This window comes from Nocardia sp. NPDC058114, from assembly GCF_042884695.1.
GTDB lineage: Bacteria > Actinomycetota > Actinomycetes > Mycobacteriales > Mycobacteriaceae > Nocardia.
The window spans coordinates 225,220-281,962 of record NZ_JBHVTK010000005.1 but is presented as its reverse complement, the minus strand read 5'-3'; the positions used below and the strand labels follow the sequence as shown (position 1 = coordinate 281,962).

At 67.2% G+C, this 56,743-nt stretch carries 52 protein-coding genes and 5 tRNA genes (2 of these 57 running past the window's edge); 33 read left to right on the top strand and 24 right to left on the bottom strand.

What is annotated here, in order from left to right; genetic code table 11:
* Positions 1–2,123, top strand: partial view of a glycerol-3-phosphate 1-O-acyltransferase gene (locus tag ACFVVI_RS20850; protein WP_387446373.1) — the 3' portion only. Its footprint begins 295 nt before the window's first position; only the last 2,123 of its 2,418 coding nucleotides appear in the window; the start codon falls outside the window, past its left edge; it ends in the stop codon at positions 2,121–2,123.
* Positions 2,123–3,535, top strand: coding sequence for an HAD-IB family hydrolase (locus ACFVVI_RS20845; protein WP_387446372.1), 1,413 nt, complete (start codon positions 2,123–2,125; stop codon positions 3,533–3,535). The genes ACFVVI_RS20850 and ACFVVI_RS20845 overlap by 1 nt, the downstream gene beginning before the upstream one ends.
* A 39-nt stretch (positions 3,536–3,574) precedes the next feature.
* Here ACFVVI_RS20845 and ACFVVI_RS20840 read toward each other — a convergent pair whose 3' ends face one another.
* From ACFVVI_RS20840 to ACFVVI_RS20830, 3 genes are all read right to left on the bottom strand, one after another.
* Positions 3,575–4,780, bottom strand: coding sequence for a Dyp-type peroxidase (locus ACFVVI_RS20840; RefSeq protein WP_387446371.1), 1,206 nt, complete (start codon positions 4,778–4,780; stop codon positions 3,575–3,577).
* On the bottom strand, positions 4,773–5,333 hold the full coding sequence (locus ACFVVI_RS20835) for a copper chaperone PCu(A)C (RefSeq protein ID WP_387446369.1): 561 nt from the start codon (positions 5,331–5,333) through the stop codon (positions 4,773–4,775). Before ACFVVI_RS20835 ends, ACFVVI_RS20840 begins: the two co-directional genes overlap by 8 nt.
* Positions 5,334–5,427: 94 nt before the next feature.
* Positions 5,428–5,976 carry a hypothetical protein gene (locus ACFVVI_RS20830; RefSeq protein WP_387446368.1) on the bottom strand — a complete coding sequence of 183 codons (549 nt, stop codon included), beginning with the start codon at positions 5,974–5,976 and terminating at the stop codon, positions 5,428–5,430.
* 152 nt (positions 5,977–6,128) lie between these two features.
* Here ACFVVI_RS20830 and ACFVVI_RS20825 point away from each other — a divergent pair, with 152 nt between their 5' ends.
* Positions 6,129–6,563 (top strand): DUF6069 family protein, encoded by a 435-nt coding sequence (locus ACFVVI_RS20825; protein WP_387446367.1) that lies wholly within the window; start codon positions 6,129–6,131, stop codon positions 6,561–6,563.
* 58 nt (positions 6,564–6,621) lie between these two features.
* Here the strand turns inward: ACFVVI_RS20825 and ACFVVI_RS20820 are convergent, their stop codons facing one another.
* A complete protein-coding gene (locus ACFVVI_RS20820; RefSeq protein WP_228536832.1) occupies positions 6,622–7,341 on the bottom strand; it encodes a polyprenol monophosphomannose synthase in 720 nt (239 codons plus the stop codon).
* A 123-nt stretch (positions 7,342–7,464) separates the two neighbouring features.
* On the bottom strand, positions 7,465–8,151 hold the full coding sequence (locus ACFVVI_RS20815) for a GAP family protein (protein WP_378990543.1): 687 nt from the start codon (positions 8,149–8,151) through the stop codon (positions 7,465–7,467).
* 212 nt (positions 8,152–8,363) lie between these two features.
* Here ACFVVI_RS20815 and ACFVVI_RS20810 point away from each other — a divergent pair, with 212 nt between their 5' ends.
* The 5 genes from ACFVVI_RS20810 to ACFVVI_RS20790 all read left to right on the top strand — a co-directional run bounded on the left by ACFVVI_RS20810 (position 8,364) and on the right by ACFVVI_RS20790 (position 13,280).
* Positions 8,364–8,681, top strand: coding sequence for a hypothetical protein (locus ACFVVI_RS20810; protein WP_378990544.1), 318 nt, complete (start codon positions 8,364–8,366; stop codon positions 8,679–8,681).
* Positions 8,681–9,967 (top strand): hypothetical protein, encoded by a 1,287-nt coding sequence (locus ACFVVI_RS20805; RefSeq protein WP_387446366.1) that lies wholly within the window; start codon positions 8,681–8,683, stop codon positions 9,965–9,967. Before ACFVVI_RS20810 ends, ACFVVI_RS20805 begins: the two co-directional genes overlap by 1 nt.
* 9 nt (positions 9,968–9,976) lie before the next feature.
* Positions 9,977–11,005 carry a hypothetical protein gene (locus tag ACFVVI_RS20800; protein WP_387446365.1) on the top strand — a complete coding sequence of 343 codons (1,029 nt, stop codon included), beginning with the start codon at positions 9,977–9,979 and terminating at the stop codon, positions 11,003–11,005.
* Positions 11,006–12,066: 1,061 nt separating this feature from the next.
* Entirely contained in the window at positions 12,067–12,369 is a 303-nt protein-coding gene (locus ACFVVI_RS20795; protein WP_387446363.1) for a type VII secretion target, read from the top strand.
* An 11-nt stretch (positions 12,370–12,380) separates the two neighbouring features.
* On the top strand, positions 12,381–13,280 hold the full coding sequence (locus tag ACFVVI_RS20790; RefSeq protein WP_387446362.1) for a hypothetical protein: 900 nt from the start codon (positions 12,381–12,383) through the stop codon (positions 13,278–13,280).
* 958 nt (positions 13,281–14,238) lie between these two features.
* Here the strand turns inward: ACFVVI_RS20790 and ACFVVI_RS20785 are convergent.
* Positions 14,239–14,312: transfer RNA gene (locus ACFVVI_RS20785), tRNA-Asp, on the bottom strand.
* A gap of 114 nt (positions 14,313–14,426) precedes the next feature.
* Here ACFVVI_RS20785 and ACFVVI_RS20780 point away from each other — a divergent pair.
* The 8 genes from ACFVVI_RS20780 (at position 14,427) to ACFVVI_RS20745 (ending at position 24,130) form a co-directional block, all read left to right on the top strand.
* Complete coding sequence (locus ACFVVI_RS20780) at positions 14,427–15,086, top strand: TetR/AcrR family transcriptional regulator (RefSeq protein ID WP_387446360.1); 660 nt, start codon at positions 14,427–14,429, stop codon at positions 15,084–15,086.
* Positions 15,083–18,316, top strand: coding sequence for a carboxyl transferase domain-containing protein (locus ACFVVI_RS20775; protein WP_387446359.1), 3,234 nt, complete (start codon positions 15,083–15,085; stop codon positions 18,314–18,316). Before ACFVVI_RS20780 ends, ACFVVI_RS20775 begins: the two co-directional genes overlap by 4 nt.
* Positions 18,317–18,510: 194 nt before the next feature.
* Positions 18,511–19,332 (top strand): SDR family oxidoreductase, encoded by an 822-nt coding sequence (locus ACFVVI_RS20770; protein WP_378990551.1) that lies wholly within the window; start codon positions 18,511–18,513, stop codon positions 19,330–19,332.
* A gap of 15 nt (positions 19,333–19,347) precedes the next feature.
* Positions 19,348–20,562 (top strand): acyl-CoA dehydrogenase family protein, encoded by a 1,215-nt coding sequence (locus ACFVVI_RS20765; protein ID WP_387446357.1) that lies wholly within the window; start codon positions 19,348–19,350, stop codon positions 20,560–20,562.
* A 1-nt stretch (position 20,563) separates the two neighbouring features.
* Positions 20,564–21,346: an SDR family oxidoreductase gene (locus ACFVVI_RS20760; protein WP_387446356.1), complete on the top strand. Its 783-nt coding sequence runs from the start codon at positions 20,564–20,566 to the stop codon at positions 21,344–21,346.
* Positions 21,339–22,376, top strand: coding sequence for a phosphotransferase family protein (locus ACFVVI_RS20755; RefSeq protein WP_387446354.1), 1,038 nt, complete (start codon positions 21,339–21,341; stop codon positions 22,374–22,376). Before ACFVVI_RS20760 ends, ACFVVI_RS20755 begins: the two co-directional genes overlap by 8 nt.
* A gap of 70 nt (positions 22,377–22,446) precedes the next feature.
* Positions 22,447–23,433: an NADPH:quinone oxidoreductase family protein gene (locus ACFVVI_RS20750; RefSeq protein ID WP_387446353.1), complete on the top strand. Its 987-nt coding sequence runs from the start codon at positions 22,447–22,449 to the stop codon at positions 23,431–23,433.
* A gap of 7 nt (positions 23,434–23,440) precedes the next feature.
* On the top strand, positions 23,441–24,130 hold the full coding sequence (locus ACFVVI_RS20745) for a TetR/AcrR family transcriptional regulator (protein WP_378990556.1): 690 nt from the start codon (positions 23,441–23,443) through the stop codon (positions 24,128–24,130).
* 58 nt (positions 24,131–24,188) lie between these two features.
* On the opposite strand, the gene ACFVVI_RS20740 is transcribed toward ACFVVI_RS20745, so the two are convergent.
* The 4 genes from ACFVVI_RS20740 to ACFVVI_RS20725 form a co-directional block, all read right to left on the bottom strand.
* Positions 24,189–24,262: transfer RNA gene (locus tag ACFVVI_RS20740), tRNA-Phe, on the bottom strand.
* 30 nt (positions 24,263–24,292) lie between these two features.
* Positions 24,293–24,366: transfer RNA gene (locus tag ACFVVI_RS20735), tRNA-Asp, on the bottom strand.
* Positions 24,367–24,404: 38 nt separating this feature from the next.
* Positions 24,405–24,477, bottom strand: a tRNA-Glu gene (locus tag ACFVVI_RS20730).
* 91 nt (positions 24,478–24,568) lie between these two features.
* Positions 24,569–25,240 (bottom strand): TetR family transcriptional regulator, encoded by a 672-nt coding sequence (locus ACFVVI_RS20725; protein WP_378990557.1) that lies wholly within the window; start codon positions 25,238–25,240, stop codon positions 24,569–24,571.
* Between the two features lie 732 nt (positions 25,241–25,972).
* Between ACFVVI_RS20725 and ACFVVI_RS20720 the strand changes: the two genes are divergently transcribed.
* The 3 genes from ACFVVI_RS20720 to ACFVVI_RS20710 all read left to right on the top strand — a co-directional run bounded on the left by ACFVVI_RS20720 (position 25,973) and on the right by ACFVVI_RS20710 (position 27,969).
* Positions 25,973–26,048, top strand: a tRNA-Lys gene (locus ACFVVI_RS20720).
* Between the two features lie 137 nt (positions 26,049–26,185).
* Positions 26,186–26,782: a DUF937 domain-containing protein gene (locus ACFVVI_RS20715; RefSeq protein WP_387446351.1), complete on the top strand. Its 597-nt coding sequence runs from the start codon at positions 26,186–26,188 to the stop codon at positions 26,780–26,782.
* A 230-nt stretch (positions 26,783–27,012) separates the two neighbouring features.
* A complete protein-coding gene (locus ACFVVI_RS20710) occupies positions 27,013–27,969 on the top strand; it encodes an acyl-ACP desaturase (protein WP_378990561.1) in 957 nt (318 codons plus the stop codon).
* 60 nt (positions 27,970–28,029) lie between these two features.
* Here ACFVVI_RS20710 and ACFVVI_RS20705 read toward each other — a convergent pair whose 3' ends face one another.
* A complete protein-coding gene (locus ACFVVI_RS20705) occupies positions 28,030–28,599 on the bottom strand; it encodes a hypothetical protein (RefSeq protein ID WP_379315293.1) in 570 nt (189 codons plus the stop codon).
* Between the two features lie 204 nt (positions 28,600–28,803).
* Between ACFVVI_RS20705 and dusB the strand changes: the two genes are divergently transcribed.
* The 4 genes from dusB to ACFVVI_RS20685 all read left to right on the top strand — a co-directional run bounded on the left by dusB (position 28,804) and on the right by ACFVVI_RS20685 (position 33,432).
* Positions 28,804–29,958, top strand: a complete 1,155-nt coding sequence (dusB, locus tag ACFVVI_RS20700) for a tRNA dihydrouridine synthase DusB (RefSeq protein WP_379315294.1) — start codon at positions 28,804–28,806, stop codon at positions 29,956–29,958.
* 246 nt (positions 29,959–30,204) lie between these two features.
* Positions 30,205–32,292: an LCP family protein gene (locus ACFVVI_RS20695; RefSeq protein WP_379315295.1), complete on the top strand. Its 2,088-nt coding sequence runs from the start codon at positions 30,205–30,207 to the stop codon at positions 32,290–32,292.
* A 91-nt stretch (positions 32,293–32,383) separates the two neighbouring features.
* Positions 32,384–33,049 carry a phosphate signaling complex protein PhoU gene (phoU, locus tag ACFVVI_RS20690; RefSeq protein WP_378658005.1) on the top strand — a complete coding sequence of 222 codons (666 nt, stop codon included), beginning with the start codon at positions 32,384–32,386 and terminating at the stop codon, positions 33,047–33,049.
* Positions 33,050–33,234: 185 nt separating this feature from the next.
* Positions 33,235–33,432 carry a hypothetical protein gene (locus ACFVVI_RS20685; RefSeq protein WP_378990564.1) on the top strand — a complete coding sequence of 66 codons (198 nt, stop codon included), beginning with the start codon at positions 33,235–33,237 and terminating at the stop codon, positions 33,430–33,432.
* Positions 33,433–33,530: 98 nt separating this feature from the next.
* Here the strand turns inward: ACFVVI_RS20685 and pstB are convergent, their stop codons facing one another.
* From pstB to ACFVVI_RS20655, 6 genes are all read right to left on the bottom strand, one after another.
* On the bottom strand, positions 33,531–34,307 hold the full coding sequence (gene pstB, locus ACFVVI_RS20680) for a phosphate ABC transporter ATP-binding protein PstB (RefSeq protein WP_056818713.1): 777 nt from the start codon (positions 34,305–34,307) through the stop codon (positions 33,531–33,533).
* Positions 34,308–34,326: 19 nt separating this feature from the next.
* Entirely contained in the window at positions 34,327–35,232 is a 906-nt protein-coding gene (pstA, locus tag ACFVVI_RS20675; RefSeq protein ID WP_378990565.1) for a phosphate ABC transporter permease PstA, read from the bottom strand.
* Positions 35,232–36,203 (bottom strand): phosphate ABC transporter permease subunit PstC, encoded by a 972-nt coding sequence (gene pstC, locus ACFVVI_RS20670; RefSeq protein WP_378990566.1) that lies wholly within the window; start codon positions 36,201–36,203, stop codon positions 35,232–35,234. The genes pstA and pstC overlap by 1 nt, the downstream gene beginning before the upstream one ends.
* A gap of 91 nt (positions 36,204–36,294) precedes the next feature.
* Positions 36,295–37,410, bottom strand: coding sequence for a phosphate ABC transporter substrate-binding protein PstS (pstS, locus tag ACFVVI_RS20665; protein WP_378990567.1), 1,116 nt, complete (start codon positions 37,408–37,410; stop codon positions 36,295–36,297).
* A gap of 296 nt (positions 37,411–37,706) precedes the next feature.
* Positions 37,707–38,615: a mycothiol synthase gene (mshD, locus tag ACFVVI_RS20660; RefSeq protein ID WP_387446348.1), complete on the bottom strand. Its 909-nt coding sequence runs from the start codon at positions 38,613–38,615 to the stop codon at positions 37,707–37,709.
* 28 nt (positions 38,616–38,643) lie between these two features.
* Entirely contained in the window at positions 38,644–39,408 is a 765-nt protein-coding gene (locus ACFVVI_RS20655) for a response regulator transcription factor (RefSeq protein ID WP_101464573.1), read from the bottom strand.
* Between the two features lie 200 nt (positions 39,409–39,608).
* Here ACFVVI_RS20655 and ACFVVI_RS20650 point away from each other — a divergent pair, with 200 nt between their 5' ends.
* From ACFVVI_RS20650 to ACFVVI_RS20625, 6 genes are all read left to right on the top strand, one after another.
* Positions 39,609–40,457, top strand: coding sequence for an LmeA family phospholipid-binding protein (locus tag ACFVVI_RS20650; protein ID WP_378631811.1), 849 nt, complete (start codon positions 39,609–39,611; stop codon positions 40,455–40,457).
* A complete protein-coding gene (locus tag ACFVVI_RS20645; RefSeq protein ID WP_378990570.1) occupies positions 40,454–40,888 on the top strand; it encodes a thioredoxin family protein in 435 nt (144 codons plus the stop codon). The genes ACFVVI_RS20650 and ACFVVI_RS20645 overlap by 4 nt, the downstream gene beginning before the upstream one ends.
* Positions 40,889–41,161: 273 nt before the next feature.
* Complete coding sequence (locus ACFVVI_RS20640; RefSeq protein WP_379315869.1) at positions 41,162–41,632, top strand: DUF4395 domain-containing protein; 471 nt, start codon at positions 41,162–41,164, stop codon at positions 41,630–41,632.
* 29 nt (positions 41,633–41,661) lie between these two features.
* Positions 41,662–42,495: a sulfurtransferase gene (locus ACFVVI_RS20635; protein WP_379315867.1), complete on the top strand. Its 834-nt coding sequence runs from the start codon at positions 41,662–41,664 to the stop codon at positions 42,493–42,495.
* 5 nt (positions 42,496–42,500) lie between these two features.
* Positions 42,501–42,806, top strand: coding sequence for a DUF1416 domain-containing protein (locus ACFVVI_RS20630; RefSeq protein ID WP_056818727.1), 306 nt, complete (start codon positions 42,501–42,503; stop codon positions 42,804–42,806).
* Between the two features lie 179 nt (positions 42,807–42,985).
* Entirely contained in the window at positions 42,986–43,678 is a 693-nt protein-coding gene (locus ACFVVI_RS20625; RefSeq protein ID WP_387446345.1) for an FABP family protein, read from the top strand.
* A 330-nt stretch (positions 43,679–44,008) separates the two neighbouring features.
* Here the strand turns inward: ACFVVI_RS20625 and cydC are convergent, their stop codons facing one another.
* The 5 genes from cydC to ACFVVI_RS20600 form a co-directional block, all read right to left on the bottom strand.
* On the bottom strand, positions 44,009–45,787 hold the full coding sequence (gene cydC, locus ACFVVI_RS20620; protein WP_387446343.1) for a thiol reductant ABC exporter subunit CydC: 1,779 nt from the start codon (positions 45,785–45,787) through the stop codon (positions 44,009–44,011).
* Positions 45,784–47,838, bottom strand: coding sequence for a thiol reductant ABC exporter subunit CydD (gene cydD, locus ACFVVI_RS20615; RefSeq protein WP_387446342.1), 2,055 nt, complete (start codon positions 47,836–47,838; stop codon positions 45,784–45,786). The genes cydC and cydD overlap by 4 nt, the downstream gene beginning before the upstream one ends.
* Positions 47,839–47,841: 3 nt before the next feature.
* Positions 47,842–48,870, bottom strand: a complete 1,029-nt coding sequence (gene cydB, locus ACFVVI_RS20610) for a cytochrome d ubiquinol oxidase subunit II (protein WP_387446340.1) — start codon at positions 48,868–48,870, stop codon at positions 47,842–47,844.
* Positions 48,871–48,879: 9 nt separating this feature from the next.
* Positions 48,880–50,334, bottom strand: a complete 1,455-nt coding sequence (locus ACFVVI_RS20605; protein ID WP_378990578.1) for a cytochrome ubiquinol oxidase subunit I — start codon at positions 50,332–50,334, stop codon at positions 48,880–48,882.
* Between the two features lie 135 nt (positions 50,335–50,469).
* A complete protein-coding gene (locus ACFVVI_RS20600) occupies positions 50,470–51,375 on the bottom strand; it encodes an aminodeoxychorismate lyase (protein ID WP_378631794.1) in 906 nt (301 codons plus the stop codon).
* 122 nt (positions 51,376–51,497) lie between these two features.
* On the opposite strand from ACFVVI_RS20600, the gene ACFVVI_RS20595 reads away from it, so the two are divergent.
* From ACFVVI_RS20595 to ACFVVI_RS20580, 4 genes are all read left to right on the top strand, one after another.
* Positions 51,498–52,601, top strand: coding sequence for a YgfZ/GcvT domain-containing protein (locus tag ACFVVI_RS20595; protein ID WP_387446338.1), 1,104 nt, complete (start codon positions 51,498–51,500; stop codon positions 52,599–52,601).
* Between the two features lie 11 nt (positions 52,602–52,612).
* Positions 52,613–53,278: an MOSC domain-containing protein gene (locus ACFVVI_RS20590; protein WP_387446337.1), complete on the top strand. Its 666-nt coding sequence runs from the start codon at positions 52,613–52,615 to the stop codon at positions 53,276–53,278.
* Between the two features lie 55 nt (positions 53,279–53,333).
* Positions 53,334–54,284: an asparaginase gene (locus ACFVVI_RS20585; protein WP_378990581.1), complete on the top strand. Its 951-nt coding sequence runs from the start codon at positions 53,334–53,336 to the stop codon at positions 54,282–54,284.
* 175 nt (positions 54,285–54,459) lie between these two features.
* Complete coding sequence (locus ACFVVI_RS20580; protein WP_067448610.1) at positions 54,460–54,687, top strand: DUF3073 domain-containing protein; 228 nt, start codon at positions 54,460–54,462, stop codon at positions 54,685–54,687.
* A 290-nt stretch (positions 54,688–54,977) separates the two neighbouring features.
* Here ACFVVI_RS20580 and purM read toward each other — a convergent pair whose 3' ends face one another.
* Positions 54,978–56,057, bottom strand: a complete 1,080-nt coding sequence (gene purM / locus ACFVVI_RS20575) for a phosphoribosylformylglycinamidine cyclo-ligase (RefSeq protein WP_101464588.1) — start codon at positions 56,055–56,057, stop codon at positions 54,978–54,980.
* 88 nt (positions 56,058–56,145) lie between these two features.
* Positions 56,146–56,743 carry the final stretch of an ABC transporter ATP-binding protein gene (locus tag ACFVVI_RS20570; protein ID WP_378990583.1) on the bottom strand. It continues 1,067 nt past the right edge of the window, so only the last 598 of its 1,665 coding nucleotides appear in the window; its start codon lies beyond the right edge, outside the window; the stop codon is at positions 56,146–56,148.

The following is a 56,743-nucleotide window of genomic DNA, read 5'->3' as shown; positions in this document are numbered from 1 at the left end:
CCAATCCGCGCAAACCCAACCGGCTCGTCCAGCGCAGGCTGCTGCGCACCGAACCCGACCGCCACCGCGTGCTGGTCGGCGCACCCGCCCGGCTCAGCGCGCTGCGCACCAACAATCCCGAGGCCGCGGCGCTGTTGCGCGCGGGCTCGGCGGATCCGTTCGCGCGCGCGGTCGTACGCGCCGCCGTGGTCGCGCTCGAACGCGCCGAACGCACCGTCATCGGCGATCGCTACAAGGTGCCCCAGCTGGTGGCCGAGGAGATCCTCGACTCCCCCGAATTCCAGCGCAAGCTCGACTACATCGCCGACGAGATCGGCTCCGAACCCGACCAGGTGTACCGCAACGCGGAGAAGGCGCTACGCGAGCTCGTCGCCGCCCAGAGCCGGCTGGTCTCGGACCTGTTCACCCAGGCGATGCGACCGGTACACGCCTCGACCTGGAAGGTCGACACCGATCTGCGCGGCCTCGACGCGTTGCGCAAGCTCAACCGCAAGCACCCGCTGGTGTTCCTGCCCTCGCACCGCTCCTATGTCGACGCGTTCGTCCTGGGTGACGTGCTGGCGCGCAACGACTTTCCGCCCAACCATGTGATCGGCGGCGCGAACCTCAACTTCTGGCCGATGGGACCGATCGCGCGCCGCACGGGCACGGTGTTCATCCGGCGCAGCTTCGGCGACGACGAGGTCTACAAGGCGGTCGTCGAGGAATACTTCGCCTACCTGCTGGCCAAGCGATTCAATATGGAGTGGTACTTCGAGGGCGGGCGCACCAGGACGGGCAAGCTTCGCCCGCCGCGGTACGGACTACTCAACTACCTTGCCGCCGCGGTCCGTTCGCGGCGCGTCGACGACGTGATGCTGGTGCCGGTCTCGATCACCTACGAGCGGCTCAACGAGCTCGGGGCGATCGCGAGCGAACAGGCCGGCGGCACGAAGAAGGCCGAGGGCATCGGCTGGCTCGCGAAATATGTCCGGCTGCAGCAGCACTCGGCGGGACGGGTGTATGTGCGCTTCGGCGAGGCGCTTTCGGCACGCGAGCGTCTCGGCGTGCACGGCGACCCACTCGATCAGCGCCCGGTGACCATTCCGCTGCGCGATACCGAGACCGGTTCCGCCACCGTTCCCGATGAGAAAGCCGTGGCCGACGCCGAGCACAAAGCGGTGCAGCGCTTGGCTTTCGACATCGCGGTCGGCATCAATGAGGTCACCCCGATCACCGTCAACGCGCTGGTCACCCTGGCCTTGCTGGGCGTGCACGAACGGGCGCTCACCCTCGGGCAGGTGCGCACGGTGCTCGATCCGGTACTCGGCTACATCACCGTGCGCGGGCTACCGAGCGGCGAATTGTCCACGCTGCGCGACGAACAGGGTCTGCGAGTGGTGCTCGAGCAGCTCGCGCTCGCGGGTGTTGTCACCGTGTACCGCGGCGGGTTGGAGCCGGTGTACGCGATCGAACCCGGGGTTCACCTCGAGGCGGCGTTCTATCGCAACAGCGCGGTGCACTGGTTCGTCAACCGGGCCATCCTCGAGCTGGCCGCCCTGACCGCGGTGGAACAGCCGGGTGACGATCCGCTGCGGGCGGCGTGGAAGGCGGCCTTCGCGCTGCGCGATCTGCTCAAGTTCGAGTTCTTCTTCCCGGAACGGCAGGAGTTCGCCGAGCAGATCATCGAGGAAGTGCGCCTCATCGTGCCCGAATGGGACGAGCACACCCCCGACGACCGGCTGGATCGCCAATTCCTCGGCGCTGTCACCGAATCCGGGTTCGTGATGGCCCATCGGGTATTGCGATCGTTCTTCGACGCGCAGCTGGTGGTGGCCGAGCGTCTGGTGGCCCGCGCTGCCGACGCGACAATCGATCGCAAGGAATTCATCGACGAATGCGTGGCGGTCGGCAAGCAGATGCTGTTGCAGCAGCGGCTGCACAGCCCCGAATCGGTGTCGTCGGAACTGTTCACCAGTGCCTGGAAACTGGCCGACAACCACGGCCTCATCGCACCCGCCGCCGCGGGGGCCGAAGCCGAATTGATCGGCAAGCGCCAGGAATTCGCCGACCAGCTGCGTGATCTCGGAGAGCGCATCGCGCGGGCGGCCTCGCTCGATCCATCGAACAGGAACACGAACTGATGAGCACACTCGCCGAAGCAGTGTCCGCGATCCGGTCGGGTCCGCAGGGCGCACGGATCGCCGCGGTGTTCGATTTCGGGGGCACCGTCGTCGACGGCCTGCCGCGACGGGGACTGGCACGCAAGGTGTTCCGTCGTGGCGACGGCCGCCGGGCCACCCTGCTCGGCGGTATCCAGCGCGGTGGCAGCGATGGTGACTACGGACGCTTCCTGCAAGCCGTGGAACAGACCTGGGCGGGTGCCTCGGAGTCCGAGCTCGAGCAGCTGGGCCGCAAGGCTTTCGCCGAGCAGATCTACGGGCGACTGTTTCCCGAGGCGTGGCAGCTCGTCCGCGCGCACCAATTGGCCGGGCACACCGTGATCGTGGTCAGCGAGCTCACCCGATTCCAGGTCCGGCCCGTGGCCGAGCGGCTCGGCATCGACAACGTACTGTGCACGGAACTCGCCGTCCGCGACGGCGTTCTCACGGGCCACACGGCGGGCGCACCGCTGTGGCGCACCGGAAAAGCCACGGCGGTAGCCGAATTCGCCGCGGACCTGGAGGTCGGCTATGTCTATGCCGACAGCGTGACCGACCTGTCCCTGCTCGAACTCGCCACCCGGCCGACCGTGATCGACCCGGACCCCGCGCTGGCCGCGATCGCCATCGGCAACGACTGGCCCACCCTCACATTCCGGCTGCGCCGAGCTCCGCGCCCCGTCGACTACCTGCGCACCATCGCCGGCTTCGCCGGGCTCATCGGCGGTGCGCTGATCGGCGTACTTCGCAAGTCCCACACCGGCAAACGCCAGACGATGGCCGACGCGCTCATGCACGACGCCACCACCGCCACCCTGCGCGCGATCGACGTACAGCTGCGCGTGGTCGGAGCCGAGAACGCCCGCGCACCCAGGCCCGCGGTGTTCCTGTTCAACCACCAGAGCCAGTTCGACGTGATCATCGTCCCCAAGGTGCTCGACGGCGCGGTGACCGGCATCGGCAAGAAGGAACTCGCCAACCACCCCCTGTTCGGCCCGCTGATGCGGTTCGTCGGGGTCACCTTCATCGACCGCACCGACACCGAGCGCGCGAAAGCCGCACTCGCCCCGGTCGTTTCGACCCTGCGCGACGGGCTCTCGATCGCGGTCGCCCCGGAGGGAACGCGCTCGTTCACCCCCGGTGTCGGCCCGTTCAAGAAGGGCGCCTTCCATATCGCCATCCAGGCCGGCGTGCCGGTGATCCCGGTGGTGGTCCGCAATGCCGGCGAGATCGCCTGGCGGGATTCACCGATCGCCCGCCCCGGCATCGTCGACGTGGCGGTGCTGGCGCCGATCGACGTCTCCGGCTGGGACCCGGCCGACATGGACGCCGAGGTGGAAGGCGTTCGGCAGCTGTTCGAAACCACCCTGCTGAACTGGCCGGAAACCGACTGAGATCCGGCCGGGCGCGGTGGTGCGCCCGGCCGGACTCCCTCAGCTCTCGAACAATTGCTGCCCGAGGTAGTTCCCGGCCGCGGGGACGCCGGGCGGGATCGCGAACACGGCCGAGCCCACGGGGGTCGTCCATTCGTTCAGCGCGTCGAACTCCGCCAGCCGCTGCTGCACAGGCAGGAACTGGGCATCGACGTCGCGCTGGTAGGCGACGAACAGCAGTCCCGAATTCGACAGCTGCCCCGGGGCGGGCGCCTCGTCGTAGTTGAAACCGCGCCGCAGGAACCGTTCACCGTCGTGCGTGTGCCTGGCGCGGGCGACATGCGACGACGGCGGGATCACCGGGATGCCGTTGCGGTCCACCGCCGTCAGATCGGGTTCGTCGTGCTCGGCGGTGCCGGTGAGCGGCGCACCGGTGCTGACCTTTCTGCCGACGGTCAGTTCCCGGCCGTCGGCGTCGAGTTCGTCCCAGCGGTCCAGATCCATGGCGATCCGGCGCAGCACCAGCGAGGTGCCACCCGTCAGCCACGGCGTCGACGCGCCGTCGTCCCACACCAGACGATCGAAGTCGACCGTGCGCGGGGCGATGTTGACGGTGCCGTCGACCTGGCCCATGAGGTTGCGCATGGTCTGGCCGCGTGGCGCGTCCCGGAAGCCGCGCTGCACCCACCGCACCGTCACCAGCGACTTCACATGCTTGGACAGCACCCGCACCGCGTGCGCTACCGTCGTCGCTTCCTGAGCGCAGACCTGGAGCACCAGGTCCGCGCCGGTGTAGGCGGGCTCCAGCCGGTCGACGGGAAACGGCGGCAGCTGCCGCAGCCACCTCGGTCGTCGTGCCGTGAGACCGGTGACGGTGAACAGCTCGGGACCGAAACCGACCGTGACGGTGAGCCGGGCAGGCCGGGCCGCGAGTTCCGGTTCGGTGTCGGCCAGCGCGGGAACGCCCTGGGTGAGCCGCGACGCGTCGTCGGTCCAGATCCGGAGCAGGCCGACGACGTCCTCGCGTCCGACGCCGGGCGCGAGATCGAAACCGGCGAAGGCCACGTGGCCGGGTGGCGTGGTCTCGATGCCGGCCTGGTGCGCGCCGTAGAACGGAACAACGTCGAGCCCCTCGCCGGGTTCTCGTTCCCGATCCCGGAGACCGGCTGCGCCCCAGCTGATTCCGGCCGCACCGACGACACCCGCTGCCGCCGCTCCCCCGCCGAGCAACCGGCGGCGGGAGAGCCCGGCATGCGGATCAGCCACCGTGCGTCGGGTTCTCGGAGCCCGGCGTGTAATTCTCCTTGCCGCCCGCGAAATCGCGCACCTGGGCGCTGACGACAGTGCTCGAGCCGTCGGAGAAGGTCAGGGTGAGCGAGGTTTCCGCGCCGGTGCGCAGTGGCTGCAACAGATCCATGAACATCAGATGCTCGGCGCCGGGCTTCAGTGTCACTTCACCGTGCGCCGGGATGGTGATGCCGCCCTTCTTCGGACGCATGGTCTTGGCCCCGGTGCTGTCGGGCACGACCTCGTGGATCTCGACCCGGTCCGAGGCCGGGCTGGTCGCGGCGACCAGGGTGACCGGCACGTCCCCGGTGTTGCGCAGATTGCCGAAGGCGGCGGACATGCCGGAGTCGGCGGCCTTGATCCACTGGTCGCTCATCGTGATCCGGTCGCCCGCCGACGCGGGGGCAGCGGGCGCGGGTTCCGAACCCGAGCAGGCGGTGGAGAAGAGGGCGAGGACAGACAGTGCGGTCGCGGCACCGAGACGGCGGGCGACGCGGGGTGAACGCAGGTGGGTACGCGTGTACGCGGACATGGGGAACTCCGATCATCGGGATGGAATGGACCCCGGACCGGCCTGTCGGCACAGCGAATCATCCACCGGGACGGCGGATTTCGACGGCGTGGAGCTACGCCGGAACGGGGGTGAGTGTGGTCGCGCCCGTTCCGGGCGGACCACGCAGCCCGATGTCCGGTCGTAGGAGCAGTTGCCGGAGCACCGCGCGCTCGTCGGCGGCGGGTCGCCGGACCGCACGCGCGAGGGGACGCACGACCCCGGCCAGCACGAGGACCAGCTGGCGCACGCTGGTGATCGCCCGGCGTACTCCGACTTCGGCGGCGCGAATCGCGATCGCCCCGACCGGAATCGCGACCAGGTGCGCGAGCACCATCGCGGCCGAAAGGGGATGGTGCTGGACATGTCCCAGCGACATCGCGGTGTGCCCGACGCCCTGGCCGACAGCCAGCACCGCCATGGTCGAGACCGGACTGTGCCCGCGTGGCAGCGCGGAGACCACGACACCGATCAGGGCGCAGGCGGCGAACAGCAGGGCCATCGACGAGCCGGCGGGAAGGGCGGTAGCGCCACCGAGGCCGTGCGCGAGCACGGCGACCGCACCGGACGCGGCACCCACCGCCGCGCCGCGTAAGCGCGCGGTGTGATCCGTCGGTGAACGCACACAGCCATGCTACGACTACGTGTCGTAGACAACGGGATCAGGGCGTATGACCGGCGTCTCATCGGTGCCGCAGCCGAATTCCGAAGAAAGACTTGACCTTAACCATTGTTTGGGTTTGATGATGGTCTCACCACCGAATGAGGGAGAACATCATGACCACCACCACCGCCCCCGCCACCTACACCGTTCCCGCACTGAACCGGCCCGTGGCCGTGCTGGGCGCCGCTGCCACCGCCGTGGTGCTGAACCTGATCGTCTGGGCCGTCGGCGCCGCCGCGGGCGGGTCGTTCATCATGACCGACCAGGGCAAGGAGGCCAGTGTCGCGCCCGGCGGGGTGATCATGATGTCGGCCGTGCCGCTGCTGATCGGACTGACCGTCGCCGTGCTGGTGTCCTACGTGTGGACCGGCGTGCTGCGGACCGCCGCCGTGGTCGGATCGGTGCTGTCGATCGGGACCATCGCACTGACCGTGGCCACCGACTTCGACACCGCCTCCACCATCGCCCTGTCGGTGATGCACGTGGTGCTGGTGCCGGTCATGGTGATCGCGCTGGAAGGTGTGCGTCGCGGCATCACCGCGAAGTGACCCGAACACACAGCGAAGGCCCCGCCGAGAAACGGCGGGGCCTTTCGCGTGCCGAGTTCTAGACCGAGCGGCCGAACAGCAGCTTCCACGGCATGAGCGCCGATTCGAGCTGCACCTTCAGGCTCATCTTCGACGCGCCGACGGTGCGCTCCTCGAAGCGGATCGGCACCTCGGCGATCGTGTAGCCCTTCTTGATCGCGCGGTAGTTCATCTCGACCTGGAACGAATAGCCGTTGCTGCGGATCGACGCCACGTCGATCGCCCGCAGGGTGTCGGCCTTCCATGCCTTGAAACCGGCGGTCGCGTCCTTCACGCCCAGGCGCAGGATCAGGTTCACGTAGAAGTTGGCCCAGGCCGACAGGGCCTTGCGGTACCACTTCCACTCCGCGGCGGTGGAACCACCGGGCACGTAGCGCGACCCCAGCGCCACGCCGACGTCGTCGGAGCTCAGCTTCTCGAGCATCGACGGGATCACCTCGGCGGGATGCGACAGATCGGCGTCCATCTGGATCACCACGTCGGCACCCTCGTCGAGCGCCGCGGTGATGCCCGCGATGTAGGCGCGGCCGAGACCGTCCTTCTCGGTGCGGTGCAGCACGCTCACCACATTCGGCAGCTCAGCGGCCAGTTTGTCGGCGACATCACCCGTGCCGTCGGGTGAATTGTCATCTACCACCAGCACGTGCAGATCGGACACCGGCAGAGCCGTCAGCCGCTCCACCGCCACCGGCAGATTTTCCCGCTCGTTGTAGGTCGGCACAACAACGGTAACCCTCAAGGGTCGCCCTCCCTGCTCACCTGGATAGCCCCGCGGCCCAGGATGCGGGCACGGGGCATGTCATCGATTCGTTATGACGGTACTCGATGGTCCTGACGCTTTCCTGAGTGGCCGTGCGGGCGCTCACCACAGCCGACCCGCGTGGACCAGCGCGTCGATGATCAATCCGAGGCCGAACACGACGAAAAGCACCCTGATGACCGGCGGCCCGAAGCGGGTGATGCCCCGCACGAGCAGGCGGTATACCCGCCGCGCGCGCGGTGTCCGCCGCATGGCGACAGCGAGCACGACCAGCGGCAGGATCAGGGCGATCGCGCAGTAACCGGCCACGATCACCGGCCACACCACCGGCAGCGGGCGCTGTGCGGACAGCAGGGCCAGGGCCGCGAGGTACGGCACCGAGGTCGGCACCTTCGCCAAACCCAGCGTGAAGCCGAGCACGCCCATCAGCCACGGATGCTTACGCACCGGCTCGACCCAGCGACCACCGGTGGGCGCGGTGGTGTCCACCGGCAGCACGGCGACCGCGATCAGCACCAGGCCGATCACCAGCTCGCCCCAGTACCGCAGAGCCGGGGTCAACTCGAAGTCGAGGAGCCGGACCAGGAAGTCGATGCCGAGTACGGTGCACACGCCGAAGACCACGGAGATCGCGAAAACGCCGCCGAGGAAGCTGAGCACACCCGTCATCGGCGAGCGCCGGGTCAGCCTGGCGTCGGCGACCACGGCCGTGGTGATCGCCACCAGCAGCACATCGAGCGCGTCGAGCAGAGCGAACCCGAGCAGGGCCAACAGTCGATACCCATCCATGACATGGCTGACCCTACTCGCCGGTCATATTTCGATCGCCGACCCGTTCGTCACACCAGCACCACCCGAATCCCGCGGCGAAAGTCCTTGACCTGCGCGGTCTCGAAATCGATCCTGCCATCTGGACTGGACTCCCCCGCAAACGGCGCTCGGTGGTTACGCTTTTGAGCACCGGCCGTGCCGGGATCCGCGATCGTGAAGGGGCAGACATCGTGGCAGAAATGTCTTTCGACCCGTCAGCGCTCGACGCTTATCAGCGTGCGGCAGCTCGGGTTTCCGAACTTCTTGGCACAGCGGCCACAGAGACGACGACCGCGGCCGGGGTCGACCTGTCCGGGCTCGGCGTGCTCGGGCGTGAATTCGCCGCCGCCTGGACACAGGCCGCGGGCGACCACGCGTCGACGCTGAGCACGGCGGGCAACCTGGTCACCGCCTATCAGGACATCTTGAATCGCTTCGGCGCCAGCGTGACCGGGATCGATTCCGGGCTGGCGGGCGATCTGCGAGCAGCCGAGGGAGAGGTGGCGTGATGCGTTCCAAGTCGCTGGTCACCGAGACCACGGTCAGCACGATCACCCCCGCCGAGGCCGAGGCGAAGATCGAGCCGGTGATCGCGCTGCTCGAAGTTCCGTTGCTCGAGTTGCGGAGATCGCTGGGCAGCAACACTTCCGCCGATCCCGACGCGTCCGTGGTCGCCGCGCTCACGTCGGCATCCGCCGCGACCACGGCTACCGAAGACCCGCATCGGCTCGGGCTGTACGCGCTCGAGTCGACCGAGACCGCGGCACCGGCCACCCCCGCGCTGCGGCAGACCGCCACCGAGGTCTCGGCCGCGGCCGATCGCGGGACCAGTTTGAGCTCGCTGCTCGGGCAGGCGTATTCGACACAGTCGACCGCGGCCGCCAAGGTCGACGCGATCATCGCCGACTTCCGGGCCAAGGCGAAGAAGGCCGCGCCCGCGGTGAACGAGAACAACCTCGACGCCATCGTCGAGCTGGCCGAAGAGGCCATTTCGGAAGCGGTCGGGGTGGTGGGCAACGCCAGCACCGAGATGGATCAGTACACCCGCGACACCAAGGGGCTCACCAGCGATCTCGGCGGGACCAACGGGGTCACCGTGCCCACCGGCGCGACGGAGGTGGCGCCCGGGGTCTATGTGCTCGGCACCGGCGGGTCCGATACGTCGTCGTGGGACGACTCCTCGTGGGATGACGAGGACGACAACATCGATCCGGCGACAGCGGCGCAGATCGCGTTGCAGGAGGCCTTGATCGACGGTGGGGTGTCCTTGGGAACCGCGGCGATCGACGCCGGCGTCACCTTCGGCACGCATCTGATCGACAAGATCGCCGAAGTCGCGATGCACGGGATCGACGCGGGCTCCGAGCTGGCGACGACCGGAATCGACACTCTCGCCGCGAATGCCACCGGCACCGAGGGCGCCACCTCCACCACCCCCGCGGGCACCGCACCCACCTCGCCGTCGACCAATGGTGGTGGCACCGGCACGAACACCCTGTTCGGCGGATTGGGTGGCGGCACCAGCACCGGCGGGGGCACCGGCACCGGGGCGAACAGCGACAGTGGCGCGTCGGCGAAGCCGGATACCCCCGCGCCGTCCGCGCCGTTCCAGTCCAACCAGGCGCCGAAAACCGAACAGCCCCAACAGGCTCCGAGCACACCGGCGCCTGCCCAGCAGCCGATGCAAGGCGGGGTGGTTCCGCCCGGGAGTCGTCCGCAACAGGATCAGGAGACCGAAAAACCCTCCGCCGCACCTAAACACGGTCAACCGGGAGTCGTCCCGGCGCCGGCGTAGGCCCCCCGGATGGAGAATCCGTTCGGTGCCTACTTCACGTCGCCGGATGCCACGACGCCCGGTCGCCGTCGCCCGCAGGGCAAACGGCGACGCAGGCGGCGACGCGAGGCCGAGCCGCAGACGATCGGCACGAACCCCGAGACCTGGCCGCCGCCCGACCCGGAACCGTTCGACAACAACGACCCGTTCGAGCCCGCACCCGTCCAGCCGGTATATCGAAACCCCGCCGACGACGACGGGTTCACCGGCGACTGGAACGACTGGAACGACGGCGACGCGCCGGTCGAGACGCAGCGCGGCGACGATGTCGACTGGAACGACTGGGCCACCGCCACCGCCACCGAACAGAGCGGCGACCACGTGGAGATGCCGGTGTTGCCGCGCCTCAAGGACTTCGGCGGCGGCGGCCAGATCGCGCGGCGCCCCCGCAAGAACTTCGACGACGAACGCTACGACGACAGCGGCGGCCGGGCGAAAGCCGCCGCCGCGATCAAGGGCGTGGTCGGTGCGCTCGCCTTCGTCGTCGTGCTCGGCGTGGCCGCCACCATCTTTCTCGGCCCCGCCGACAAGACGAGCACCACCACCCAGGCCGCCGTCCCCGGCTCGCGGGCGACCACCTCCACCGCGGTTCCCCCACTGCCCGCCCACGCCCTGTCCGGCTGCGAGTCCTTCCGCACTCCCTCGATCACCATCAGCGCCGAGCGCGGCGACACCGCCAGCCCCGAGGGCGCCATCCTCGGCTTCGAATACAGCTACTACGTCGACCGCGACGCCGCCAAGGCCCGCTCCTTCGTCACCGACAACGCGCATGTGGGCAATGCCTCCGCCCTGGCCGAAGGCATCGGCTCGCTGCCCCTCGACGTCAAATACTGCGTCCACATCACCAAAGCCGACGCCGCCGACGCCACCCTCTGGAATGTCACCATCCACCAGAAATGGCCGGGCGACGCCACCACCGAGAAAATCAACCAGGTCATGCGCACCACCGAGGTGGCCCCCGGCCGCCACCGCATCACCAGCATCGACCACCGCATCTGAACACCTGCCTGCGTAGATTGAGCTCGTGTCGACCAATGCCTGCAGCAAAGTGAAATGGTTCGACACTGACGCTCTTGGGCACTACTTGGGGTAGCACCGACCCTGAACACTGTCCGTAGGCTAGCTGAGGGTGCACGAGCGATCACTTCGAGCTAAGGTGTGGTCGTCCACGGGGAATGGATCAGTACTTCAGAACGGGGGTTCGATGAAGAAGCATACGGCCGGGATGGCTTTCGCTCCGCGAATTGGATGTGCATAATGCCAGCGCAACCGCATTATAACCACTACGACGACCCAGACGAGTTTTGGGATGACGAGCCACTCGTCAGACCTGCAGCGCCCGAAGCGCGGTCCGTCTCAACGTCAACTGCGACTTTCAACTCACCCTCCGGCAACGATCAGAACTTTCACGCTGCCCACCACAGCAATATCAAACCAAACAACGGCCCTCACAGCTCCATCGTCGATACGTGGAGGCTTTCAGGATCGCCCTATGCATCCATGCAGGTTGACCGCAGCCTTTTACCGGTTGCAATTAATTTGGATGATAAATGGCAGCAGCGCGTTCAACCCAATGAATACGGGACGGAGTTACTCAAAGCATACGAATTTGCCGTCTTCCAGGAACTGTCACGAATCTTGTCGTCCGGCAAATTACTACCAGACGGGGGCCTCGACTTGGATTGCGGAACCCCCGGCCGTCGAGCACAACTGTTAGTTCTACTAGAGACGCCACGGTGGTCAGACTACCAAGAGAAGCTTGATGCCCTGATTATGCGATCCAAGTACCGGGCAAGTGGTCATGTTCTCCATTCAGGCGAGCCGATTATGATAGTAACCGCTGATCGGATACGAATAGATTCCATAACGGTACGGACGAAATGGGGAGAAACAGTAGACCCCCCAGCATTGGTTGATGATCTATTGTCGTGTGCTGAACAAATCCGTAGTAAGCGACCAAAGTTCAACGTATGGGGCGACTATTCACAGTACTCGACATCCGATCTTGAGTACCAACACGAGAATCATGTTCGAACACTTATTGAACAGGCATACAATCGATGACAGAAAACTTCAAGGCTGCGACAGATCGCATGCGCGGCGCCGCAGCGGCATGGGAACAAGCATCTTGGCGGCTTTCCGATGCTCTAAGTAGAACTCCGAACCTCACCATGACTGCTACTGAGGCTGGCGTATTCGCACCATCGTTGTCCAAGTACCAGCCAGCTCCCGGGTATGTAAACGCCCGACTGACGGAAGGCGCCAAGGCGTGTCAGAATATAGCCGATATCCTCAAACAAGCTGCGACAACATATGATCAAGAAGATGCCGCCCGTGCGCAACAGATAAATGCGATCGACTAGGTAGACAATAGATGACTACGCCTACACTCGACTCACGCACAGACTTAGTCAACCAGATCGATGGGATGCGCCTCGCCGCTAAAGACCTTGAATTACTCCCCTCGGGCTATAACGATGACGTAAACAAACTGATTGAAATCTTGCGCGCCGGCGAAATAGGGCTGACCGTGACAACCCTCGGCTTGGGGATGCTTGCAAGCGAGTATGTCATCGACAAAATCGAAGATAACAGAGAGTCTATCGAACAGACCATCACCTCCGTTCTAAACAAGCTGACGGCTTTTCAGTCCGAGGAAAAGACGCCAGTCACCTTCATAGATATTGCCGATGATTGGCGTGATATCAAGAATCTCATACTCGAAGGAGGAAATTCAGCGAAGACCGCAAACCTCAACACCGACTGGGAGGGAGTTGCGGCAAGTAGGTACTTTGTCGTTTATGGTTTGCAAAATGAGGCCTTTGCCTCGATGGCAGGCCTGTGCGAAAAGGTTGCCAGCCAGCTGGAAACACTAGCCAAAGCCATTCTCGACCTATACAAGAAACTCATCTCTGCCTTGTTGGAGCTTAAGAACGAAATCGCCAATAAGATGTCGAGCATTTACCTGAAGGGCCCGGCTGCCGTTTTCGTGCTCGACGATTTAGTGAAGACCGTTGGCACGATGCAGACTAAGATCTTCAACATTTTCAGCGAGTGCGCTACCATGGCCCAAGCCAACATGATTGCAGGCAACACGATAGCATCAGAAGTAGCAACCCAGACGGGATTGCCATTTAATAGCTGGCCATCTATTCGTGTCCCAGCCGTAGGAGTCGACAGCGAAGGTAAGCCCCGTCCATACGATCTCGACTACGCCGACGCCAGTGTGCTTGATGGTGACGGCTCGGACTGGAAGCATAAGCCGAGCACATAATGAATAAATTTGCGTGGCCGACTATCGGCATGTTACTCATCGCACTCTCGACGGCGTGCACGGACCCGACGGCAGGACCTGAAAGTCCTACACTGATTCCTCCGACCGAAACCGTATCGACAGTGCGAGATCTGTGTGAGACACTGTCGAACTTCGTCGTCAACGACCTCAGCGTGCAAAACACACAAATAAGGGCGGTCGATGATCTCGGATCCTCGATCCACGGGACAGGAATCTGTTTTGTCGACTCGAATTCAGAATTGGTCGCATCTGCGTCGATCAGGCGAGATTCAAATGCGGTTCCACCACCCGGTTCAATTATGCAACCGATGAGCGGGACGTCAGCGCCGGCTTGGTTGTCCGATAACCGGCCCTGGGGGCTGGTCACAGTCACGACCCGAACGAACGAGCGGGAAGGCACAATCCAGATCCATGAGGATCACGCACGAACTCCTAAAGGACTCCTTTCGCTTACCGATGAACAATTGCGGGCGGTTGCCGAGCTTTCTATCAGATTGACTCGCTACCTACAGCCGTAGCCCCGGTCTCTCTCGCAACACAGGGCAGCCAGAACCCGTCCACGGCACCTGGCACAGGCTCACTCAACTCCGGCAGCCTGGCGACACCGACTCTCCGGACTCGGCGGTCACGATTCGATCCCTGATTGTTTGACACAGGACCGCGAGTGAATCTCGAAATGCGCTGAGGGCTCGATGGTCTCGTATTCAACATCGCGGTGGAACGCCCGCGACAGTGTCCCGGCTATTCGACCCGAGCAGCGGGTAGGCGGATGCGCCGACAATTGCCGGCGCCTCGACAAACGCGTCTACTCTCCGCCGTGCCTGGCCCTGGGCGGGCCCACCGCTGTGGTGACCGCGTGATGATGCCAATGACCTGAGTCCGCTGATACGACGAAGTCCCGCGCACCGGGATCGGTGTGGGGGACTTTGCTGTGTTGCGACCCTGACGGGACTCGAACCCGCGACCTCCGCCGTGACAGGGCGGCGCGCTAACCAACTGCGCTACAGGGCCTTGCTTCGTTACGTCGGGGGATATTACCCGGTGGGCATCGGTTTCGGTAACCGAACAGGTCAGGCGGTGGATCGGGCGTTGACATTGACGTCAACGTCAACAACACTTGTGGCGGTGACCACCAGCGAGGCGCAGGAGCGGGCCAGGTCGGCGCGCAAGGACAGCGCTGGTCCGCGCCGGGGCGAGTTGCTGGATGCGGCAGCGCGGTGTTTCGCCGAGTGCGGGTACGACCAGACCTCGGTGGAGACGATCACCACGCGGGCGCGAGTCTCCCGGGCGACGTTCTACGCGTATTTCTCGTCCAAGGACGAGGTGTTCGGGGCGATCACCGAGCGGGTGTGCGCGCAGTTCCTGGCCGCGCAACTCGTGGTGGACGTCGAGGTCACCGCGCCCGCCGAGGTCATCGGTGCCACCACGCGAGCGTTCGCGCAAGCCGTGTTGGCCAACGGCGCGCTGGTGGCGCTGATCGAGCACCGGGCGGGGATCGATCCCGCGATCGGCGCGCAGTGGTCGCAGGTGCGCACTCGTCTGCGCAAGCGATTCACCGCGTTTCTCGAACGCACCGAGGTGCGCGGCGGGATCGATCCGTGCGCCCCGCCGTCGCGGATCGTCGAGACTCTCGCCGACGCACTGCTGATCGGCGCCTCCCGGCTCGCCGGAGCCGACCGCGACCGGCGCGAACAGTTCATCACCGACCACATCGCCATCGCCGAACGACTGATCGGCTTCACCGGCCCGACCCGCACCACCACCGAATCCGAGGACATCCCGTGAAGCTGCTCATCGCCAACCGCGGCGAGATCGCCCTGCGCGTCCTGCGCACCGCCGCCGAGCTCGGCATCGACACCGTGGCGGTGTACGCCGAGGACGACGCCGACAATCCCGATGTGCACGCGGCGGGTGAGGCGATCCGGTTGGCGGGCACCGGCGCGACGGCCTACCTCGACCACGCCGCGATCCTCGCCGCCGCCAAGGAATCCGGCGCCGACTACTTGCATCCCGGCTACGGATTCCTCAGCGAGAACGCCGAATTCGCCCGCGCGTGCGCGGCCGACGGCGTCACGTTCGTCGGCCCCGATCCCTCGGCGCTCGACCTGTTCGGCGACAAGTCCTCGGCCCGCGCGACCGCCGTGGCCGCCGGCGTCCCCGTCTTGCCCGCGACCGAGGGACCGACCACCGTCGAACAGGTTCACGCGTTCTTCGGCACGCGCCCCGGCGCGATCATGATCAAGGCGCTGGCCGGTGGCGGCGGCCGTGGCATGCGGGTGGTGCGGAGCGCGCAGGAGATCGACGACGCGTACCGGCAGTGCGCCGCGGAAGCGCGGCTCGGTTTCGGCGATCCGGCGGTCTTCGCCGAGACGCTGTTCGAGAACGCCCGGCACATCGAAGTGCAGATCGTCGCCACCGGCGGCACAGCGCTGGCACTGGGCGATCGCGATTGCAGTGTGCAGCGCAGGCACCAGAAACTGCTCGAAATCGCGCCCGCGCAGGGACTTTCGGACACCCGGCGCAGAGAGCTCCACGCGGCGGCGGCCCGGCTGTGTGCCCACGTCGGCTATCGCGGGCTGGCCACCGTCGAATTCCTGGTCTCCGACGCCGAATTCGTGTTCCTCGAGGTGAATCCGCGAATCCAAGTGGAGCACACCGTGACCGAGGAGGTCACCGGCGTGGATCTGGTCGCCGTGCAGCTGGCGATCGCCCAGGGCACGCCCTTCGACGAACTGGGGTTGCCGAGCGGAATCGTCTCCACTGGAACAGGATCCATCGGCGAACCGGCCGCCGCCGACGGCATCGCGATCCAGGCGAGGGTCAACATGGAAACGATGACGGCCGACGGTTCGGCGGTGCCGGCCGCGGGCACCCTGATCACCTTCGCACCGCCGACCGGCCCCGGCGTGCGGGTCGACACCTTCGGTCGCGCCGGGCTGACTCCGAGCACGCGCTACGACTCACTCCTGGCCAAGGTGATCACCCGCACCCGCGGACAGTCCTTCCCCGCCGCCGCCCGCAAGGCCGCGACCGCACTCGCCGAGTTCACCGTGACCGGCATCGGCACGAACATCTCGTTCCTGCGAGAGATCCTCGCCGACAGCACCTTCCAGTCGGGGCTCGCCACCACCAGCTTTCTCACCGAGCGGCTGATCGAACTCGTCTCGGCGGCACAGACCGGTCAGCCCGAGGCCACGGTCACCGCGGTCGAGCTGTATCCAGGGCAGGAGGCGGTGCGCGCTCAGCTCGCGGGCACGGTGGTCGAGGTGGCCGACGAGGGTGTCGACGTCGGCGCGGGCGGTCAGCTCGCCGTGCTCGAGGCGATGAAGATGCAGCATGTGGCCAGCGCGCCCGATGCCGCCAGGACCGTCCGGGTGCTGGTCCGCCCCGGCCAGGTCGTCGCGCCGGGCGATCCGCTGGTCATCATCACCCGCACCGGCGCGGACGAATCCGGCGGCGCGCACACCGAGCTGGATCCCGACCGCGTTCGCGCCGATGTCGACGAGATCCGCGCCAGGCACCTCGTGACGCTGGACGAGTCCCGCCCGGCGGCCGTGGCCAAACGGCACCGGCTCGGTCGCCGCACCGCCAGGGAGAACATCGCCGACCTGGTCGACGAGGGCAGCTTCGTCGAATACGGCGCACTCGCGCTCGCCGCACAACGCAGCAGACGCGCAGAAGCGGACCTGATCGCCAACACCCCCGCCGACGGCCTGATCACCGGCTTGGCGACCATCGGCGCCGACCGCTTCGACAACGCCGAGGCGGTGGTGGTCTCCTACGACTACACCGTGCTCGCCGGCACCCAGGGCAAGAACAACCACGCCAAGACCGACCGCGCCTTCGAACTCGCCGAACGCAAGCGGATTCCGGTGGTGCTGTTCGCCGAGGGCGGCGGCGGCAGGCCGGGCGACACCGACGGGACCGGCATGGGCCTGGACGTGACGACCTTCCGCGCGCTCGGCGCGCTCCGCGGCAGGGTGCCGCTGGTGACGATCGTGTCGGGCCGCTGCTTCGCGGGCAACGCCGCCCTGGCCGGTGTCTGCGACGTGATCATCGCGACGCCGGACGCCAATATCGGCATGGGCGGACCGGCGATGATCGAGGGCGGCGGGCTCGGCGCCTGCCGCCCCGAGGACATCGGTCCGATCGAGGTGCAGCGACGCAACGGTGTCGTCGACCTGGTCGCCCGCGACGAGGCGCACGCGGTGGCACTGGCCAAGCAGTACCTCGGCTACTTCCAGGGCCGGGTCGACGAATTCGAGGCACCGGATCCACGGCTGGCCCGGCACGTGGTGCCGGAGAACCGGTTGCGCGCCTACGACATCCACCGCGCCATCGACGCGATCGTCGACGTGGGCTCGGCCCTCGAGCTGCGGGCGGACTACGGGGTCGGCGTCGTCACCGCGCTGGTGCGGGTACACGGCGAACCGTTCGGCTTGATCGCCAACAGCAGCCACCACCTGGGCGGCGCGATCGATGCCGAGGCCGCCGACAAGATGGGCGAGTTCCTCACGCTGTGCCAATCGTTCGGCCTGCCGGTCGTCTCCCTGTGTGACACACCGGGTTTCATGGTCGGACCGGAGGCGGAGAAGACCGCGACGGTGCGCCGGTTCAGCAAGTTGTTCGTGCTCGGCGCGCAACTGAGCGTGCCGTTCGGCACCATCATCCTGCGCAAGGGGTACGGGCTCGGCGCGATGGCGATGGCGGCGGGCCACTTCCACGCGCCGCGGTTCACCGTCGCCTGGCCCACCGGCGAGATCGGGCCCATGGGGCTGGAGGGCGCCGTTCGCCTCGGCTTCAGCAAAGAGCTCGCCGCCGTGACGGATCCGGACGAGCGCGAGACGCTGTTCCAGCAATTGCTCGCCATGGGCTACCAGGCGGGCAAGGCGCTCACCGCTGCCACGGGTTTCGAGCTCGACGATGTGATCGACCCCGCCGACACCCGCACCTGGATCGCCACCCTCGCCGACAGCCGGGCGCGCGGAGGGTCGTGCGGCAGCTCGGCCACTTGATACCACCTTCGCTCCCCGTGTGATTTACGGCATATTTCCAGCCGGTCGCACCGCGCACGCGTCCAGACTTGAAGTTGACGTCAACTTTCAATAGATTCAGACCTGCGGATCACCGAGCAGCCATCGCTGATCGAACCCGGCCGGCGAGCAGGTCTGCGAACCCAGCCGGTACGGAACGAACGGAAGGAATTCTCGTGAGAGTTGCCGACAAAGTGGCCATCGTGACCGGTGGCGGCGCGGGCATCGGCGCCGCGCTGGCCGCCGCACTCGCCGCGGCGGGCGCGAAGGTGGTGGTGGCCGACCTCGACGAGCCCGCCGCGCTGGCGGTGTCGGAGCAGATCAACGCCGATCACCCCGGCACTACCGTCGGAGTCGGCGCCGACGCCGCCGTCACCGAGGAGATCCGCGGTCTGATCGCGGTGGCGCAGCAGCACTTCGGGCCCGTCGATCTGTACTTCGCCAATGCGGGCATCGTCGGCGCCGCCGGACTCGACGTCACCGACGACGAGTGGGACCGCTCGCTGGACGTGAACCTGCGCGCCCACATCCGTGCCGCTCGGCTACTGGTGCCCGAGTGGGTCGAACGCGGTGCGGGCTACTTCGTCAGCACCGCATCGGCCGCGGGACTACTCACCCAGATCGGTTCGGCCACCTACTCGGTGAGCAAGCACGCCGCGGTCGGATTCGCCGAGTGGCTCAGTGTCACCTACGGCGACCAGGGCGTGCGCGTCAGTTGCCTGTGCCCGATGGGCGTCAACACGAAACTGCTGTACGAGGGCCAGAATTCGGGCGAGGAGCTCGGCGCCACAGCGACCCGCGCCGTCGTCGCGGCGGGCGAGGTCCTCGAACCCGCCGACGTGGCCGACATCGTGCTCACGGCCGTCGACGCCGAGGACTTCCTGATCCTGCCGCATCCACAGGTGCTGGACATGTACCGCCACAAAGGCGCCGACTACGACCGCTGGCTGCGCGGCATGCGCCGCTACCAGTCGTCGCTGCTGGCCGAAACCCACTGAGCGAGAGACAAAGCCATGTCACTGTTCGATCTGAGCGATCGCGCGAAGAAGTATTCCGAAGACCTGCTCGACTTCATGGACGCGCACGTCTACCCGGCTGAGGCCGTCTACGAGGCGCAGATGCGCGAATCCGGCGACCCCCATTTCCAGCCGCCCGTCCTCGAAGAGCTCAAAGCCGAGGCCAAACGGCGCGGCCTGTGGAACCTCTTCCACCCGCACCCCGGGCGCGGACCCGGCCTCACCAACCTCGAGTACGCGCCGCTGGCCGAGATCATGGGCCGCAGCCACCTCGCCGCCGAGGCCTGCAACTGCAACGCCCCCGACACCGGCAACATGGAAGTGCTCGAGCTGTTCGGCACCGAGGAGCACAAAGAGAAGTACCTGAAGCCACTGCTCGACGGCACCATGGCGTCGGCGTTCGCGATGACCGAACCGCGGGTGGCCAGCTCCGACGCCACCAATATCGAACTGTCGATGGTGCGCGACGGCGACGACTACCTGCTCAACGGCCGAAAGTGGTTCGCCACCAACGCCTTGCACAAGAACTGTCGTGTGATGATCGTGATGGGCAAGACCGATCCCACCGCGGCGCCGCACCGTCAGCAGACCATGATGGTGGTCCCGATCGACGCACCGGGCGTCACGATCCTGCGCGGGCTGCCGGTCTTCGGCTACCAGGAACGCGAAGGCCACGCCGAGATCGACTTCGCCGACGTGCGCGTGCCCGCCACCGACGTGCTCAAAGGCGAGGGCGAGGGTTTCGCGATCAGCCAGGCCCGGCTCGGACCCGGCCGCATCCACCACTGCATGCGCAGCATCGGGATGGCCGAACGCGCGCTGGAGATGATGTGCAAGCGCGCGCAGACGCGGGTCACCTTCGGCGCGCCCATCGCCGACAACGCCAACATCGGGGACTGGATCGCCGAGTCGCGCATCGAGATCGAGATGATCCGGCTGCTCACGCTCAAGGCCGCGCATCTGATGGACACCGTCGGCAACAAGGCCGCGCGCACCGAGATCGCCGCCATCAAGGTGGCCGCGCCGAACATCGCGCTGAAGGTCGTCGACCGGGCCATTCAGGTACACGGCGCCGGCGGTGTCACCGACGACTTCCCGCTCGCGGCCGCCTGGGCGCACCTGCGCACACTGCGGCTCGCCGACGGCCCCGACGAAGTGCACAAGCGTGCCATCGCACGGCAGGAACTGCGCAAGTACAAGGAGAGCAACTGATATGACCGGACTGGATCTCACCGGCCGCACCGCCATCGTCACCGGCGCCTCACGCGGCATCGGACTGGCGATCGCCCAGTCGCTGGCCACCGCGGGCGCGAACGTCGTGCTGACCGCGCGCACACAGGAATCCGCGGACGCGGCCGCGGCCCAGATCGTCGGCACCGCGATCGGGGTCGGCGCGCACGTCGTCGACGAAGACGCCGCACGGCGCTGCGTCGAGCTGACCGTGGAGCGGTTCGGCAGCGTCGACATCCTGGTCAACAACGCGGGCACCAACCCGGCGTTCGGCCCGACGATCGACCAGGATCACGCCCGCTTCGCGAAGATCTTCGACGTGAATCTGTGGGCTCCCGTGCTGTGGACGCAGCTGGTCACCCGCGCGTGGATGGGCGAGCACGGCGGCGCCGTGGTCAACACCACCTCGATCGGCGGCCTGAGTCTCGAGCCCAACATCGGGCTGTACAACGCGTCCAAGGCGGCGCTGATCCACCTGACCAAGCAGTTGGCGATGGAACTGTCGCCGAAGGTGCGCGTCAACGCGGTCGCGCCGGGCGTGGTGCGGACCAAGCTGGCCGAAGCGCTGTGGCAGGAGCAGGAGCGCGAGCTCTCGGCCTCGACCGCACTGGACCGGATCGGCGAGCCCGACGACGTCGCCGCCGCGGTGGCCTTCCTGGTCTCCGACGCGGCGAGCTGGATCACCGGCGAAACCATGGTGATCGACGGCGGCCAGCGGCTCGGCGACGTCGCCCCGTTCCGGAGCGGAGCCTCGGTCGGTGCCTGACGCGCACGAGGTGGTCGGCGTCGACCCGGTCGCCATCGGAAGATGGTTCGCCGCGGTCGGCGTCGAGCACACCGCGCCACTGCGTTTCGACCGGATCGGCCTCGGCCAATCGAACCTGACCTATCTGGTGCGCGACGACGCGGACCGCCGGTGGGTGCTGCGCAGGCCGCCGCTGGGGCACCTGCTCGCCTCCGCGCACGATGTGGTGCGCGAGGCCAGGATCATGGCGGCGCTCGAATCCACCGATGTCCCGGCGCCACGGATTCTCGGTGTCGTCGACGATCCGGCGGTGTCGGAGGTACCGATGGTGCTGATGGAATTCGTCGACGGGCAGGTGGTCGACACCATGGAGATCGTGGAATCGCTGACCCCACAGCGTCGTCGGGCCATCGCCGAATCGCTTCCGCGCACGCTGGCGAAGATCCACGCCGTCGACCTGGCCGCCGTCGGCCTCGCCGATCTGGCGAGTCACCGGCCCTACGCCGTCCGCCAGCTCAAACGGTGGGGCGGGCAATGGGAGCAATCCAAGACCCGGGAGTTGCCGGAGCTCGACGAGCTCACCCGCAGGCTCACCGCCGACATCCCGGAGCAGCGGGAGGTGACCCTCGTGCACGGCGACTTCCACCTGCGCAACGTGATCACCGCGCACGACACCGGCGAAGTCGTGGCCGCGCTGGACTGGGAACTGTCCACCCTCGGCGACCCGCTGGCCGACATGGGCAGCCTGCTCGCCTACTGGACGGAACCGGGCGAGAACACCGGCGGCGACTTTCCCGCGTCGGCACTGCCCGGTTTCCCGGACCGCGCGCAGATGTCGGCGGCCTACCTCGCGCTGACCGGCCGCGACCCGGCCGCCCTGCGCTACTGGCACGCCTTCGGGCTGTGGAAGCTCGCCGTCATCGCCGAGGGCGTGCTGCGCCGAGCGCGGGACACGCCGCAGAACAGGGCCGCCGCGGGCACCCCGACCGTCGAACGCATCGACGCGATCGTGCACAAGGCACTCGATCTCACCGAACACATCCAGACATGACTCGCACCGCAACCGAGACCGCCGCCGGCCAGGTCACTACCTCGCCGGCGGACCGAAGGACTGATCGACGATGAAAGCATGGCAGGTAACCGAACTCGGCGAACCGCGGGAAGTACTGCAGTTCAACGACATCGACGATCCGGTGGCCGGACCGGGGCAGGTGCTGGTGCGTGTCCTCGCGGCGCCGGCCAACTTCCCCGACGTGCTGCTGTGTCGTGGGCAGTACCAGGTCAAGCCGCCGCTGCCGTTCACGCCCGGCGTCGAACTGTGCGGTGAGGTGGTGGCGGTCGGCGACGGCGCCGATTTCGCGGTCGGTGACCGGATCGTCGGCACCACGAACCTGCCCGGTGGCGCGTTCGCCGAGCTGGCCGTGCTCGATGCCGACAGCGCGTTTCCCGCACCGGACTCCCTCGACGACGCCGAGGCCGCCGCACTGGTCATCGGCTATCAGACGAGTTGGTTCGCCCTGCACCGGCGCACTCGGGTGCAACCCGGCGAGACGCTGTTGGTGCACGCCGCCGCCGGTGGCGTGGGCAGTTCCGCCGTGCAGCTGGGCAAGGCGGCGGGCGCGCGGGTGATCGGTGTCGTCGGCGGCCCGGAGAAGGCCGACTACTGCCGCCGCCTCGGCGCCGACCTCGTGATCGACCGGCGCACAGAGGATTTCGTGCCGATCGTCAAAGAGTTCACCGGCGGCCGTGGCGCCGACGTGATCTACGACCCGGTCGGCGGCGACGCCTACGCCAAGTCCACCAAATGCATCGCCTTCGAAGGTCGCATCCTGGTGATCGGCTTCGCGGGCGGCACGATCCCCCAGCCCGCGCTCAATCACGCGCTGATCAAGAACTATTCGATCATCGGCCTGCACTGGGGGCTCTACAAGCAGTACAACCAGCAGGCGATCGCCGACTGCCACGCCGAGCTGTCGCGGCTGGCCGCGGCGGGCAAGGTGAGACCACTGATCAGCGAACGCCTTTCGCTCGGCGACGTCCCCGATGGCCTCGGCCGCCTCGGCGACGGCGACACCGTCGGCAGGCTCGTGTTCCACCCCCGGCTATAAATAGGGCATGGAACGACGTGCGGAGACCGCAGGCGACAGCGCGCCACCCTCGATGGCGCGCACCTCGCTGCTGCGCGAGCTGCCCGCCACGCCGCGCGGGCTGCGCACCAGGACAGCGCTGATCGACGCGGGACGGAAGGTGTTCGAGCGCACGGGGTATCTCGATACCCGGCTCGTGGACATCACCCAGGAGGCCAAATGCTCCTCGGGCACCTTCTACACCTATTTCGCCGGCAAAGAGGAGATCTTCGCGGCGATCCTGGAGCACGCCCAGGAAGACATGATGCATCCCGGGATGGAGCACGTGACGGGTGACGACGATCCCGTGTCGATCATCGAGGCCAGCAATCTGGCGTACTTCGAGGCCTACAAGCGCAACGCGAAGTTGATGGGGCTGCTCGAACAGGTCGCCAACATCGATCCCGAGTTCAGCAAGCTCCGCCAGGAACGGGCCGACGCGTTCATCCGCCGCAACGCCCGCAGCATCGCCGATCTCCAGCGGCGCGGTCTCGCCGATCCCGAGCTGGATCCGATGCTGTCTTCACGGGCGCTGTCGGGGATGGTCAGCAGGCTGGCCTTCAACTATTTCGTCACCGGCGACGGTCTCCTCGACGGCAAGCCGCTCCCGATCGAGGAGCTCGTCTACACGGTGACCCGGCTCTGGGCGAACGCGCTGCGGATGCCGCTGAAGAACTGACCGCCGCGGTCGAACGAAAAAATCCCCTCACCGAGTTGTCTGGTGAGGGGATCGAAGGTGGCCAGAGCCGGGATCGAACCGGCGACCTACCGCTTTTCAGGCGGTCGCTCGTACCAACTGAGCTACCTGGCCGGAAGTACCGGATTGCTCTGGTACTACGTGCGACCCTGACGGGACTCGAACCCGCGACCTCCGCCGTGACAGGGCGGCGCGCTAACCAACTGCGCTACAGGGCCATGCTTCTGCAGTACTGCTAGACACAGTCCGAAGACTGTACCCCCTACGGGATTCGAACCCGCGCTACCGCCTTGAAAGGGCGGCGTCCTAGGCCGCTAGACGAAGGGGGCTCGTTCCGAATCTCTCCGGGGCGGCTTCAACGTTTCCGTTGGGAGCTCGCATAGCTTATGACAGGTGTGCGCAGAGTTCCAAATCGCCTGGTCAGGCGCCCAAACCGAGGTCATCCAGGCGTGCCTGCTCGCGCCAGCCCTCGGTGCGGAAGTTCTGGATCCACAGCGGGGTGGCCATCGCCTCCACGATAACCTCCAGCACCTCGGCGAAGCGGGCGCGCAGGTCGGCGGCGGAACCGTTGGAGATCGGGTCGACCAGATAGCGCTGGCCTGCCAGCGCCGCGGACAGGGTCCGGGTGAAGCGGTCGGGGTCGGCGTCGGCGCGCAGGTGACCGTCGTCGATGGCGCGCACCGCGAGCACGCGGGTGGCGCGGCCGACGATCCGTCCGCCGCCGTTGCCGTTGTCGCGATGGAAGTCGGGTTCGATCACGAGGCGGTACTCGGCTTGCACGATGGTGTCGTGTTCCAAGCGAAGGGCGATCTCGTCGACCATGCCGTGCAGCACGTCGAGCGGACCGAGGTCGGCGCGCGCGAGCCAGCGCTCCGCGCAGATCCGGTACCGCTCGACCGCGGTATCGAGCACCGCGCGCGCCAGGTCTTCCTTGGAGTCGAAGTGGAAGTACATCGCCCCCTTGGTGGCGCGCGAACCTTCCAGAATGCGGTTGAGCGATGCCGCGGCATATCCGCTCTTCCCGAACTCGACGGCCGCGGACTTGATTATCGCCGCGCGTGTCCGGCGCGCCCGCTCTTGCTGCCGTGCCATGCTCGAAACGCCTCCGAACCTTCTCGACGCCGACGGTCGAATACAGACCGTTGGTGCGAATTGTGGTTTTAATTCAAACTTTCGGTATGAAAGACTCGCGGTGCCTCGCACAGCGGCCCCGCCACCAGTGAGAACCGCCTCCTCCTGCGGTAACGACTACCCCTTTGCCGGGAGTTCGCGCACCCATCGCGATCACCTCGGCCTGCGATCCGCCGGTGAATTCCCGAAACGCCACACCCTGCACCGGAGCCACGGAAAACGCGGTACCGGTGATTGTTTCGAAATTCACCAGGCGATCACCGTACCCGCATTCGCGAGTCGACACGCGGCGATTGGAGTACCCATCCGAACATCCGATCCGGTTATCCAAACCAGCAAACGAAGCGCAACCGGAATGGTTACTTCGGGTACGAATTCCATAGGCGCGCAGCCCGGTTGACCACCGCGCCGGCACCGCCGACGTTCGCCGAACGGTCGCGAGACCGGCGCCCACCTTGGACCTCTCCATCGCTGCTGCACCCCTGCTTGTCGAAAGATGTTGCGATACAACAGTATTCGATGACCATACGCAACTCGTAACGCGAACACCGCTGGGGCACCGGGTGTTTACCGGAAATCGTCGCGCACGTCCACGTCGTTACCGGCCGCCACCAGCGGCGATCAGCCGCCCGCGACTCGACCCGGGGGGACTGTTCGGTCCTTCGGCACAGCGTCCGCTAGACTCCGCTGCGCGCCCCTTTAGCTCAGTTGGTAGAGCTGGTGACTTTTAATCACTAGGTCGTAGGTTCGAGTCCTACAGGGGGCACCACGACTACTACCGTGACCATCGTCACGTGGCGACGCGCCAACCACAGACGCCGCCGAAACCAGGGGTTCGGTGCGCGGATTCACCTACCCTGAGCGCGACCCGGGCTCCCGGGCGCCCACGACCTCAGGCGGAGTGAGATGACTTCCTTCGACGATTTGCTCTCCCAAGTACCCATCGCCCAGATCGCCGACCAGCTCGGCGTCGACCAGGCGACCGCCACCACGGCCGTGCAGGCCGCGCTGCCGACGCTGCTCGGCGGCCTCCAGGCCAACGCCGCCCAGCCACAAGGCGCGGCTTCACTGCTCGGCGCGCTCGACAACCACGGCGGCCTCGTCGACGGCGAAGGCGCGGTGGATCTGCGGCAGGTGGACGTCGGCGACGGCGAGAAGATCGTCGACAACGTCTTCGGTGACGAGAAGAACACCGTCATCAGCGCGCTCGGCGCGGGCGGCGGCACCGGCGGCAACGACCTGATCGGCAAGCTGCTGCCGATTCTCGCCCCGATCGTGCTCGCCTACGTGGCCAAACAGCTCACCGGCGGTGGCGGCGCCGCGGCTCCGGCACCGCAGCAGACGCAGGCCTCCGGCGGCGGTCTCGGCGATCTGCTGGGCGGCCTGCTCGGCGGCAGCAGCAACACCGGCGGGCTCGGCGGCATGATCGGCGACGCCCTGTCGAAGAACGCGGGAGGTGCGCTGGGCAGCGTGCTCGGCGGCCTGCTCGGCGGCAAGCGCTGAGATGTTCATCTACCTGTAGTTAACGTCGCGAGGCCCGCAGCGATAGTCCCTATGCTGCGGGCCGAGCACCTAGACTCGTCAGCACGACCATCGGATCTACTGACGAGTTGTGGCGTTGCTCAACATCGTCGGAAAACCGCTCTGTTGCGTTTCGCATCACACCTACGGTGCCGTAAGGTATGGCCGCATCGCGACGTTCGACCGCAAGCACGACAGCGAAGGGTTTTTACATGGCAAGGGATCTGACTCAACTCGAACTGCTCACGGAGTTGGAGCCGGTTGCCGAGGAAAACGTCAACCGGCACATGTCGCTGGCCAAGGAGTGGCACCCCCACGACTATGTCCCGTGGGACGAGGGCCGCAACTTCGCCGCCATGGGCGGCATCGACTGGGATCCTGAGCAGTCCAAGCTCAGCGAGGTCGCCAAGGCGGCCATGATCACCAATCTGCTCACCGAGGACAATCTGCCGTCCTACCACCGTGAGATCGCCGAGAACTTCTCCCAGGACGGCGCCTGGGGCACCTGGGTGGGTCGCTGGACCGCCGAGGAGAACCGGCACGGCATCGTGATGCGCGATTACCTGGTTGTCACCCGCGGCGTGGACCCGGTCGCCCTCGAAGAGGCGCGGATGATCCACATGACCAACGGCTTCGCCTCCCCCACCGAGGTCGACGCGGGCTTCCTGCACTCGGTCGCCTACGTGACCTTCCAGGAACTGGCCACCCGCGTGAGCCACCGCAACACCGGCAAGGTCTGTGACGACCCGATCGCCGACCGCATGCTGCAGCGCGTCGCCGCCGACGAGAACCTGCACATGATCTTCTACCGCAACCTCTGCGGCGCGGCGATGGACCTGAGCCCCGACCAGACCATCGAGGCCATCTCGATGATCGTCGAGAACTTCCAGATGCCCGGCGCGGGCATGCCGAACTTCCGTCGCAACGGCGTGCTGATGGCCAAGCACGGCATCTACGACCTGCGCCAGCACCTCGAAGAGGTCGTGCAGCCGGTGCTCAAGAAGTGGAACGTCTTCGACCGCACCGACTTCACCGCGCGTGGCGAGGCCACCCGTGAGCGGCTGGCAGGCTTCCTGGAGAAGCTGGGCCAGGACGTGCTGAAGTTCGAGGAGCAGCGCGACAAGATGCTCGCTCGCGAAGCCAAGCGCCGCGAAATGGTGAGCGTCTAACACTTCCTACGAAAAGCGCCGCCCACCTCGATCGAAGGTGGGCGGCGCTTTGTGTGGGGACTACTTCATCGGGAGGGCGCCGTCGGCGCTGCCGACGTCGGTGATCTTCCAGTCCTTGCCCGCGTCGACGGTGATGTTGTAGGTGACCGTGTTGCGCAGGCCGTCGGGGTTCTGCGCGTTGGTGGTGCTCACGTCCACGAACGCCGCGACCTTGTAGACCTCGCCCTCGTGCGAGAGCACCTTGGCGGTGATCGGCGTGGCGGTGGAGGTCCACTTCAGCGGGATGATGATCTGCTCGAGCTTCGCGCCGGTGGCGTCGAACTTCTTCGACAGCTCGGGTGAGGTTCCGGCCTTCAGCTTGGCGACCCAGGCGTTGACGTCCTGGTAGTTCAGGGTCGCCGAGCCGACGGAGTAGTCGAGGGCGATCTGTTCGGCCTTCGCGTCGTCGGCGGCCTGGTCCTTCATGTCGGAGATCTCGGAACGGGCCGAGCCGAGCAGCACGCCGAGCACCAGCGCGAGAATCGCGAGGACGGCGATCACGGCACCGCCCACCAGCGACGAGACGCGCACGGCGACCGTGCCCTTGTCGGGCGTGGCAGGGGTTTTCGTCAGGTCGGTGGCGTCTTCCATGGGGGTCTTCTCCGATTACGTGGGGACAGCGCACCGCCGGAGGCGACGATGCCAGCAGAGTAAGGCTACTGACGTCGCGGACCTGTTCCGGACACGGCGTAGCAGGTAAACGGTGTCATCTCGGTCGCAGCGGCGGCGATGACCCGCGGATAAGCATCAGGACGCGAGATCGATCACATCGGGGCGGATGAGACAATCGTGTGCGTGACTACCACGCTGCCCCAGGCGCCCACTGCGCTGCGGATCGGGCCCTACCCGGTCGATCCGCCGGTTGTGCTCGCGCCGATGGCGGGCATCACCAACCGTGCCTTCCGCAGGCTGTGCCGGGAGTTCGGTAGCGCGACCTCGATCTACGTGTGCGAGATGATCACCGCCCGCGCAGTGGTCGAGCGCAACGAGAAGACGCTGCACATGATGTCGTTCGACGCCGACGAACATCCGCGCTCGATGCAGCTCTACGGGGTGGATCCCAAGACGCTCGGCGAGGCCGTGCGGATCATCGTCGGCGAGGGCTGGGCCGACCACATCGACCTCAATCTGGGCTGCCCCGTCCGCAAGGTGACCAAGCTCGGCGGCGGTTCGGCGCTGCCTTACAAGCGCAGGCTCTTCGCCAATATCGTCCGTGAGATGGTGGCCGCGGCCGAACCGGCCGGTGTTCCGGTGACCTTCAAGTTCCGCATCGGCATCGACGACGACCACCACACCTATCTCGACACCGGCCGCATCGCCGAGGCCGAGGGCGCCGCCGCCGTGGCGCTGCACGCGCGCACCGCGGCCCAGCTCTACTCGGGCGCGGCCGACTGGTCGGCCATCGCCCGGCTCAAGGAAGCCGTCACCTCCATCCCGGTCCTCGGCAACGGCGACATCTTCACCGCCGACGACGCCCTGCGGATGATGAACGAGACCGGCTGCGACGGCGTGGTCGTCGGCCGCGGCTGCCTCGGCCGGCCGTGGCTGTTCGCCGAACTCAGCGCGGCCCTGCGCGGCGAACCGATCCCGGAGGGGCCGACGCTCGGCCGCGTCGGAGAGATCCTGGTGCGCCACGCCACCCTGCTCACCGAGCACGACGGTGAGGACAAGGCCATGCGCGATATCCGCAAGCACATGGCCTGGTACCTGATGGGTTTCCCGGTCGGCTCGCAGCTGCGGCGCAGCTTCGCCACCGTGTCGAAGCTGTCGCAGATCGAGGACCTGGTCGGGCAGCTCGACCCGGCCGTGCCGTTCCCCACCGACGCGCTCGGACCGCGCGGACGGCAGGGTTCGCCGCAGACCAAGGTGGTACTTCCAGAGGGTTGGCTCGACGATCCGGAGGACGACACCGTCCCGGCCGCGGCCGATGTGATGCACAGCGGCGGCTGACCAGCCACCGATAACGGGTCGACATCAATTCGTAAGCCGCTGCGGTTTCCTCCGATCACACCGTCTCGAGCAGGGCTTTTCGTCGGCGATTCGAGCTTCGTCATCACATCGTCAGCGATTCCCGTGTGCACTGGAGTGGCCACTCGTGGCGGAATCGTTATCATTGCGGGATCGTTCGACTCTGGTTCGAATCGGAGCCGGGCGGTGACGCGCAGGCTGCGCCAGATAGAGAAGTGAGGTTCGTTGGTGGGTGACGATCGGCGCGGGCGTACGCCCCGGCCCGGAAATCGCGCCCCCTGGGAGCGATACCCGACGGCCGAACCCACCGAGCAACCGGAAAACGGCTCGCGACGTTCGCGTCACGCCGACGCGACGCAGGACGCCGGTTCCGCACCGCTGACGGTGGCCGACCTGGTGAACCGGGTCGACAGCGAACGCACCAGGCGCGGCAGACGCGTTCCGCCCGCGGAGAGCGCCGAGCCCGCCTCGCGCGCGGGCCGCCGCGCCCGCGAACAGGCACCGCGCCCCACCCCACGTCCCGACATCGCCCCCCGCACCGACGGCTCCCCCGTCGTCGACGACATCGCGGGCACCCCACCCCATCGCGCCGAATCCCCCGCCGACCGCACCGCGACCACCGCGCTGCCCGCCCAGTCGAAGGAGCCGGTCCGCACCGCCGTCCCGGCACGGCGGGTGGGCGGTCCGGTCGATCCGCCCACCGACATCCTGCCCACGGTGAACCCCGCCGCCGAGCCCGAGCGCGCCCGGCCGGTCAAAACCGCGTCCGCGGCACCGCCACGTCGTCCGGACGGCCGTGCGGGCACAGGAGAGCGCCGGAACAAGCAGGCACGGATGGCAGGGCGCGTCACGCTCACCTTCGTCGCGGTGCTCACGCTGGTGATCACCGGCGGCGGCTGGAGCTACCTCCAAGCCACCAACAGCAGCTTCACCCAGGTCGACGCACTCGGCGGCGGCGCCACCGGCGACGTGCTCGACGGTGATATGCAGCTCGGCGACGAGAACTACCTCATCGTCGGCACCGACACCAGAGCCGGCGTCAACGCCGACATGGGCGCGGGCTCCGCCGCCGACACCGAGGGCGCCCGCGCCGACACGGCGATGCTGGTGCACATCCCGAAGAACCGCTCGCGCGTGGTGGTCGTGTCGTTCCCGCGCGACCTCGACGTCTCCCGTCCGGTGTGCTCGGAATGGGACAACGACACGGCCACCTATACCGACCAGAAACTCCCGTCGGCCATGAGCGACAAGCTCAACGCCGTCTACGCCCGCGGCGGGCCCAAGTGCCTGGTCGACGTGATTCGCAAGATGTCAGGCCTGACCATCGGCCACTTCATCGGCATCGACTTCGCCGGTTTCGAGGCCATGGTCGACCAGATCGGTGGCGTCGAGGTGTGCTCGACCAAGCCGATCATCGACGGCGTCCTCGGTCCGGTGCTCGAGACCTCGGGCAAGCAGCGGGTCAACGGCGAGACCGCGCTCAACTACGTGCGCGCCAGGCACGTGGTCGGTGAGGAACGCAGCGACTACGACCGGATCAACCGCCAGCAACGCTTCCTCGCGTCGCTGTTGCGTGGGGCGTTATCGAGCAAGGTGCTCTTCGATCCGGGCAAGCTCAACGGGTTCATCCAGGCCTTCACCGCCCACACCTTCGTCGACAAGGTGACACCGCAGGACCTCCTGCTACTCGGCCGTTCCCTGCAGAAGATGGACGCGGGCGCGGTGACGTTCCTGACCATCCCCACGGCGGGCACCACCTCCTACGGCAACGAGATTCCGCGCGAATCCGACATCAAGGCCATCTTCCGCGCCGTCATCGACGACCAGCCGCTGCCGGGTGAGACCAAGGCACCTGAGGTGCAGAGTTCGGCGCCGTCGCCGGCCCCGGCCGCGCCCAAGCAGTACGCGGTGGCCCCGAGCACGATGTCGCTGCTGGTGTCCAACGGTTCGGGCACGGTGGGCGCGGCCAAGACGGTCGCCTCCAAGCTCAGCTACCAGGGCTTCGGGATCTACAACACCGGCAACTACTCCGGCGGTACCGCGTCGACCTCGACGATCCGCTACGCCGCGGGTCTGGAAGCCGAGGCCGCCACCGTGGCGAGCGCGATCCCCGGCGCGGTCCTGGAGCAGGCCAACGAGCTGGGCAGCATCATCGAAGTAGTGGTCGGCACCGATTTCGCGGGCACGGTCCGCACGGCGACACCGGTCGGCACGGAACTGCCGACGGTGCCGATGGGCCAGCCGCACAGCGCGGCCCCGGTCGCGCTGCCCTCCGACCTCGAGCACATGAACGCCGCCGACGACACGTGCAAGTAGGGCACAGCCGCTGACCTGCCACGACACTGCCATGTGGCATTAACCCGGCGTTGGGTGACAGGGATCCGGGTACCCACTAGGGTCTGCAATCATGCGTGTCATCTACAACGAGCAAATGGCCGACCTCGCCAACCTCCTCGGCGAGATGGCCGGTCTCGCTGGCCAGGCCATGGAACAGGCCACCCAATCACTGCTGCAGGCCGACCTGGGTCTGGCCGAGCAGGTCATCGGTGAGCAGGATCGGATCTCGGTGATGATCACCGAGGCCGAGGAGAAGGCCTTCGCGCTGCTCGCACTGCAGGCTCCCGTCGCGGGCGACCTGCGCCAGGTCGTCAGCGCGATCCAGATCGTGGGCGACGTCAACCGGATGGGCGCGCTCGCGCTGCACGTCGCCAAGGTGACCCGCCGCCGCCACCCCGCCCACGCCCTGCCCGAGTCGGTCAACGGCTACTTCGCCGAGATGGGCCGCATCGCGGTCAACATGGGCGCGGGCGCCAAAGAGGTACTCGAGTCCCGCGACCCCGAGCGCGCCGCCCAGCTCAACCAGGACGACGAAGCGATGGACGACCTCCACCGCCACCTGTTCACCCTCCTGATGGACCGCGACTGGAAGTACGGCGTAGCCGCCGCGGTGGACGTCACCCTGCTGGGCCGCTATTACGAGCGCTTCGCCGACCACGCCGTGGAGATCGGCCGTCGCGTGATCTTCCTGGTAACGGGTGTCCTGCCCGGCGACGAGGACCTCGAAACCAGCTGAGAATCAGGAGTCGGCCCCCGCTCACTGCGGGGGCTTTCTTCTTGGCCGGATTCTGTTGCTGCCCTGAGCATTTCGATGGTCGACAGCCATTGTTTCCGCCAACACAGTTCGGTAGCCTACGTAACAAGGGGGGTTCGAACAGCGCAACCTCTGTGGGGATCTACTGAAATGAAAGAGGTTTCGCAATGGCAAAACGATTGCTCTCCGGTGCATTGGTCGGCGCCGCCACGATCTTGACCGCGGTGTTGCTTGCCCCGCAAGCTGCGGCTGCGCCGACAGCGCCGTGCGATGCGTATCACGTCGGCGACGTTCAGTACGAGGGCGCGACGAAGTGGCTGTGCTATTCATACGGCCAGGGCTCGTACGGATGGATCATCGCCTGATAGCGCCGGCGGCTGTACAGCAGCGCTAGTTCCGTGCCGCTGTAACGAGAAAGCCCCGCACTCCTTTCAGAAGGAGAGCGGGGCTTTTCTCTGTGCTCTTACCCGAAGCGGCCGGAGATGTAGTCCTCCGTGGCTCGCTGGGTGGGGTTGGAGAAGATCTTCTCGGTGTCGTCGATCTCGATCAGGCGACCGGGCTTGCCCTGGGCCTCGAGGTTGAAGAAACCGGTCTGGTCACTCACCCGCGCGGCCTGCTGCATGTTGTGGGTGACGATGACGATCGTGAACTCTTTCTTGAGTTCGGTGATCAGGTCCTCGATCGCCAGGGTGGAGATCGGGTCCAGCGCCGAACACGGCTCGTCCATCAGCAGCACATCGGGCGAGACCGCGATGGCGCGGGCGATGCACAGACGCTGCTGCTGACCACCGGAGAGGCTGCCGCCGGGCTTGTCGAGCCGGTCCTTGACCTCGTTCCAGAGGTTGGCGCCCTTGAGCGAGCGCTCGGCGACCTCGTCGAGCTCCTTCTTGTTGCGCACGCCCTGCAGCTTGAGCCCGGCCACCACGTTGTCGCGAATCGACATGGTGGGGAACGGGTTCGGGCGCTGGAACACCATGCCGATGGTGCGCCGCACGCCGACCGGGTCGATCGAGGAGCTGTAGATGTCCTCGCCGTCGAGCAGCACGGCACCTTCGACGCGGGCGTTCGGGGTCACCTCGTGCATGCGGTTGAGCGAGCGCAGCACGGTGGACTTGCCACAGCCGGAGGGACCGATGAAGGCGGTGACGCTGCGCGGCAGCACGGTCAGTTCCACATTCGCCACGGCGTGGAAGCTGCCGTAATAGATGTTGAGATCTTTGACGTCGATCCGCTTGGCCATCTGAGTATTCCGTTCGCTTCTATCGGTTCCGGGTGAGCAGCTTGTTGACGCCGGCGGCAGCCAGGTACAGCACCGCGATCATCAGGATCAGCGTGAGTGCCGCACCCCAAACACGTTCGCGGCCCGCGGCCTCCGGGTTGGCCAGCTCTTGGTAGATCAACAGCGGCAGCGAGGCCATGTTGCCGTCGAAGATGTTCTGGTTGATCGACTTCGAGTATCCGACCAACACGAGCACCGGTGCGGTCTCGCCCATCACGCGAGCGAGCGAGAGCAGGATGCCGCTGATCATGCCAGGAGCCGCGGTGGGAACGACGATCCGCAGGATGGTCTTCCACTTCGGCACGCCGAGCGCGTAGGACGCCTCGCGCAGCTCATCGGGGACGAGCTTCAACATCTCCTCGGTGCTGCGCACGACCACCGGCAGCATCAGCAACACCAGCGCCAGCGAGACGGCGAAGGAACTCTGCGGCATGCCGAAGGTGGCGATCCACAGCGCGAAGATGAACAGCGCGGCGACGATCGAGGGCACACCGGCCAGGATGTCGACCATGAAGGTGGTGACCTTGGCGAGCCGGCCGCGACCGTATTCGACCAGGTAGACCGCGGCCATGATGCCGAGCGGTACCGCGATGACAGAGGCGACCGCCGCCTGCACGATGGTGCCGTAGATAGCGTGGTAGACACCGCCACCGGTCTGGTCGGGCAGGATGCCCTTCTGCGAGTTGAACCACCAGTCCGACGAGATGATCGCGGTGAAGCCCTTGCTCACCACCAGTCCGAGCACCCACACCAGCGGGATCAGAGCGATGACGAAGCAGAGCGTGACCAGGCCGGTCGCGATGTTGTTCTTGATCCGCCTGCCGGTACTGACGTGCCGGAAGGTGGGCGCCTTGAGCGGCTTGTCGAGGGTCGTCGTGGTGGTCATCAGCCGTTCACCTTTCCGCCGGAAGCCAGGCGGGCCAGCGCGTTGACGATGAAGGTCAGCGCGAAGAGAACGAAGCCGGCGGCGATGTAGGCGCCGGTGGGCAGCGGTGAACTGAACTCCGAGGCCGCCGAGGCGATCTTGGAGGCGAAGGTGTAGCCGCCGTCGAACAGCGACCAGCTACCCGCGTTGCTCGCGGTACGCAGCACGACGAGCACCGCGATCGTCTCACCGAGCGCGCGGCCGAGACCGAGCATGGAGCCCGCGATCACACCGCTGCGGCCGTAGGGCAGCACGGTCATCCGCACGACTTCCCACTTGGTGGCGCCGAGTGCCTGCGCGGCTTCGATGTGGGCGCGCGGGGTGAGTGCGAACACTTCGCGAGCCACCGAGGTGATGATCGGCAGGATCATCACGGCGAGCACGACACCGGCGGTGAAGATGGTGCCACCGCCCGCGATCGAGACATTGCCGTCGGAGAACAGGAACAACCAGCTCAGGTTCTTGTTGAGGAATTCCTGCACCGGCGCGATCTGCGGCGCCAGCACGAGGAAGCCCCACAGACCGAACACGATGGACGGCACCGCGGCGAGCAGGTCGATCAGCATCGTGAACGGCCTGCCCAGCCGCGACGGCGCGTAGTGCGTCAGGAACAGCGCGATACCGACACCGATCGGCACCGCGACGATGAGCGCGAACACCGAGCTCAGCACCGTGACCATGAACAGGTCGCGGATACCGAAGCGCAGGTTGTTCGCGTCACCGGTCGAGAATTCGGTACTGGTGAAGAAGTTGACCTCGTCAGCCCTGATCGAGGGGACCGCGCGGATCAGCAGGAACAGCGCGATCAGCGCGATGGCCGCGACGATCGTCGCGCCGGCCGCGGTGGCCGTCCACCGGAAGATCGTCTCGGCGTTCAGGCGGCCGGTACGACCCCCGTCAGGGGCCTTGTCGATTTTCGGTTCGGTCGGCATATTCGCAGTATCTCCGGCCGCCCGTGGGCTCGTCGAATTCGACGAGCCCACTGCGGTCACCTCGGGGTGCATGGTCATGGCCAGGAAGCGATCAGGAGATGGCGTTGATCGCGGTGGTCAGCTTGGTCTTGAACGCGTCGGGCAGCGGCACGTAGCCCGCCTCGGTCAGACCGGTCTGGCCGTTGGTGACGGCCGAGGTCAGGAAGGCCTTGACGGCCTTGCTGGTCTCGGCGTCGGCGTACTTGGAGCACACGATCTCGTAGGTGGCCATGACGATCGGGTACGAGCCGGCGGCGGTCGGCTTGTAGAACGAGCTGGTGTCGAGGACGAGGTCGTTGCCCTCACCCTTGATCTTCACGCCGTCGATGGCCTTGGCGGCCGACTCGGCCGACAGCTTGACCGGGTCCTTGCTCGCGGAGGTGATGATCTGCGAGATGGACAGGTTCTGCGCCTTGGCGAAGGACCACTCGTTGTAGGTGATCGAGTTCTTGGTGTTCTTGATGGCGGCCGAGGTGCCCTCGTTGCCCTTGGCGCCTTCACCGACGCCACCGTTGAAGGTCTTGCCGCCGCCCTTGCCCCACGCGCCGTCGGAAGCCGCGTCGAGGTAGAGCTGGAAGTTGTCGGTGGTGCCCGACTCGTCGGAGCGGAAGATCACGGCGATCTTCTCCGAGGGGAGCTTGGCGTTGGGGTTGAGCGCCTTGATCTCGGGGGCATCCCAGGTGGCGACGGAGCCGTTGAACACCTTGGCGGCGGTCGGGCCGTCGAGCACCAGGTCGGTGACGCCGTCGACGTTGTAGGTGATGGCGATCGGGCCGAAGACGGTCGGCAGGTTCCACGCGGGGGCGCCACAACGCTCCGCGGCCTTGGCCGGCTCTTCCTTCTTGGAGCTCAGCGCCGAGTCGGAGCCACCGAAATCGGTCTGGGCGCCGAGGAACTCGTTGACGCCGGCGCCCGAGCCACTCGAGGTGTAGTTCAGGGTGTAGCCGTCGCAGTTGTTCTCGTAGGCCGCGACGAAACGCTCCATGGCGTTCTTCTGCGAGGAGGCACCGGACGCCTTGAGCGCCTTCTTGCCACCACAGGCAACGCTGGTGTTGGCGGCATTGCTCGCATCGCCACCGGTGGCGTTGTCGTCACTGCCACAGGCCGCCAGGGTCATGGCGCCCACGGCGAAGACGCCGACCAGGGCACTGGTGCGCTTGAAGTTCACTTTTCCTCCGACAATGCTGGGTGTCTCACTCGGTCCCTCACCGGCCCGAGCGAGGCTGGCCGGTGCTCGCTATCCCCGAGGAATGCGCGCACCAGGCGACGACTGTGCCGCCCAGAAGTAACCTAAGGTCGTCCGGTTGACAGTTGGCCCGATGTGGGTTAACGGAGAATGAACAGCCCGGCGCGATCAATGCCGCGAATGTGACGTTAGCCCCAGTTTTACTCGCGCTTACCCGGTCATCCGCGCAATATTCTCCTCGCGCACCAGAATTCACCTCGAATGTGAGGTGACTCGCATCAGGGCAGGGAGTACGCGACGTCGATGTGGGCGGGCGCGAATCCGAGTTTGGTGTAGGTGTTCACGGCGGCGGTGTTGTCGGCTTCGGTGTAGAGCAGGACTTCCGTGGAGCCGGCCGCGCGCAGGTGTCGCAGACCGGCCAGAGTGAGCAGTCTGCCCAGGCCACGCCCCTGCGCGGACGGGTCGACCCCGACCACGTACACCTCACCGGCGGGAGCGGCGTCGGGATGCTGTTTGGTCCAGTGGAAACCGAGCAGGCGGTCCGGGTCGGCGACGTCCAACGCCAGAAACAGACCGGCCGGTTCGAACCACGATTCCGCGCGGCGAGCGGCGATGTCGCGCTCGGTCCAGCCGCCCTGCTCGGGATGCCAGGCGAAAGCCGCGTTGTTCACCCGCAGGATCTCGAGGTCGTCGACGGGGCCCGCGTAGGTGCGGAGGATGAGGTCTTCCGGAAGCTCGAGTTCCGGTAGCTCCGGGGTTGCCAGCGAGCGGCGCATCTGCCACAGCTCGCGAGCCGTGACCAACCCGAGGCCGGTCGCCAGTGCCTTGGCGGCGGGCAGGTCACCGTGCGCCCACACCCTGGTGCCCGTGCCACCCTCGGCCAATGCTGCACGGACCAGGTCGGCGCCGATACCTGCGCCACGAGCGGCGGGGTCGACGGCGACCTCGGCCATCGCGGGGTGATCGTCATGTGCCGCAACAAGATTCGCGTAACCCACCAACTCGCCCCCGCGTAGCGCCAGCACGTGCCGGGTCGACGGATCGGCTTCGGCGAGCGACAGCACCGCCTGCTCCGAGACCGGAGCGACACCGTCGAGGTCGGCCGCGCGTTCGAGCAGGGCCCGCACCGTGTTCGCGGTGCCGGGCTCGATCTGGGCAGCCCAGGTCAAGGTTGCTGTATCCGGCATCGCCATCCTCCTGGGTGCGCTACTACTGCTACTGCGCGGTGCCGTTGAGCGGAGCGAAGGAGTCGTCGCCGTCGATGTCCTCGTCGACGAAGGTCACCGCGGGTTCACCCTTGGCTGTGGCCGTCCGGGCCGGGCGCACCGCCTTGTAGCCGACGTTGCGCACGGTCCCGATCAGCGACTCGTACTCGGTGCCGAGCTTGGCGCGCAGGCGCCGCACGTGCACGTCGACGGTGCGGGTACCACCGAAGAAGTCGTAGCCCCAGACCTCCTGCAGCAGCTGGGCGCGGGTGAACACCCGGCCCGCGTGCTGCGCGAGGTACTTGAGCAGCTCGAATTCCTTGTAGGTGAGATCGAGCGGGCGGCCACGCAGGCGCGCGGTGTAGGTGCCCTCGTCGATCACCAGCTCACCCAGGGTGATCTTGCCGGTGTTCTCCGGGCTGGCGACCCCGCCGTTGCGGCCGACCAGCAGCCGCAGGCGCGCGTCGAGCTCGGCGGGGCCGGTCCCGGGCAGCAGGATGTCGTCCAGGCCCCAGTCCGCGTTCACGGCCACCAGGCCGCCCTCGGTCAGGACCGCGACCACCGGAACAGAAGACCCCGTGCTGCCCAGCAGTCGGCACAGACCGCGCGCGGCGGCCAGGTCGGTTCTGGCGTCGACCAGCGCGACATCGGCGCTACTCGCCTCCAGCAAGGACGACACCTCGGTCGGCGCGGGCCGGACGTTGTGCGCCAGGAGCGTCAACGACGGCAGGACCGCGTCGGGGTTGGGGTCGGAGGTCAGTAGGAGCAGCTCCATGGGGCTCTCCTCCTATCTCGTTGCTCCGCGGACGACAGCAGCCGCGTAGCTACGTCGCCGAAACACAGGTTAAGTCGTGTGCAACATTAGCGCCTCTACAGCCACTACCTCGCAACACGGCGTCCGTTTTGTGTTCTTCGCCCTCGCCTCGGAGGGACCAGGGGCCCGCGACCCGCGGCGCCAGCCGCTAGTGTCACAGCATGCGCAAGCTGATCATCGGGCTTCTCTGCCTGGCCGGTTTGGCGGTGGTCATCGATTTCGGCGCCGCCGCCTATTCGGAGTACCACGTCTCCCGTCAACTGCGGGCGGGCGCGGATCTGTCCGCCGACCCGGAGGTCACGTTCCACGGATTCCCGTTCGCCGCCCAGGCGATGAGCGGCCGCTACGACGACGTGACGATCCGTGCCCGCGCTGTGCGGCCCGACATCCCCGGCGAGGTCGGCATCGAGGCCAAGCTGCAGGGCTTGCACGCCACGGCCAGCGAGTTGCTCGACGGCGCGGCGCGCACGGCGCAGGTCGACCGGATCGACGCGTTGATGCGTTTCGAGCCCACCGAACTCGGCAAACTCTTCGGCATCCCGGACCTGCAGGTCCACACCCCGCCGGCCGACAAGTCCGACGGCACGGGGGGCTCCGGCGGGTCCGGAATGACCACCGCGGGCGTCCTCGTCCTCAAGGGCACCCTGCCCACCGCGGCGAACGGCCGCGTCCTGCCCGCTGGTGTCACCCCGTCCAGTTCCGCGACCCGGGTGCCGGTGCAGATCCAGGCCGACCTGCTGCTCGAGGGCGACAAGGTCCGGATCCAGGCGACCGGTTTCTACACCGACACCACCAGCACGGTCGACACCACCGCCGCGGTCAAGACCGATTCGAAGATCCCCGAGACCGATCACGCCGCAGTGCTCGCCCGCTTCAGCCGTACGATCGATATCAAGGAGTTGCCGTTCGGTGTCGCACCGACCGAGGTGTCGGCGCTCGGCGGCCAGATCGTCGTCGAGGGTGTCGGCCGCAACGTCACCATCGACCTGGACCGATTGCAGCAACCATGATCGAGATCGTCATTCTGGCCGCCGTCATCGCGGCCGCCGTCGCGGTCGGGTTCTACCTGTCGCGCAGGCAGGGGCAGGTTCGTCCCGCCACCCTCGACCCCGAGACCCATCAGCGCGCCCGCCTGCTCGACGCCGCAGGCGTGACCGGTGCGGCCCCCGCGGTGCTGCACTTCTCCGCCGACTGGTGCGGCCCGTGTGACGCGGTCCGCCGGGTCGTCGCCGGCGTCACCGCCGACCTGTCGGAGTCCCCGAATGCCCCGCGCGACATCGAGATCGACATCGACGCCGATCCCGCGCTGGCCCGCGAGCTCAATGTCCTCTCGCTGCCGACGACCTTCGTCTTCGACGCCGAGGGCAAGGAGCGCTTCCGCATCTCCGGCGTTCCCAAGGCGGGCGACCTGCGCACCGCCCTCGAGCCCCTGACGGTGTGATCTAGCCCCATATCCAGGGGGGCCGAGACATTCTCCGGTGAGACCGGGTAAACTACTTCTCGTGCAAACCGACCACGAGCTGATGCTCACCCGACGCCGCACAGTTGATCTGTGTCGCCTCGGTGGTTGTTGCTGCCTGTGCTGCTGACCGATCGGCTTTTTCTCTCCCGAGATTTCTGACGTCGATCTATGCCCGCCGTGCGAGTGATCCTCTGGATCCCCCGGTGACCAGGCAGATCCCCCTGACTTACACAAAGCCCAGGAGTTCGCACAATGACCCGTTCCTCTGAATCTCCCCCTCGCGTCGATGTCCGCGGGCCGCGTTTCGTGGCCTGGATCACCACCGGCGTGCTGGTTCTCGTGCTTCTCGTCGCCGCCTTCTCGACCGCCGCGGCCGCGATCCTGATCGGCCTGCAGGCCGTCGTCTTCGCGATCGGCGCGATCAGCGGCCCCGCCAAGCACCCTTACGGCCGGATCTACGCCGCGTTCGTCGCGCCGCGCAACGGTCCGCCCACCGAGACCGAGCCCGTGCCGCCGCTGCGTTTCGCGCAAGCGCTCGGCTTCGTGTTCGCCGGTCTCTCCCTGCTGGGCTTCGCGCTCGGCTCCTCGATCGTCGGCGCGGTGTTCGCCGGCTTCGCCCTGTTCGCGGCGTTCTTGAACGCGGCGTTCGGGGTCTGCCTGGGTTGCCAGATCTATCCGCTGGTAGCTCGCTTCCGCCGGTCACCAGCCCCGGCACCGAACTGACCCCCTTGCACGTCTCTGAAAGGAACAACATGGCTCGCTCCGATGTCCTGGTCTCCGTTGACTGGGCCGAAGAGAACCTCAACGCCCCCGGCGTCGTCTTCGTCGAGGTCGACGAGGACACCTCCGCCTACGAGGGTGGCCACATCGAAGGCGCCATCCGCCTTGACTGGAAGACCGACCTGCAGGATCAGGTCCGTCGCGACTTCGTGAACCAGGAGCAGTTCTCCGACCTGCTCTCGGCGCGTGGCATCGGCAACGACGACACCGTGGTGCTCTACGGCGGCAACAACAACTGGTTCGCGGCCTACGCCTACTGGTACTTCAAGCTGTACGGCCACAACGACGTCAAGCTGCTCGACGGCGGCCGCAAGAAGTGGGAGCTCGACGGTCGTCCGCTCTCGCGTGACGCGGTCGCGCGCCCGGCCACCCAGTACAAGGCCGCCGCTCCCGACCTGAGCATCCGCGCGTTCCGTGACGAGGTCATCGCGGCCATCGGCACCAAGAACCTGGTCGACGTGCGCAGCCCCGACGAGTTCTCGGGCAAGATCCTCGCCCCCGCGCACCTGCCGCAGGAGCAGAGCCAGCGTCCCGGCCACATCCCGGGCGCGATCAACGTGCCGTGGAGCAAGGCCGCGAACGAGGACGGCACCTTCCGCAGCGACGCCGACCTGGCCGAGCTGTACAAGGACGCGGGCCTGGACGGCGAGAAGGAGACCATCGCCTACTGCCGCATCGGCGAGCGTTCCTCGCACACCTGGTTCGTGCTGCAGGAGCTGCTCGGCCACCAGAACGTCAAGAACTACGACGGCAGCTGGACCGAATACGGTTCCCTCGTCGGAGCGCCTATCGAGTTGGGAGCGTAATCAATATGTGTGCAGCACCTACCCAGGGTCAGGCCATTCCGGCCGGCGTCGATGTGGAGAAGGAAACGGTCATCACCGGCCGTGTCCTGAGCACCGACGGCCAGCCCGTCGGCGGCGCGTTCGTGCGTCTGCTCGACGGCAACGGTGACTTCACCGCCGAGGTCGTGGCCTCCGGCACCGGTGATTTCCGCTTCTTCGCCGCGCCGGGTTCGTGGACCCTGCGCGCGCTGAGCTCGTCGGGCAACGGCTCCGCCGAGATCAGCCCCGAGGGCGCCGGCATTCACGCCGTCGACGTCGCGGTCGCCAAGTAAGAAGCTCACAACGGCCCTGGTAGTTCCTGTGCGGGAACTACCAGGGCCGTTTTCGTATCTGTTACGAGGACTGGCTAGACTCCGATTGTGGTCATCTTCTTCGAGGTACTCCTTGTCGCCGTGTCGATTCTCATCGGCTGGTTCGGCCTGTACGTCTTCTACCGGCTCTTCACCGAGTCATGAGCGGGCTCGCTGGCGAAGGTAACGAACCGGCCGAGCGAGCGAGCACAGAGCAAGACGCTCCGGCCGAGCGTCGTAGCGGCGACGAAGCAGTCAACGTCGCCGCCGAACGGGCGAAGGAAACCGGCGCCCGAAACATTCCGGTGCTGCCCGGCCTCCCCCTGCCCGAGGACACGGCCAATCTGCGCCTCGGCCCGGATCTGAACCACGCCATGCTGGCCCTGCTGCCGCTGGTCGGCGTGTGGCGCGGCGAGGGCGAAGGCCACCACCCCGCCGAGGGCGACTACCGCTTCGGCCAGCAGATCATCGTCTCCCACGACGGCGGCGACTACCTGGCCTGGGAATCGCAGACCTGGAAGCTCGACGCGGACGGCAAGTACACCGGCCCGGACCTGCGCGAGAGCGGCTACTGGCGGGTCGGCGGTGAGGGCACCGACGAGCTGCTCGAACTCCTGCTCACCCACAGCAACGGCGTCATCGAGCTGTACTACGGCAAGGCCCGCAACCAGGCCTCCTGGGAGCTCGCGACCGACGTCTCCATCCGCAGCACCTCCGGCGCGGTGGTGGGCGGCGCCAAACGCCTCTACGGCATCGTCGACAACGGCGACCTCGCCTACGTGGAAGAACGCGTGGACCCCGACGGCGCGCTCGTCCCCCGCCTGTCGGCTCGGCTGGTCCGCTACATCGGCTGAGATTCTTCGAGAACGGCCCGCCCAGATCTGATCTGGGCGGGCCGTTCTCGTCGGGAAATGGAGCGACCCCCGAGCCGTTCCACCGCGATCTGTGAACGCGATGGTCCCGGTTGGATCTTCCGGGGGCTCGGGGGTCGGGTGACTGCCTGGGATTCGCTCAGCGCACCGCTGGGGAATCTCCCGCAGTGGAGCTGCTAGCGGGCAGCCACCTCACGCATCCGATGAACATACATTCTTCAGACCACCTCCTCTCTTGTGTACTGATGAATCTATCCGCGCTCGGCGCGCTCGGCAATTGATTTAATTGCGGTTCTGACCTGGGTGAATGCGTCAGGTTGCCGAAGATGTCGTGGCGTGATAATGCTCGATGTGGCAGGTGCCGGTCGCATCGACGGTGACGACGGTGCCGGCTCTGTGCCCGCGCGGGAGTTGGTGGGTGACAACGACAACGGTGCGATCCGCAGCTACGAGACCGCTGTCCGCGTCGAGGAGGTCGAGCAGAAGTTGATCGCCTTCGGCGGCGGCCAGGTGTTCGGTCGGCTCGTCGAGGAGCAGGGTGTGCGCGGGGGCGACGAGGGCGCGGGCCAGCAGGATGCGGCGGCGCTGACCACCGGATACGGCGGCCGCGCCCGCGGTGAGCGAGGTGTGCAGACCGTCCGGCAGCGTATCCAGCCACGGCCCGAGACCGACTGTGCGCAGAGCGCTTTCGGCCTCGTCGAGGGTGAGGTCGCCACGCGCGACTCGCAGGTTCTCGAGAATCGAGGTGCCGAACAGATGCGCGTCCTCCGCGAAGAACGTGACACCGTCCCGGGGCGTATCGAACAGGCCCGCCCATGCCATCAGCAACGTCGTCTTCCCCGCCCCACTGGGCCCGACGACAACCACCCGCGACCCTTCGGGCATCGGTGTCCGCCTGGCCGTGGCCCATGGACTCGTCACCGGTCCCCCGGGAACCACCGACCGCGCGCGTTCTCGAACTCCCGCGGAGTCGAGGTCAGCCGGAGCAGGCTCGACCGCCGCCCACTCACGGCGCTCACTGTCGGCACTGTCGGCACCGGCAGTGCCGCGGGTTCCTGCCGAGATGCCACGGAGGCGGTGCAGGGCCGCACGGGAAGTGGTGAGGGTGGTCGCGGCGGCGGGAAGCAAGCCCACGGCTTCGAAGGCCGACAGCGGGACCAGCACCAGAATCGTCAAAGCCATCGGAGTCATGCCGCCGGGCAGTCCACCGGTCGACCCGTAGGCGGCGATGCCGACCAGCAGCGCACCGAACGCGCTCACCCCGATCGACAGCGGGGTGGCCGCGGCCGCCCACGCGCTGCGCGAGGCAGCCGAATCCTCCGCGCTCACCGCCCGCCGAGAAGCCCTGTCCGCCACGGCGAGTGCCGCATCCAGCCGCCCCGCGATGCGCAGCTCGGCAGCGTGATCGAGTACCGTGAGCGCCCCGGCGGCGAACTCGGCCCGATCGGCTCGCACCGCCCGCTCTGCCTCCCGCGCGGCCGCCGCCGACATCCATGGCGCGAGGATCCCCGAAACCGCCAGCGCGACAGCCAAGATCACCGCGGCCAGGGGCGAAATGATCGCGATCAGCCCCACCGCGGCCAGCGACAACACCGCCGCGACCGCCACGGGCACCAACACCCGGACAACCACCGCCCCGAGATCGTCGATATCAGCGCCGGTCCGGACAAGCACATCCCCGCGCCGCAGCGCACGCCCCGTGCTGCCGACAGGGCCCGCGTGGTCCGCCACACCGGTCGGCGCAACCGACGAGCCGCTCCGGTCTCGCCACCACCGGACATCCGACTGCGCCAGCGTGCGATACACCGACGTGCGAGCTGTCGTCATGGCCCGCAAAGCCACATCGTGGGTGGCCAGCCGCTCCAGGTACCGGCACAACCCCCGCGAGATGCCCAGCGCCCGCACCGCGACCACCGCGACGCTCAGATCCAGCACCGGCGGCATCTGCCAGGCCCGCGCGATCAACCACGCGGCGAGCGCGGCCAACCCGAGCCCACTGCCCAACGCCGCCACGCCCCAGGCGATCGCCACCGCGACCCGCGCGGGCGACAACGCGAGCAGCCGCCACATCTCCCGCAGATCGCCGATCATGAGACCTCCACTCCGTACGCGCGACCGGCCGACTTACCGGAGGAGCCCACCGCGCGCTGTGGTTCCGAGTCGGCACCAGGCGGGGGTCCGCTCGCTGCCACGGGATCTGAGGCGTCGACCGTGCGGGCAGAAGTCGGTCGGCTGGTGTCGGTGTCGGTGACAGGTGCGGAGTTGCCCGTAGCCTCCGAATCCGGAGCGACCGCTGCAGGCGTATGCGCCGCGACGACGTCGATCACCACATCGCCCGCTGCCAGCACGGTCGGACGGTGGGCGACGACCACAACGGTCGCACCGGCGGCGGCGTGTTCGCGCAGGGTGGTGAGCACGCGCTGCTCGCTCTCGGGGTCGAGGTGGGCGGTGGGTTCGTCGAGGAGCAGGATCGGGCGGTGGGCGGTGAGGACGCGGGTGAGGGCGAGGCGTTGGCGTTGGCCCAGGGACAGGCCGGTGCCGTTCTGACCGACGACGGTGTTCCAGCCGTCGCGGAGCTCGGCCAGCACGCTCTCGAATCCCGTTGCGGCACTGACGGCTCGAAGATCATCGACGGTCGGGTCCGGGACGGCCCCGAGCAACTCGACATTCTCGCGCAATGTCCCGGGAACCAGCACCGGCCGCTGCGGCAACCAGGCGATCCGACTCCACCAGCTGTCGAGGTCGAGTTCACGAACATCGGTGCCGTCGACGAAGACGGCGCCTTCGTCGGGTTCGACCAGCCCCAGAATCGCCTGCAGCGTAGTCGATTTCCCGCACCCGTTCGGCCCGGTCAGGACGGTCACCATTCCGGGTTCGAGCACGGCCGTCAATCGATCGGGCGCGGTGCCCGTTCTGGCGGCAACAGACAGCCCACGCAAGCTGATTCGCGCCGGCCCGACACCCGCATCAGTCAGTTCGGCCACGTCCGCCGTGCGGCTACCGGAGGCGATGACCTCGCCCCAGGCGGCACGAGGAGGCGCCGACTCGGCCCGCCGGGCCGGTTCGAGTACCGCGAAAGCCCGGTCAGCGGCTGCCATTCCGTCTTGCGCCGCGTGGAACTTCTCCCCCACCTGCCGCAGCGGCCAGTACACCTCCGGCGCGAGAATCAACGCCACCAGGCCGCTGTACAACGCCATCTCGCCGAACACCAACCGCAGCCCGATCGCGACCGCGATCAACGCGACACTCAGCGTCGCGAGACTTTCCAGCACCATCGAGGAAAGGAACGCGATCCGCAGCGCGCGCATGGTCCGCTGCCGCAGCGAATCGCCGAGGGCCTGCACCTGATCAACCATCGAGGGCCCGTCCGCACCCTCACGCCCGAGCGCGCGCAAGGTGGGCATGCCCGCGAAAAGGTCGAGGATCTGGTCCGACAACCGCGTGGTCGCGGCGAGCGTCGCCTCGGCTCGCCCCTGGGTGAGCAGCCCGATCAGCACCATGAACACCGGGATCAACGGCACGGTGATCACCGCGATCAGCGCCGAGGTCCGGTCGTGCAGGGCGATGACCACCAGCACCACCGGCGGAACGAGACAGGCCAGCAACAGCGCGGGCAGATAGCCGGTGAACCACCCACGCAATCCGCTGAGACCGTTGCCGACGACGACCGCGATCTCCGTTCGCCGCACGTCGAGGTCCCGTGGCGGCAGCTCGGCGCCGGCCCGCAGCACCGCCGTCTCGAGCTCCGCGACCACCGCGCTTCCGGCCCGATGAGCCAACCGGGCCTGCCACCAACTCGCCAGCCCCCGCACCGCGACGGCCACCGCAAGAACCACCAATTCCGTGGTCCACGTGCCGAACTCACGCTTGCCCGGATCCGTGATGACCCCGGCGAGTACCCGCCCCAGCACAATGGCGATCACCACGATCGTCGCTGTGATCACCAGCGCCAGCGCGACAGCGATCACCAGATGCGGCCGCGCCGACCGCGCGTACCGCCACAACCGGGGATCCACCGGGCCGCGCCTCGACCGTGTCGGCGTCACCGCGCCCGGCTCGGGTCCCTCCTGCGACAAGCTCTCCGACACCACAGCGTCCGACCTTTCGCGAGCGACGATTTCCCGAGACGGGGCCGACGCCATCTGTCAGCCCTTACCGCTGCGCGGCAGACCCACCGGCGGCGGAATCTGTTCCACCCGAATCCGCTGCCGGAAAACCCAATAGGTCCACCCCTGATAAATCAGCACCACCGGCGTAGCGAGCAACGCCGCCCAGCTCATCACCTTCAACGTATACGGCGACGAGGACGCATTGTGGATGGTGAGGTCGTAGAGCGGGCTGATGGTCGACGGCAGCACATTCGGATACATCGACCCGATGATCAACACCGTCGCCGAGACCACACCGAGCGTCGTGCCGGCAAAAGCCCAGCCGTCACGCCCCGCGAAATTCGCCACCGCCGCTAGCGCGAGCCCGAGCACGGCGGTCACCAGCACAATCCACGTCCACCCGGCGCCGTAGGCGAGTTGCGTCCACAATCCGAATCCGCCGACCACCACCGCGGTGGGAATCAGCAGCAACCTGGCCACCCGCAAGGCATCGGTGCGAACCTCGCCCGCCGTCTTGAGCACCAGGAACACCGCACCGTGCAGCGCGAAGAGAACAGCGGTAGTGAGCCCGCCGAGTAAGGCGTACGGGCTGAGTAGATCCGCGACCGAACCGGCGATCTGCCGGTCCGCGTTCAACGGCACGCCCCGCACCATGTTCGCGAACACCCAGCCCCAGGCCAGTGCGGGAATCCACGACCCGATCCCGATCCCGATATCGCACCAGGCCCGCCAGGTCGGATCGTTGATCTTGCCCCGGTATTCGATCGCGCACACCCGCAGAATCAAGGCGACGAGCAGGAGCAGCAGCGCCAGATAGAACCCGGAGAACATGCTGGCGTACCACTCGGGAAACGCCGCGAACAGCGCACCGGCGGCGGTGATCAGCCACACCTCGTTGCCGTCCCAGACCGGGCCGATCGTATTGAGCACGACGCGCCTGCGGGTATCGGACCCCTTGCCGAGAATCGGCATCAGCATGCCGACACCGAAGTCGAATCCCTCGAGCACGAAGTAGCCGGTGAACAGCACACCGATCAGGAGGAACCAGAACTGTTGCAGATCCATCGTCGGCTCCTAGTACGCGAAGGAAAGTTGGGGGGTGTCCGTGCTGTCCGAACTCTCGGCGTGCACGTGGGTGTCCGGCCCGGCGACGACATACCGTCGCATCAGGTAGAACCACACCACCGCGAGCGCACCGTAGAGCAGCGTGAACACCGCCAGCGAGAACATCACGGTCCCGGCCGAGTGTTCGGAGACCGCCTGCTGCACCGTCATTCGAATATTCGGATCGCCGGTCGGATTGGGCACCACCGCCCACGGCTGACGGCCCATCTCGGTGAACACCCAGCCCGCGCTGTTGGCCAGGAACGGTGTGGGGATCGCGAGCAGGCTCAGCCAGGAGAACCATCGCTGATCCGGCACCCGGCCACCGCGCGTCACCCAGAACCCGGCCAACAGCAGCAGCACCGACCCGCCTGCCAGCCCGATCATGGCGCGGAAGGACCAGTAGGTGACGAACAGGTTGGGCCGGTAGTCCCCTGGCCCGTACGCGACGTTGTAGGTCTTCTGCAGATCCACCACACCGTCGAGCGTCACCCCGCTGAATTCGCCTTTGGCGAGATAGGGCAGCACATAGGGCACCTCGAGCACGTGGATCACACCGTCGCAATTGTTGTGCGTGCCCACGGTGAGAACGGAGAAATCGGGGTCGGTCGCCGTGTGGCACAACGATTCCGCCGAAGCCATTTTCATCGGCTGCTGTTCGAACATCAGCTTGCCTTGAATATCGCCGGTGAAGATCAAGGCGACGCCGGAGAGCGCCACCACCACGAGGGCGAATCGCCCTACCGGCCGCCACATCGTCCGTGCCTCTTCGCGTTTCACCGCATCGCCGCTGCGCGCGTTGCGCACCATCCACCAGCCGGCGATACCCGCCACGAAAGTGCCCGCGGTGAGAAACGCGCCCGCGACCACATGCGGGAACGCGGCCAATGTCGTGTTGTTGGTCAGCAGCGCCGCAATGCTTTCCAGCTCAGCGCGTCCGGTCTCGGGGTTGTACCGGGCTCCCACCGGATGCTGCATGAACGAATTGGCGGCGATGATGAAATACGCCGACGCGTTCACCCCGATGGCGACGATCCAGATGGTCGCCAAATGCACCAGCTTGGGCAACCGGGTCCACCCGAATATCCACAACCCGATGAACGTCGACTCCATGAAGAAGGCGATCAGCGCTTCCAGCGCCAGTGGCGCACCGAAGACGTCGCCGATGAAGCGGGAGTACTCGCTCCAGTTCATCCCGAACTGGAATTCCTGCACGATGCCCGTCGCGACGCCGAGGGCGAAGTTGATCAGGAACAGCTTGCCGAAGAATTTGGTCAGCCGGTACCAGCGTTCGTTGCCGGTGATCACCCACGCGGTCTGCATCATCGCGATCAGCGGCGCGAGTCCGATGGTCAGCGGAACGAACAGAAAGTGGTAGACGGTCGTGATCCCGAACTGCCACCGGGAGACATCAAGGGTGTCCATCCGACCTCCACCGATCTACTACGACGACTTGTAGTAGATCGTACGCCCGGAATCACCCCGTTCGAGCGTGACAACCGCCACGGCCCGCGGAAACCCTTCCCGCAGGGGCACGCCCACCCGTGCCCCACACACGGATCACCAGTCTCCGATGGTCCCCGGCCGGTCGATCCCGAGATCGACCATGTCGATGATCTCCTGAGCGTTGTCGGGCGCCGACAAGCGAATGCCGTCGAGCTGGTTCACTCGAGCGGCGAGGGTGATGCTCGACAGCAGCCAGATGCTGTCACAGTCGAAAAGGTCCGCGGTGAACAGTGTCTGGTACTTGCACTCCCAGCCGGACTTCTCCGCCACGTTGAACAGCGCACGCTGCGTGACGCCGGGCAGGACGCCGCTCTTGGCGGGCACGGTGATCAGCTGCTTGCCGCGAGCGATCACCACCGTCGAGCGCGGGCCCTCGAGGACCTTGTGTTCGGTGCTGTGGAAGATCACGTCCTCGGCGCCCATCCGCCGCGCGAACCGCAGCGCGGCCATGTTGGTCGCGTACGACAGCGTCTTCGCGCCGAGCAGCTGCCACGGCGCCGCCTGCGCGAGGTCGACCGAGATGCCGCGCGCCAGCGACATCACCTTCACGCCCTCGGCGCGCGCCGTCGCGACCCGCGCGGGTACCGGGGAGACGAGCACATACGCGGTGGGTTGCGGATCCTCCGGTGCCAGCTCCGAGCGCGGCGCGTCGAATTCCGAGTCGCGGCCGCGCGTGTAGATCAGCCGCAACATTCCTTCCTCTTCCGAGCCCCATTCCTTCACGGCCAGTTCCACCGCGGTGCGCCACCTCGACAGGCCCGGCTCCGGCAGTTCCAGTGCCTGCGCCGAGCGGCGCAGCCGCGCCAGGTGGAATTCCAGCGCGGTGGCCGTGCCGCCGCGCACCAAAATCGTTTCGAATACGCCATCGCCGCGAAGTGCGCCGATGTCGTCGGCATAGAGCGACGGCACGTTCGCGTCAGCGACCGTCCCGTCGAGTGTCACAAGTACCCGTTCTCCCATGCGCCGAGCGTAGGCGTTATCGCTCTGTTATGCCTATGGCTGCTCCGAATCGAGCTCGCGACGCGCGCCGCGAAGACGACCACGTGCGGCGCGTGTCGGCAGACGCGCCTACAGTGGGTGTCGTGTCACAGGTCGTCTCCCCCAGTCCTGTTCTCCATACTCCGGGTGCCGTCGCGGGTGCACCCGATACCCCGGACGCCGCGGTCGCCTGGCATTACGGTGATCCGTTCGGTGAGCAGAAGGCCGCCGCGGAGCGGGTCGCGGTCGTGGATCGCTCCCATCGCAGCGTCGCCACGATCACCGGCGCCGAGCGCCTGAGCTGGCTGCACACCATCACCAGTCAGCACATCGCCGCGCTACCCGACGGGCACAGCGCCGAGACTCTCGACCTCGATCTCAACGGCCGGGTCCTCAATCACTTCGTTCTCACCGACCTCGACGGCACCCTGTGGCTCGATACCGAGGCCGACCGCGGCGCCGAGCTGCTGGCGTTCCTCCAGAAGATGGTCTTCTGGGCCGACGCCAAGCCCGAGGACGCGCCGGATCACGCCGTGCTGAGCCTGCTGGGCCCGCGAGTGGACACGCTGCTCGATGCTCTCGGCATCGCGCAACTGCCAGAGATCTACGGAGCGGTCGCGCTGCCCGGTGGTGGATTCCTGCGGCGGATGCCGAACTCCTTCGATCTGATCGTGCCCCGGGCCGAGCTCTCGGCCTGGTGGACCAAGCTCACCCAGGGCGGTGCCGCACCGGCGGGTATGTGGGCCTACGAGGCGCTGCGCGTGGCGTCACTGAGGCCGCGCATCGGCGTCGACACCGACGAACGCACCATCCCGCACGAGGCCCGCTGGATCGGCGGCATCGACGAGCACGGGGCCGTCCACCTCAACAAGGGGTGCTACCGCGGCCAGGAAACCGTGGCCAGGGTCCACAACCTCGGCAAGCCCCCGCGCAATCTGGTGCTGCTGCACCTCGACGGCTCGGCCGACGAGCGCCCGGCCACCGGTGACGACGTGACCGCGGGCGGCCGCACCGTCGGCCGCCTCGGCACTGTCGTCGACCACTACGAACTCGGCCCGATCGCCCTGGCTCTGATCAAGCGTTCGGTCCCCGCGGGCACCGAACTGGTGGTCGGCAGCATGGCCGCGGCCATCGACCCCGACTCGGTCCCCGCCGACGACACCGAGCAGGCGGGGCGCGCCGCCGTCAACCGGTTGCGCGGGCGATGAACCGTCCGGTCATGCGCGTCGGCGATACCGGCCGCGTCGAGGCCGTGTGCGTCGTCCACGCCGAGATCGAGGTGCGCACCCGTGTCGGTCGCACGGCCATCGACAAGCGTCCGGTCGACGGCCGGGTAGCGGTGGCCGCCCTCGGTCTGCACGGTGACCACGTCTGCGACACCGCCCACCACGGCGGCATCGACCAGGCTGTCTACGCCTATGCCGACGAAGACGCCCGCCGCTGGGCGGATGAACTCGACCGCGAACTGCCCGCGGGCTGGTTCGGCGAGAACCTGCGCCTGACCGGCCTGCCGGTCAGCGACGCGGTGCTCGGCGCGCACTGGGCGATCGGCGACACCCTGCTCGAGGTCAGCGCGCCCCGGGTGCCCTGCGCGACCTTCCAGCAGTGGTCGGGCGAGCAGCGGTGGGTGAAACGGTTCGCGCTGCGATCCGATACCGGCGCCTACTTCCGGGTGCTCACCGAGGGCACGATCGGCGCGGGCGACGAAGTCCGCGTCGTCCACGTTCCCGAACACGGCATCACCGTGCGCGATCTGTTCACCGGCGCCGACCCCGTGCGCCTGGAACGACTGCGCGCGGAAGAGGCGACCATCTCCGCCGACGTTCGCATGCAGATCGACCGCCACACCCGAACCCGAACCGTCGCCGTGGAGGTCGAGGCATGAGCGGTCAGCGCGCGGAGGCGGCATCTCGCGTAACCACATGCCCGAGGGAGACCGCATGAGTGTCGAACTGGTCGAAGTCGTCCGATCCGGCTTCCGTGAGTGCGTGCACCGCGGATCCGTCGTCATCCTCGACGCCTTCGGCACCCCCACCCTCGAACTCGGTGAGATCCACGGCCCGATCTTCCCGCGCTCCACCAACAAGCCGATGCAGGCACTGGCCCTGCTGCGCAACGGTTTCGATCCCGTCGACGACGACGAACTCGCCATCGCCACCGCCTCCCACTTCGGTGAACCCGACCACATCGCCCTCGTCCGCCGCCTGCTCGATCGCTTCGGCTGCACCGCCGGCGACCTCGCCTGCCCACCCGACCTGCCCTTCGAGGAGAAGGCCCGCGCCGCCGCGATCACCGGCGCGGGCCCGAGCCCGCTGTACATGAACTGTTCCGGCAAACACGCCGCGATGTTGGCGACCTGCGCGATCAACGACTGGCCGCGCACCGGATACCTCGAGATCGAGCACCCGCTGCAGCAAGCGGTCCTGGCCACCGTCGCCGACGTCACCGGCGAACCGGAGACCGATCTGGGCATCGACGGCTGCGGCCTGCCGATCGTGCCCGTCTCGCTGATCAACCTCGCGCGCGCCTTCGCCGGCTTCACCACGGCCGAGTCCGGCACCGCGCCGCGCCGGATCGCCGATGCCGTTCGGGCGAATCCACGAGTGATTTCCGGCACGAGCGGCCCGGATCTGCTGGCCATGTCGGCGACCCCTGGACTGTTCTGCAAGATCGGCGCCGACGGCGTGCACGCGGGCGCGCTACCCGACGGAAGGGCCTTCGCGTACAAGATCGAAGACGGTCACGATCGGGCCCGGATGCCTCTGACGCTGGCGATTCTGCGCGAACTCGGCGTCGAGTGGACCGATCAGCACACTCAGCTCGCGGCCACCGCGGTGTTCGGCGGCGACGCCAGAGTCGGTGTGATCCGCGCGATTCCGGGAGTCATCTGAGACCGGGCGGTCTGGGCGAAGAAGGGGCAAACCGGGGCGCTTCGACAGGTCTTCACCCACTCCTGGGAGCGCGACGCCCTGACACACGCTAAAGTGTCTGTCAGGAAGAGTATTAATTCGAACGGGGCCGCCAACAAACCCCAGGCCGCCCCGCAGTGACGCGAGGGGGTCAGCCATGGGCCGTGGCCGGGCTAAGGCAAAGCAGACCAAAGTCGCACGTGAGCTCAAGTACAGCTCCGCGCCGACGGACTTCGCGAGCCTTCAGCGCGAGCTGTCGGATAGCGATGCTTCGCCCTACTCCCAACCCAGGAGTAGTGCAGTGCTGTCCGATGAGCATGATGCGGACGAGTCGCCGTCTCGTTGGAACGACGAGGACGACGGCTACGACAGCTGGCGCCGCTGACCTGACAGCGACGAAGGGGGAGGCCGACCGGCCTCCCCCTTTCAGCCGTTCTCAGGTGAGTGACGACAGGCTCGCAGTAGCAGTTACGGCGAATACCTGAATACGCGACGAGCGTCCTGTGCGATGCACAGGACGCTCGTCGTGTTCGCCGCCTCGAGGCCCCGACCACCCCGAGCCGACGGTCAAAACCCTCCGGGTATGGGTTAACCACTCAGTGGCCGGAACAAACCCTGAATGCACCGAGAGCCGGGTCGCGACCATCGCGACCCGGCTCTCGTGCGTAGCGGAGATCAGAACCTGGGGTGATCGCCCAGCAGCACCGCACGCGGCGCTTCGACATCGGCGGCCTTCTTGACCTGGCCCAGCGTCCAGCAGTCGATGTGGCGGGCCGTGAGCACCGCCAGCGCACGGTCAGCGTCCTCGGGCGCCACGATCGCGACCATGCCGACGCCCATGTTGAACGTCTTCTCCATCTCGATCCGCTCGACGCGGCCGCGCTGAGCGATCATCTTGAACACCGGCGCAGGGTTCCAGGTGCCACGATCCAGCTCGGCCACCAGACCTGCGGGCAGCACCCGAGCCAGGTTGGCGGCCAGGCCACCACCGGTGACGTGCGAGAAGGTGCGCACGTCGGTTTCGGCGATCAGCGCGAGGCAGTCCTTGGCGTAGATGCGGGTCGGCTCGAGCAGTTCCTCACCGAGGGTGCGGCCGAACTCCTCGACGTACCCGGTGAGCGACATCCGATCGATGTCGAGCAGCACCTTGCGCGCCAGGCTGTAGCCGTTGGAGTGCAGGCCCGAGGAGCCCATCGCGATCACGACGTCGCCGGGACGCACCCGGTCGGGGCCGAGGACCGCGTCGGCCTCGACGACGCCGACGCCGGTGGCGGACAGGTCGTAGTCATCGGGATCCATCAGACCCGGGTGCTCGGCGGTCTCGCCGCCGAGCAGCGCGCAACCGGCCTTGATGCAGCCCTCGGCGATGCCGGAGACCAGCTCGGCGACCTTCTCCGGGATGACCTTGCCGATGGCGATGTAGTCCTGCAGGAACAGCGGCTCGGCGCCACACACCACCAGGTCGTCGACGACCATGGCGACCAGGTCGAGGCCGACGGTGTCGTGCTTGTCGAGGGCCTGGGCGACGGCGATCTTGGTGCCGACACCGTCGGTGGAGGCGGCCAGCAGCGGCTCCCGGTATCCGCCCTTGAGCGCGAACAGCCCGGCGAAGCCACCGATACCGCCCTGCACCTCGGGTCGGCTGGCCTTCCTGGCCAATGGTCCGAACAATTCGACGGCGCGGTCACCGGCTTCGATGCTCACGCCCGCCGCAGCGTAGGAAGCGCCTGCACCGCTGGGTGTCTGTTCAGTCATTGTGGGGGAAAGCTCCAAACCGAATCGGCGGATAGATGCCTAGTAACTCTATGTGATCCGCCAGTCCAGGTGTCGTGCGGCTCCTACCTCATTGTTCCAGTTCGGTGGCGAATGTGGCGGCGATCTCGGCGCGACGCCGCCGCTGTTCGACCGGGTCGGGGACCGGAACGGCGGCAACGAGGCGGCGGGTGTACTCGTGCTGCGGGTTGCGCAGGATCTGTTCGTTGTCGCCTTCCTCGACGCAAGATCCCTCGCGCAGGACCATGATCCGGTCCGCGAGCTGGTCGACGACGGCGAGGTCGTGGCTGATGAACAGACACGCCCAACCGCAACCACGCTGCAACTCGGCGAACAGCTCGAGTACCGCCGCCTGCACCGACACATCGAGCGCGCTGGTGGGCTCGTCGGCCACGAGCAGATCGGGGTCGAGCACGAGCGCGCGCGCCAGACTCGCCCGCTGACGCTGCCCGCCGGACAGTTCGTGCGGGTACCGGTTCTCGGTGCCCGCGGGCAGCTGCACGTCGTCGAGCATGTGCCTGACCCGCGCGCGAATGCTCGCCTTGTCACCGATGCCGTGCACGACCAGGGGCTCGGCGACGCATTCGCCGACGGTCAGGCGGGGGTTGAGGGATCCGGCCGGGTCCTGGAACACGAACCCGAACCGCCGCCGGATCGGCCGCAGCTTG

What these genes read in the sequence shown, in the direction of transcription:
- cydD (WP_387446342.1), bottom strand. Translation starts at nt 47,838, where the DNA reads ATGGCGTCGGCCCCGTCTCGGGAAATCGTCGCTCGCGAAAGGTCGGAC.
- ACFVVI_RS20760 (WP_387446356.1), top strand. Translation starts at nt 20,564, where the DNA reads ATGACCGGACTGGATCTCACCGGCCGCACCGCCATCGTCACCGGCGCC.
- ACFVVI_RS20650 (WP_378631811.1), top strand. Translation starts at nt 39,609, where the DNA reads ATGCGCAAGCTGATCATCGGGCTTCTCTGCCTGGCCGGTTTGGCGGTG.
- ACFVVI_RS20605 (WP_378990578.1), bottom strand. Translation starts at nt 50,334, where the DNA reads ATGGACACCCTTGATGTCTCCCGGTGGCAGTTCGGGATCACGACCGTC.
- cydB (WP_387446340.1), bottom strand. Translation starts at nt 48,870, where the DNA reads ATGGATCTGCAACAGTTCTGGTTCCTCCTGATCGGTGTGCTGTTCACC.
- pstB (WP_056818713.1), bottom strand. Translation starts at nt 34,307, where the DNA reads ATGGCCAAGCGGATCGACGTCAAAGATCTCAACATCTATTACGGCAGC.
- ACFVVI_RS20655 (WP_101464573.1), bottom strand. Translation starts at nt 39,408, where the DNA reads ATGGAGCTGCTCCTACTGACCTCCGACCCCAACCCCGACGCGGTCCTG.
- ACFVVI_RS20600 (WP_378631794.1), bottom strand. Translation starts at nt 51,375, where the DNA reads ATGGGAGAACGGGTACTTGTGACACTCGACGGGACGGTCGCTGACGCG.
- ACFVVI_RS20715 (WP_387446351.1), top strand. Translation starts at nt 26,186, where the DNA reads ATGACTTCCTTCGACGATTTGCTCTCCCAAGTACCCATCGCCCAGATC.
- ACFVVI_RS20580 (WP_067448610.1), top strand. Translation starts at nt 54,460, where the DNA reads ATGGGCCGTGGCCGGGCTAAGGCAAAGCAGACCAAAGTCGCACGTGAG.
- ACFVVI_RS20745 (WP_378990556.1), top strand. Translation starts at nt 23,441, where the DNA reads ATGGAACGACGTGCGGAGACCGCAGGCGACAGCGCGCCACCCTCGATG.
- ACFVVI_RS20585 (WP_378990581.1), top strand. Translation starts at nt 53,334, where the DNA reads ATGAGTGTCGAACTGGTCGAAGTCGTCCGATCCGGCTTCCGTGAGTGC.
- ACFVVI_RS20630 (WP_056818727.1), top strand. Translation starts at nt 42,501, where the DNA reads ATGTGTGCAGCACCTACCCAGGGTCAGGCCATTCCGGCCGGCGTCGAT.
- ACFVVI_RS20705 (WP_379315293.1), bottom strand. Translation starts at nt 28,599, where the DNA reads ATGGAAGACGCCACCGACCTGACGAAAACCCCTGCCACGCCCGACAAG.
- ACFVVI_RS20795 (WP_387446363.1), top strand. Translation starts at nt 12,067, where the DNA reads ATGACAGAAAACTTCAAGGCTGCGACAGATCGCATGCGCGGCGCCGCA.
- ACFVVI_RS20685 (WP_378990564.1), top strand. Translation starts at nt 33,235, where the DNA reads ATGGCAAAACGATTGCTCTCCGGTGCATTGGTCGGCGCCGCCACGATC.
- ACFVVI_RS20790 (WP_387446362.1), top strand. Translation starts at nt 12,381, where the DNA reads ATGACTACGCCTACACTCGACTCACGCACAGACTTAGTCAACCAGATC.
- phoU (WP_378658005.1), top strand. Translation starts at nt 32,384, where the DNA reads ATGCGTGTCATCTACAACGAGCAAATGGCCGACCTCGCCAACCTCCTC.
- ACFVVI_RS20805 (WP_387446366.1), top strand. Translation starts at nt 8,681, where the DNA reads ATGCGTTCCAAGTCGCTGGTCACCGAGACCACGGTCAGCACGATCACC.
- ACFVVI_RS20835 (WP_387446369.1), bottom strand. Translation starts at nt 5,333, where the DNA reads ATGTCCGCGTACACGCGTACCCACCTGCGTTCACCCCGCGTCGCCCGC.
- ACFVVI_RS20800 (WP_387446365.1), top strand. Translation starts at nt 9,977, where the DNA reads ATGGAGAATCCGTTCGGTGCCTACTTCACGTCGCCGGATGCCACGACG.
- ACFVVI_RS20815 (WP_378990543.1), bottom strand. Translation starts at nt 8,151, where the DNA reads ATGGATGGGTATCGACTGTTGGCCCTGCTCGGGTTCGCTCTGCTCGAC.
- ACFVVI_RS20825 (WP_387446367.1), top strand. Translation starts at nt 6,129, where the DNA reads ATGACCACCACCACCGCCCCCGCCACCTACACCGTTCCCGCACTGAAC.
- purM (WP_101464588.1), bottom strand. Translation starts at nt 56,057, where the DNA reads ATGACTGAACAGACACCCAGCGGTGCAGGCGCTTCCTACGCTGCGGCG.
- pstC (WP_378990566.1), bottom strand. Translation starts at nt 36,203, where the DNA reads ATGCCGACCGAACCGAAAATCGACAAGGCCCCTGACGGGGGTCGTACC.
- pstA (WP_378990565.1), bottom strand. Translation starts at nt 35,232, where the DNA reads ATGACCACCACGACGACCCTCGACAAGCCGCTCAAGGCGCCCACCTTC.
- ACFVVI_RS20625 (WP_387446345.1), top strand. Translation starts at nt 42,986, where the DNA reads ATGAGCGGGCTCGCTGGCGAAGGTAACGAACCGGCCGAGCGAGCGAGC.
- ACFVVI_RS20635 (WP_379315867.1), top strand. Translation starts at nt 41,662, where the DNA reads ATGGCTCGCTCCGATGTCCTGGTCTCCGTTGACTGGGCCGAAGAGAAC.
- ACFVVI_RS20645 (WP_378990570.1), top strand. Translation starts at nt 40,454, where the DNA reads ATGATCGAGATCGTCATTCTGGCCGCCGTCATCGCGGCCGCCGTCGCG.
- ACFVVI_RS20590 (WP_387446337.1), top strand. Translation starts at nt 52,613, where the DNA reads ATGCGCGTCGGCGATACCGGCCGCGTCGAGGCCGTGTGCGTCGTCCAC.
- ACFVVI_RS20640 (WP_379315869.1), top strand. Translation starts at nt 41,162, where the DNA reads ATGACCCGTTCCTCTGAATCTCCCCCTCGCGTCGATGTCCGCGGGCCG.
- cydC (WP_387446343.1), bottom strand. Translation starts at nt 45,787, where the DNA reads ATGATCGGCGATCTGCGGGAGATGTGGCGGCTGCTCGCGTTGTCGCCC.
- mshD (WP_387446348.1), bottom strand. Translation starts at nt 38,615, where the DNA reads ATGCCGGATACAGCAACCTTGACCTGGGCTGCCCAGATCGAGCCCGGC.
- ACFVVI_RS20765 (WP_387446357.1), top strand. Translation starts at nt 19,348, where the DNA reads ATGTCACTGTTCGATCTGAGCGATCGCGCGAAGAAGTATTCCGAAGAC.
- ACFVVI_RS20845 (WP_387446372.1), top strand. Translation starts at nt 2,123, where the DNA reads ATGAGCACACTCGCCGAAGCAGTGTCCGCGATCCGGTCGGGTCCGCAG.
- ACFVVI_RS20725 (WP_378990557.1), bottom strand. Translation starts at nt 25,240, where the DNA reads ATGGCACGGCAGCAAGAGCGGGCGCGCCGGACACGCGCGGCGATAATC.
- ACFVVI_RS20710 (WP_378990561.1), top strand. Translation starts at nt 27,013, where the DNA reads ATGGCAAGGGATCTGACTCAACTCGAACTGCTCACGGAGTTGGAGCCG.
- ACFVVI_RS20750 (WP_387446353.1), top strand. Translation starts at nt 22,447, where the DNA reads ATGAAAGCATGGCAGGTAACCGAACTCGGCGAACCGCGGGAAGTACTG.